A 56204-nucleotide genomic window follows, 5' to 3' on the forward strand; every position below is an offset into this window, starting at 1 on the left:
GCGGCTGGAACAGAGGGGCCGCGGCGTACTGGATGCCCCGGTCAAGCCGGGGCATGACAGCGGAGGGGAGGAGAGGTCGCCGTCCACGATCACCCGCCAATCACCAAAATGGCAATGATTAAAATGCCTTACCATCACATAAAGGGCGTATTCGCACCCGAAGAGTCCAGTGAGTTCCGGCAGCTTTCGTGCCCGGACACATTGTTTGCTGCGAGATTTGGCTTAACTAACAAGGCCTGACGTCCCCATTGGATGGCTTCGTGCACACCCTGATCCCTCATCTGCCTCGGCTGCGCTCCGCTGGCCGGCTGGCCTTGGCGGCGCTTTGCGGGCTGACCTTGGCATGGGGGGCGAAGCCTGCGGCGGCCCAGGGCAAGCTCGAGGCGCAATATGAGGCGACGCTGTCCGGCATTCCGGTCGGCCGCGGCGCCTGGACCATCGACATCCAGGAGGACGTGTTTTCCGCTGCCGCTTCGGGCGGCACGGCCGGGCTGCTGAAATCCTTCGCGGGCGGGTCCGGCACCGGCGCCTCGCAGGGCCGGGTGGTCAACGGCGCGCTGGTCGCGAGCGCCTATCAGGCCACCACCACCACCTCGAAGAAGACCGAAGAGATCCACATCACGCTCGACAAGGGCAATGTGAAGGAGTTCGGCATCGTGCCGGAGCCGCCGGTCGATGCCGACCGCATCGTCGTCACCGAGGCGCATCGCCGCGGCGTCTGGGATCCGATGACGGCCTCGCTGCTGCGCGCGCCCGGCACCGGTGATCCCGTGTCGCCGGAGGCCTGCCACAATTCCGCGCCGGTGTTCGACGGCCGCATGCGCTACGAGCTCAAGCTCGATTTCAAGCGCATGGAAACGGTGAAGGCGGAGAAGGGCTATCACGGCCCGGTCGTGGTCTGCTCGCTGTTCTTCGTGCCGGTCGCCGGCTACATCCCCGACCGCCCCGTGATCAAATACCTCGCCGCCCAGCGCAACATCGAGATCGCCTTCGCGCCGGTCGCAGGCACGCGGATTTTGGTGCCGTTCTGGCTGAAGGTGCCGACGCCGCTCGGCCCGGCGATGCTGGAAGCAACGAGCTTCATCACCGCCCCCCAGCCGCCGCGGGTTGCGAAGACGCAGTAAGGCGCCGCGCCCGCGTAGCCTGGATGGAGCGCAGCGCAATCCGGGACTCTCGCCCGGAACTCCCCGCATTCCGCAGTGCTCCATGCGGGCTACGATCTCCCGTCATTTCGAGAGAGTTTTATTACATCGCCCCAACACCTTACCCGCCGTCACCCCGCCATGCCGCCGCAGGCCGTTTCTACTGTGCATGGGGTTGTTTTCGCGGAAATGCGTTTCGGGGCTATGGGCCGTGAATCCATTTGACTCCTCCCCGATTCTGATTCGACTCCGCACCGTCCCCAACATTAAGGAACTTGCCCTCGAAACGTCGCTTGTGCGACAGCGCAAAACTCCATCTAGTGCGATGAAAGAGAGGGTCCCGCGACATGTTGCGTGAACGGAACGGGACTCTCGGGGGAGTCTGCGATTCGGCCGCGATTCGTTCTAGAGTCGTTCCGAAGCTTAAGAGCATGCGGGAAAAGCGTCGCAAAGTGAGACAGTTGCGCGGGATTTGGGGAGCGTTGCCGCATTCTCCGCTGTCATGCGCCGGCTTGACCGGGGCATCCAGTACGCCGCGCCCTCTCGGTTTGATCTGCGCCACCTCTGGAATACTGGGTCGCCCGGTCAAGCCGGGCGATGACAATGGAGCATGCCGTGAGCGCTTCGCGCCGCCGCCCCAAACAGCACTGACATTCGCCCCAATCGCCACTACCTAATCATTCAGATATGGCCTTCTCTTCCTCCCCCTACGCTTCCGAGCGCGCGCCTGGCGCGGGCGTCACTGCGGTGCTCGGGCCGACCAACACCGGCAAGACCCATCTCGCCATCGAACGGATGCTCGCGCATTCGTCCGGCATGATCGGGCTGCCGCTGCGGCTGCTGGCGCGCGAGGTCTATAACAAGATCGCCGATCGCGCCGGGCCTGAGGCCGTGGCGCTGATCACTGGCGAGGAGAAGATCAAGCCGAAATCGCCGCGCTATTGGGTCTCGACCGTCGAGGCGATGCCGCGCGACCTCGATGTCTCCTTCCTCGCCGTCGACGAGGTCCAGATCGCGTCTGACCTGGAGCGCGGCCACGTCTTCACCGACCGCATCCTCAACCGCCGCGGCCGCGACGAGACGCTTCTACTGGGCGCCGCCACCATGCGCCCGATCATCGAGCGGCTGCTGCCCGGCGTCTCCATGATCACCCGGCCGCGGCTGTCGCAGCTCGAATTCGCCGGCGACCGCAAGATCACGCGCCAGCCGCGGCGCACCGCCATCGTCGCGTTCTCGGCCGACGAGGTCTACGCCATCGCCGAGCTGATCCGCCGCCAGCATGGTGGCGCCGCCGTCGTGCTCGGCTCGCTCAGCCCGCGCACGCGGAACGCGCAGGTTTCGATGTTCCAGAACGGCGAGGTCGACTACCTCGTCGCCACCGACGCGGTCGGCATGGGCCTCAATCTCGACGTCGACCACGTCGCCTTTGCCTCCGACCGCAAGTTCGACGGCTACCAGTTCCGCCGCCTGACGCCGTCCGAATTTGCGCAGATCGCCGGTCGCGCCGGCCGCGCCACGCGGAACGGCACGTTTGGCACCACCGGCCGCTGCGGGCCGTTCGAGCCCGAGCTCGTCAATGCGCTTCAGAACCACACCTTCGATAGCGTGAAGGTGCTGCAATGGCGTAATTCGAAGCTGGATTTCGCCTCCCTCGGCGCGCTCCAGGTCTCCCTGAACCAGTCGCCCGGCCATGAGGCGCTGACGCGGGCGCCGATTGCGGAAGACATGCGCGTGCTCGACCACGCCGCCCGCGACGTCGAGGTGCGCGATATCGCGCATGGCAAGGCGGCCGTGGAACGGCTGTGGGAGGCCTGCCAGGTCCCGGACTACCGAAAACTGTCGCCGGCGGCCCATGCCGAGCTCGTGACCACGCTGTACGGCTTCCTGATGCAGAAGGGCCGCATTCCCGATGCCTGGATCGCGACCCAGATCGACCAGGCCAACCGTATCGACGGCGATATCGACACGCTGTCGGGCCGGATCGCGCAGGTCCGCACCTGGACTTTCGTCGCCAACCGGCCGGATTGGCTCGCCGACCCCGAACACTGGCAGGGGATCGCGCGGGAGGTCGAAAATAAATTATCGGATGCGCTCCATGAACGCTTGACTGAGCGTTTCGTTGATCGCCGGACCAGTGTATTGATGCGCCGCCTGCGGGAGAACACGAGCTTGAATACGGAAATCGGCAAGACCGGCGAAGTCATCGTCGAAGGCCATGTCATCGGCCGTCTCGATGGCTTCACCTTTGCACCGGATGCGGCGGAAGCCGGCTCCGATGCGAAAGCCTTGCAGGCTGCCGCGCAAGCGGTGCTTGCCGGCGAGATCAACACGCGTGCCGAAAAGCTGGGCGGCGCGCCCGACGATCAGTTCGTGCTGACGTCGGACGGCACCATCCGCTGGACCGGCGACGCCGTGGCGCGGCTGACCGCCGCAGAGGAGGCGCTGCATCCGCGCATCCGCATCATCTCGGACGAGCGGCTGACAGGTAGCCCGCGTGAGAAGGTGCAGGCCCGCCTCGACCTCTGGCTCAAGACGCATATCGAAAAGCTGCTCGGGCCGATGTTCGAGCTCAGCAAGGCCGAAGATGTCACCGGCATTGCCCGCGGCATCGCCTATCAGCTCGTCGAGGCGCTCGGCGTGCTGGAGCGGCCGAAGATCGCCAACGAGCTGAAGGATCTCGACCAGCCCTCGCGCGCGGTCCTGCGCAAATACGGCGTCCGCTTTGGCGCCTATCACATCTATTTCCCCGGCATCCTGAAGCCCGCCGCGCGCGCGCTCGCAGCTCTGCTGTGGGCGCTGAAGCAGGACAATGTCGATTTGTCGTCGCTGTCCGGCGCGCAGCATCTGGCATCTTCCGGCCGCACCTCGTTCCCGGTCGACAAGCAGCTGCCGCGCGATGCCTATCGCGTGCTCGGCTACAGGCAGGCCGGCGAACGCGCCGTGCGCGTCGACATTCTGGAACGCCTTGCGGATCTGATCCGCCCGGCGCTGGCCTGGCGCGAGAACTCGCCCGGCGAAAAGCCCGCCGGTGCGTTCGACGGTCGCGGTTTTGTCGTGACGCAGGCGATGACCTCGCTTACGGGCTCCGCCGGCGAAGATTTCGCCTCGGTGCTGCGCGCGCTCGGCTATCGCATGGAGAAGCGTGCGCCGCTGCCGCCGAGGCCGGTGGTGGTAGCTGCGGAGACGCCGGCCCCAGAGGCCAGCGTAGAGGCTCCGGCTGATGCGACTGCGACCGAGACGCCGGTCGAAGAAGCCGTTGCGCCCGCGGACACTGGGATCGAAGCCGCCGCCGAGCCGGTCACCGTCGAAGACGCGCCCGGCATGGAGCAGCACGACGAGCCCGCCCACGACGAGCCGGCGCTGGAAGCCGCGCCTGAAACGCCCGTCACGCCTGAAGATGCCCCCGGCATCGCTCCGCCGGCGGAAGAAGCACCTGCGGAGGCTGCCGCTGAAGCTGCTCCGGCTGAGACCGCCGCGACGGAAGCCGCCGCGTCGGCCGATGCTGCCGCGCCTGCGGAAGCCGCAGCTACGCCTGCCGAGCCCGAGCTTATCGAAGTCTGGCGTCCCGCCGGCCGTCACGAGGACCGCAAGCCGCGCCACGAGCGCCATCGCCACCAGCGTCATAACAACCAGCCGCGTCCGCAGGCGGGCGCAGAGGCAGGCGCAGCAGCGCCNCGCCCGCCGAAGGCGAAGCAGTGCAGGCCGCCGACGGCGAGAAGCGCGGCGAGCGCCATCGTCACGGCGGTCATCGCAGGGATGGGGCCAAGGATTTCCGCAAACCGCGCGAAGGTGGTGCCGAAGGCGCGCCGCGCCAGGAAGGGCGCGACGACAAGAACCGCGGCTTCCAGAGCAAGGATCGCGACAAGGATCGTGATCGCAACAAGGGCAAGTTCGGCGGCGATCGCGACAAGGGCCGCGACAATCGTGGCCGTGACCGTGACAAGGGCCGCGACCGCCAGGGCGGGCCGTCGCTCCGCCCCTACGCCTCGAGTGCGAATCCTCCGCGTGAGCGCGATCGTCCGATCGATCCGAACTCGCCTTTTGCAAAACTCGCTGCCCTGAAGGAGCAGCTCGCCGGTCGTAAGGAGTGACCCACGACCGAGCGGCAGCGCCTCGACAAATGGCTGTGGCATGCGCGGGTGGTGAAGGCGCGCACCTCCGCGGCTGAGCTCGTCGAGTCCGGCCACGTTCGCGTCAACGGTGTGCGCGAGAAATCGCCGGGCCATGCGATCAAGATCGGTGACGTGCTCACCATCGCGCTCGATCGCACTGTGCGCGTGTTGAAAGTGATCGACTTCAACGAGCGCCGCGGTGATGCAGCTTCGGCACGCGTGCTCTACGAAGAGGTCAGTGAGCGCAAAGAGTAATTAATTGCGCTTTGAGTTCATTTCTTGGTCGATCAACCACACAAAGCCGTCATGATCGGCCGTTCCTGATCTTGCGGCGCCGGGCCATCCGCGCTACGCAAGCCGCGACTTTTAAAAGAGCTTTTCGGAGCGTTGGATGACTTACGTCGTCACTGAAGCCTGCATCAAGTGCAAGTACACCGACTGCGTCGAGGTCTGCCCGGTCGACTGTTTCTACGAGGGCGACAACATGCTCGTCATCCATCCTGACGAGTGCATCGACTGCGGCGTGTGCGAGCCGGAATGTCCTGCCGACGCCATCAAGCCGGACACGGAACCGGGCCTCGAAAAGTGGCTCCAGGTCAACGCCGACTTCGCCAAGAGCTGGCCCAACATCACCCAGAAGAAAGAATCACCCGACGACGCGAAGGAATTCGAGGGGGTGGAGGGCAAGTTTGACAAATATTTTTCTCCGAACCCCGGTTCTGGAGACTAATTCGGCCTCAAACTTAACCCTAATACCTTGGTTAGCGCCGAAAACGAGGCCTTAAGACCCCTAAATCATTGATTTTTGCGGGAAATGTGCTATATTGGGCACATTAAGCTGAACCCTGTCAGCCCAGTTGGCCCCTCAGGGTTCCCGTGAAACCAGATGTCGAACAGGGGCGTGGCAGTTTCCGCGCGCAGGCTGTGTCACAGAAAACGCGTAAAAAGAGTACTTCTGCGAGGGCTTCCCATAAGGAGGCCAAGAAAGTCGCCACGGCCAGCCGTAGCGCATCCAAGGGCCGTGCCGCCACGAAGGCTCCGGCTGCAAAGTCCTCCAAGAATAAAAGAAGCGCAATGCCTAACAAGACTGCCAAAACTGCCGCGAAAGCGACCGTTTCCAAGCCTGCTGCTGCCAAGCCTGCTTCGGTCAAGGCTCCCGCTGCCAAGCCCGTTGCTCCGAAGGCGCCCGTTGTTGCCGCCCCTGCCAAGGCCCCCGTTGCTGCTGCGAAGCCGGCTGTGAAGGCCGCTGCGCCCGCGCCGAAGGTCGAGGAAAAGAAGGTCGTGACCCAGCGTCAGGGCTTCAAGGCCAACGAATTCGTCGTTTATCCCGCTCACGGCGTCGGCCAGATTCTGGCCATCGAGGAGCAGGAGATCGCCGGCGCGAAGCTCGAGCTGTTCGTCATCAACTTCATCAAGGACAAGATGACGCTGCGCGTGCCGACCGCCAAGGTCGCCAACGTCGGCATGCGCAAGCTGTCCGAGCCCGCGCTGGTCAAGAAGGCGCTCGAGACCCTCAAGGGCCGCGCCCGCGTCAAGCGCACCATGTGGTCGCGCCGCGCCCAGGAATACGAAGCGAAGATCAATTCGGGCGACATCGTCGCGATCGCGGAAGTCGTGCGCGACCTCTATCGCTCCGAGTCGCAGCCCGAGCAGTCCTACTCTGAACGCCAGCTCTATGAAGCGGCGCTCGATCGTCTCTCCCGCGAGATCGCGGTGGTGCAGCACTCGACCGAGACCGAAGCGGTCAAGGAAATCGAGGCCCAGCTCGCCAAGAGCCCGCGCCGCACCGGCGCCAAGACGGAAGCCGCCGAAGGCGAGGCGGATGCCGAGGGCGATGCCGACGATACCGATGGCGACGACAACACCACGGTCGCCGACGAGGCCGCGTAAGCGCCTCGCAGCATCGATCGCAGCAAATCAAAAGCCCGGCCGTTCGGCCGGGCTTTTTGTTTGAGTCGAGAGCGGTGATCTTGCACGCATCGCAAGGATAAGCGGTTCGCTCGTCCCTTCGCTCCGCGTGCGGCGCGCTCAGATCTTTTTTGCCTGTGCGCGAACCTGGCGGTAGCTACCGCAGATATTCCGTCACGCAATCGCATGCGAGCTCTCATCATTGCAGGCGCTGAGGGACTGCGCTCGAGAAGGCATCGCCGCTCGACATTGCTGAGGTGGACGAAGCGGCTCGCGCCAATCACCAAAACTCCAAAGATTTCACTTTGCGGTGACGGAGAGGGAGTGCGGCTACCTCCGGGCGTGTGCGTATGCTATGGCTTGTAACGCTCCAGGGGGGATCTCAGGAAATCTCAAAGGAGCTAACTATGACAAGAAAACTGCTCGTCGCTCTCGCGATCCTCGGTCTCTCGGCTTCTGCAGCATCGGCAGCGCATCATCATCACCACGCGCTGAACGCAAATGCCGCGATTCCTGATCCTGCATCTCCGCCCCCAATGGGCTGGACCGGTGGTGTGAACAGCAACGACCACGCCACGTATCTCAAAAATCTGCACGACTCCGGCTACAACCCGAAGAACGATCGCGACGCCAACGGGAACGTAGCGGCGCAGTAGCGCAAGGTAGCGCATCCGTCGTCGTCCTGGATGCGACCGGCGCTGGGCCGCCGGCTCGTAGGCAGATCAACGATTCGTGCGCTATCGTTCGAACAGCGAGGGCGGAAGCGTAAGCCACGGGCTTGATCCTCCGGGGTTAGCACGTGCCAGGTTGCGCCTTCCGCTTTCGCGTGTTGAGCCACCGAGATCGTAGATCGGCTGATCTGCCCTGCGAAAGCGACCTACTTCACCGGCCGCTTATCGAGCTTTCGGGCCAGCGTGCGCCGGTGCATCCCCAGCCTTCTCGCTGCCTCCGAGATATTGAAATCCGTCTCGATCAGCGTCTGGTGGATGCGCTCCCATTCCAGCGTCTTGATCGATGTCGGCCGCACATCCAGCGCGACTTCGGCGTTGCCTTCGGCCTTGTTGAAGGCGGCTTCGATGTCGTCGGTATTGGAGGGCTTTGCCAGATAGTGGCAGGCCCCTAACTTGATCGCCTCGACGGCAGTCGAGATGCTGGCAAATCCTGTCAGCACCACGATCAGCATCTCCTCATCGTGGGTGTGGAGGAGTTCGACGCAGGTAAGCCCCGAGGCGCCGCCGAGCTTGAGGTCGACCACGGCATAGCCGAAGGAGCGTCCCTCCAGGACTTTGCGGACCTCTTCGATCGAGCCGGCGAGCACGACCTCGTAGCCGCGGCGCTCGAACGAGCGTTTGAGCGTGCGCGCGAAGCCGGCATCGTCCTCGACGACGATGAGCGAACGGTCAGGCGTCAAAGCTGCCTCCGATCGCGAGCGTTGCGAGCGGCAGCGTGAGGCGGACCGTGGCGCCGCGCTTCCGGTGGTTCTCGGCGGTCACGCTGCCCCCTAGCTTGCGCACGACGTTGACCACCAGGAACAGGCCGAGCCCGCCGCCGGCGCGGCCCTTGCTCGACTGATAGGGTTTTCCGAGCTGTGCCAGCATCTCCGGCGCAAAGCCAGGGCCGCGGTCGCTGATCGACAGCACAAGATTGTCGCCCTCGCGCTCGGCCAGGAGCTCGACCCAGTCGCGCGAGACTTCATAGCCGTTGTCGAGCACGTTGAAGATCACCTGCTTCAGCGCGACGTCCGAGACGATCGCGACGTCCTCGCCAAAGGTGTTGACGAAATAGAGCGTCCGCGCCGAGCGCGCGTTGCGCCATTCCTCGACCAGCGCGGTGACGAAGGCCGTCACCGTCGTCGGCGATGATCCTTCGCCGCGGGCTTCGCCTGCCGACACCAGGATGCCTGTCACGATGGTCTTGCAGCGTTGCAGCGAGGTCTCCATCTCCGCGAGATCCTCGGCGAGCTCCTGATCGGCGGCGAGATCCGGCATGCGGCGCCAGTCGCTGAGGATGACCGAGAGCGAGGCGAGCGGGGTGCCGAGCTCATGCGCCGCGCCCGATGCCAGGAGACCCATGCGGACGATGTGATCCTGCTCGGCGGCATGCTGGCGCAACGCCGCCAGATGCGCGTCGCGCTCGCGCAAATTCCTGTTGATGCGGGTGACGAACACGACCAACAGCACGGCGTTGAGGACGAAGCCGAGCAGCATGCCGGTGACGGTGAGCGTATAGGTCTCGCTCAGCGGGTTCGGCGGCAGGTCGAGCGGCCGGTAGGCCATCGTCAGCCACACAAAGCTCGCGCAGCTCAGCGCCACCAGCGACCAGGTCGAGCGGGCATCGAGCAGCACCGCACCCAGCGTCACCTGGAGCAGGAACAGCGAGGTAAAGGGGTTGGTGGCGCCGCCGCTGAGATAGAGCTGCGCGGTCAGGGCTGCGACATCCAGCATCAGCGCAACCAGCAACTCATTGTTGGTGATCGCGGCCCGATGGCGCACCCAGACCAGGCTCGAGACATTGAGGAAGACCAGCGCGCCGATGACCGCGCCCATCCGGGTCAGGGGTAAGGGAATGCCGAGCCAGAAATGCACGCCGCCGATGGTGACGATCTGGCCGACCACTGCGGTCCAGCGCAGCTGGATCAGCAGCGCCATGTTCTTGCGGTTGGTCTCGTCGTCCGTCGGTGCAACGCCGATCAGCTCGCTGCGCGCGTCCGCCTGCGATTGCAGCGTGACGGCCAGCTCGCCGTGCGTGATTCCGTCGTCAGGTCGGTTCGACGATCGTTCCAGCATCTGATCCCGTCCTGTGCGCGGCGGCATCAGATCCGCTGGCCGGTTCGTGGACGAAGCGCTTGCGGCGGAACAGCCCGCCGCCGAATGTGACGAAAAGTTTGCCGGCCAGCATGAAAGCCAGGGAAAACCAAGTCAGCGCGTAGATCAGGTGGTTATTGGGAAAGCTCACCACGGTCAATCCGCCGATTGGCCCGCCGTCGGTTTGTGATCCGGCGTCGGCATCGATGAAGAACGGGGCGACGTCGTGGAGACCGCGTGCCGCCGCAATCGCGGCCACATCCCGCGAGTACCAGCGGTTGTGCTGGGGAACGTTGTTCCTGAGGAATCCGCCCTTCGGCTCCGTCACGCGCAGCAGGCCGGTGATCTCGACCTGGCCGTCCGGATTGGCGCCCTGGCGCGTCGCTGCGTCGCGCCGCTCGGACGGCACGAAGCCGCGGTTGATCAGGACCAGTCTGCCGTCGCCGCGCTGGAGCGGCGTCAGCACCCAATAGCCGGGGCCTTCCTCGGTGACGGCCTGAACCAGCGTCTCGCGGTCATGCAGGAAGCGGCCGGAGATGGTGACGTGCCTGTACTCGTCATTCGCGGCGGTGACCGCGGGCCACGATGCCGGCAAGGGGATCGGCTGGGCCGCGGCATGAACGCGCTGCTCGACGCGTTCGATCAGCGCCAGCTTCCAGACACGACGTTCGACCTGCCAGACGCCGAGAGCGATCAGAAGGACGAAGGCGGTGAGCGAGAGGACTGCGAGCCACAAGGACGGGCGCGCGGCCTTGCCGCGCGTCCTGGTTGCCTCGTTTATCACGGTCCAGGTCTTGCTCATCTCAGAGTCCCGCTCACTTCATCCCGGTCATCTCATGGATCGGCATCATGTTGCTGTTGAGGTGGTTCATCACCCACAGCGAACCGGACAGCGCGATCACCACCATGACGATGGTGAAGATCAGCGCCATCATGCTCCAGCCGTTCTCGGACTTGGTGTTCATGTGCAGGAAGTAGATCATGTGCACGACGATCTGCACGACCGCGAAGGCCATGATGACGAGTGCGGTGATCTGCTTGCTCGGCAGCGCCCCGCTCATCACCAGCCAGAACGGGATCGCGGTGAGCACCACCGAGAGCACGAAGCCGAGAAGATAGGTCGAGAGCGAGCCGTGCGAATGGTCGTCGTGGTGGTGATCCGCGTGGGCGGCGTGGGTGTCGGTGTTCATCGCAGAACTCCCAGGAGATAGACGAAGGTGAAGACGCCGATCCAGACCACGTCGAGGAAGTGCCAGAACATCGACAGGCACATCAGGCGACGGCGGTTGGCCTCGATCAGGCCGAACTTCCAGACCTGCACCATCAAGGTCACCAGCCAGATCAGGCCGCAGGAGACGTGCAGGCCGTGGGTGCCGACCAGCGTGAAGAAGGCGGACAGGAAGGCGCTGCGCTGCGGCGTCGCGCCTTCATGGATCATGTGGGCGAATTCGGTGAGCTCGATACCGATGAAGGCGAGGCCGAACAGGCCGGTGATCGCGAGCCACATCTGCGTCTGGCCGATGCGGTTCTGCGCCATCGTCAGCATGGCGAAGCCGTAGGTGATCGACGACAGCAGCAGCATCGAGGTGTTCACCGCGACCAGCGACAGGTCGAACAGATCCTTCGGCGCCGGGCCGGCGGCATAGTTGCTGCCGAGCACGCCGAAGGTCGCAAACAGGATCGCAAAGATGAGACAGTCGCTCATCAGGTAGATCCAGAAGCCGAGCGAGGTGCTGTAGCCTTCGGGGTGCGGGTGCTCGTCGGCGAGGTAGAAGAGCGGCTCGCCGGATTGGGTGGGATTGACAGCGATCGTCATTTACTTGGCTCCGGCGAGCAGTTGGGTGCGCGCGTCTTCGGCCCGGACGACATCATCGGCCGGAATGTCGAAGTCGCGGTGGTAGTTGAAGGTGTGACCGATCCCGACGGCGAGCATTGCGATGAAGCTCGCAGCCGCAAGCCACCAGATGTACCAGATCAGGCCGAATCCCATCGCGGTCGCAAAGCCGGCGAGGATGATGCCGGTGCCGGTGTTGCTCGGCATGTGGATCGGCTTGAACCCGGTCAGCGGACGCCGATAGCCGCGGCGCTTCATGTCCCACCACGCGTCGTTGTCGTGAACGACGGGGGTGAAAGCGAAGTTGTAGGCGGGCGGCGGCGAGGAGGTCGCCCATTCCAGTGTGCGTGCATCCCAGGGATCGCCGGTGACGTCCTTGAGCTGCTCGCGCTTGAGGAAGCTGACGGCGAACTGCATCAGCATCGAGAGAATGCCCAGGAAGACCAGGAAGGCACCGATGCCGGCGATGATGAACCAGATCTGCAAGGACGGATCATCGAACACGCGAAGCCGGCGGGTCACGCCCATCAGGCCGAGCACATAGAGCGGCATGAAGGCGAGGTAGAAGCCGGTGACCCAGAACCAGAACGACAGCTTGCCCCAGAACGGATCGAGCTTGAAGCCGAATGCCTTCGGGAACCAATAGTTGATACCGGCGAACGCGCCGAACACCACGCCGCCGATGATCACGTTGTGGAAGTGAGCGATCAGGAACAGGCTGTTGTGCAGGACGAAATCGGCCGGCGGCACCGCGAGCAGCACGCCGGTCATGCCGCCGAGCACGAAGGTCAGCATGAAGGCGATCGTCCACAACATCGGCAGCTCGAAGCGGATACGGCCGCGATACATCGTGAACAGCCAGTTGAACATCTTCGCGCCCGTCGGGATCGAGATGATCATCGTGGTGATGCCGAAGAACGAGTTGACGCTGGCGCCAGACCCCATCGTGAAGAAGTGGTGCAGCCAGACCAGGTACGACAGGATGGTGATGACCACCGTGGCGTAGACCATCGAGGTGTAGCCGAACAGCCGCTTGCCGGAGAAGGTCGAGGTCACTTCCGAGAAGATGCCGAAGGCGGGGAGAACCAGGATGTACACCTCGGGATGGCCCCAGATCCAGATCAGGTTCACGTACATCATCGGGCTGCCGCCGAAATCGTTCGTGAAGAAGTTGGTGCCGACATAGCGGTCGAGCGTGAGCAGTGCGAGCACGACGGTCAGAACCGGGAAGGAGGCGACGATCAGGACGTTGGTGCAGAGCGAGGTCCAGGTGAACACCGGCATCTTCATCATGGTCATGCCGGGGCAGCGCAGCTTGACGATGGTACAGATCAAATTGATGCCGGACAGCGTCGTTCCGACGCCCGCGACCTGGAGGCCCCATATGTAATAGTCGACGCCGACGTCAGGACTGTAGCCGATGTTCGACAGCGGCGGATAAGCCAGCCAGCCGGTACGGGCGAATTCGCCGATGAACAGCGAGGCCATCACCAACACCGCGCCGCCGACCGTCATCCAGAAGCTGAAATTGTTGAGGAACGGGAACGATACGTCGCGCGCGCCGATCTGGAGCGGTACGACGAAGTTCATCAGGCCCGTGACCAGCGGCATCGCCACGAAGAAGATCATGATCACGCCGTGCGCCGTGAACACCTGGTCGTAGTGATGGGCGGGGAGGAAACCCTCGGAGCCGCCGAACGCGAGCGCCTGTTGCGCGCGCATCATGAGCGCGTCGGCGAAGCCGCGCAGCAGCATCACGATGCCGAGGATCATGTACATGATGCCGATGCGCTTGTGGTCGACGCTGGTGAACCACTCGCGCCACAGATAGCCCCAGAGGCGGAAATAGGTCAGGCCGGCGAGCAGCGTGATGCCGCCGAGCGCGACCATCGCGAAGGTACCGACGAGGATCGGTTCGTGCAGCGGCAGCGAATCGATGCTGAGCCGGCCGAAGATGAGCTTGAGAAGATCAGGAGACATGCGTGCTCTCTCAGGAGTCTGACTTCGGACGTTGTCCGAGGAAGAAGGACGAAGACTTCAGCGGCGTGAAGGTCGGCCGCTTCAGGCCGGCGCCGATGAGCGGCGCGGTGTCGAGAGGGGCCTTGATGGCCGCCGTCGTCGCGGCGCCTTGCGGCGCATCCGGCGTGCAGGTGCCGACCACGAAGGTCGGCTCGGGCCCGAGCGCGGTGCCGCGGCGGGCATATTTGTCGTAGGCGAGCGGCAAGGTGTTGTTCAGGCCCTCATGGCCGAGTCCGCCCTTGGCGTCGATCGCCATCATCTCGCTCTGGCACATCTTGCCGGTCTCGACGCACATGTTGAGGATCAAGCGGTAGAGATCAGAATCGACGGTGCCCCAGCGGCGCACCGGCTCGTTCTGGCTCGGCTTCTCCAGCTCGAGATATTCAGCGCGGCCGAGCGAGCCGCCGGCGGACTTGGCGCTGGCGATCCAGGCGTCAAAGCCCTTGTCGTCGAGGCCCTGGAAGTTGAAGTGCATGCCGGAGAAGCCGGCGCCGCTGTAGTTCGCGGAGAAGCCCTTGTAGGTACCGGCGTGGTTGATTACGGCGTGGAGCGATGTCTCCATGCCCGGCATCGCGTAGATCTGTCCGGCCAGTGCGGGGATGTAGAACGAGTTCATCACCGAAGACGCGGTGATGTGGAAGTTGATCGGGCGATCCACCGGTGCGGCGAGCTCGTTGACGGTGGCGATGCCGTAATCGGGGTAGATAAAGAGCCACTTCCAGTCGAGCGCGACGACATCGACTTCGAGCGGAGCCCTGGACTGGTCCACTGCGCGTTCCGCATTGATGCGGCCGATATTGCGGTAGGGGTCGAGCAGATGCGTGCCCATCCAGGTCAGCGCGCCCAGGCAGACGATGATGAGCAGCGGCGCCGACCAGATCACCAGCTCAAGGCTGGTCGAGTGGTCCCATTCCGGCTCGTAGCGGGCCGAGGTGTTGGACTGGCGGTAGCGCCAGGCAAACAGCACCGTCAGCGCCATCACGGGGACGACGATCAGGAGCATCAGGACGGTGGAGATGATGACGAGGTCGCGCTGCTGGGCAGCGATGTCGCCGGCTGGCGCCAGCACGACGTAGTTGCAGCCGCTGAGCGCAACTGCCAGGGGTAGTAGCGCCAGGATCTTGAGACGTGACACGGCCAAGCCTTATGAGAATGAGTTTCCTTTGCGGGACCAATGGGTAGCTGCGGCGCAGCAATCCGCACATTGGACAATTTGTCCAATGTTGCAGTGCGGAATGTTGGGCCAGACAAGGGCAGATTGCCCGGCGCCCGCCGGGTGGTCGGCTTTGGTTTTCAGGACGTTAAGGGCGCACGCATGGCGACGGCACAGACCCCCGCAATGGCAGACATCCACTCGGGCGAGCACGGCCACGACCAGGCCAGTCCCGGCGAGATCGCCATCGGCGTCATCATCGGCCGGACCTCGGAATTCTTCGACTTCTTCGTCTACGCGATCGCCTCGGTGATCGTGTTCCCGCGCTTGGTATTCCCCTTCACCAGCGAGCTGACCGGCACTCTCTATGCCTTCATGATCTTCGCGCTGGCCTTCATCGCGCGGCCGATCGGAACTGTCATCTTCATGACGGTCGATCGGGAATACGGCAAGACGGCCAAGCTGGTCTCGGCGCTGTTCCTGCTCGGCACCGCCACCGTCGCGCTCGCGTTCCTGCCCGGCTATCACGAGATCGGTAGTGCCGCGATCTGGCTGCTCGCGCTGGCGCGTATCGCACAGGGTCTGGCCTGGGGCGGCGCCTGGGACGGTATGGCTTCGCTCTTGGCGCTGAATGCGCCACCCTCCCAGCGCGGCTGGTACGCGATGGTGCCCCAGCTTGGCGCGCCGCTCGGGCTGATCGTGGCGAGCGCGCTGTTCGCTTATTTCGCCGGAAACCTGTCGGCCGACGATTTCTTCGACTGGGGTTGGCGCTATCCCTTCTTCGTCGCCTTCGCCATCAACGTCGTGGCACTGTTCGCGCGCCTGCGCATGGTGACGACCGAGGAATATGCCTCGCTGTTCGAGACTCGCGAATTGCAGCCCTCGCGCATCTCCGAGACGGTCGCGCGTGAAGGCCAGAATATCATGCTCGGCGCGTTCGCGCCTCTGGCGAGCTTCGCGCTATTCCACATGGTCACCGTGTTTCCGCTGTCCTGGGTGTTTCTGTTCACCCGCGAAAGCCCGGTGCGCTTCCTGATCATCGAGATCGTCGCCGCGGTGTTCGGCGTCGCCGCGATCGTGGCCTCCGGCGTCATCGCTGACCGCGTCGGCCGCAAGCCGCTGCTGATGGGATCGGCGATCGCGATCGCGGTCTATAGCGGCTTCGCGCCGCAGTTGCTTGACGCCGGCGCGTTCGGCGAGACCATCTACATGGTGATCGGCTTCATCCTGCTCGGCCTATCGTTCGGCCAGTCCTCCGGCGCGATCGCCTCGAACTTCAAACAGGCCTACCGCTACACGGCCTCGGCGCTGACCTCCGATATGGCCTGGCTGTTCGGCGCAGGCTTCGCTCCGCTCGTCGCGCTGCTGCTCGCCACCAATCTCGGCGTCATCGCTTCGGGCGCGTATCTGCTGTCCGGCGCATTCTGGACACTGCTCGCGCTCTGGCTCAGCGGCCAGCGCGAGGCGGGCGATATGGACGCGGGCGCTTAAAAATTCACCCGGATGTCGTCCTGGCGAAAGCCAGGACCCATTACCCCGACTGAGAGTTGTTGAAGCACGCTGGAGCTACCAGACCGCGCCTCAATCCGTCACGATCTTCACGCGGTCGCGCACTTTCACTTGCGCATGCGCGTCGAGGCCGTTGAGCACGCGGAAGCGTTCGGCGGGGTGATCGACGCCGGCCATGCGGTGGGACATCGATTCCACGGTGTCGCCGGGCTGCACGGTGATGACCTTGATGCGCAGCGGACGCGCGGCCTGGATCTCTTCGAGCGTCAGACGGCGGAATGAATTGACGGTCTCGCGCGCATTGCGCTCGCTCTCGGTCGACTTCTGCCGCGTGGCGAAGATGAAGCGGTAGACGTCGCTGCCGAAGCGCAGCGCATAGACCTTGAACTGCCACTGGTCGCCCTTCGCGGTGGCCGAGGCGGCCGGAAAACCGTTGATGGTGATATCCTCGGTGGAGGCCTTCTCGACGCCTTCCATCCATCCCGAATTGAGGTAGTCGCCGAGCGACTGCTCGGCCGGCACGCGCACGACGTCGAAGCGCATCGCCTGCGAGCCGCCCTCGCGCACGCCGATCACCGCCTGCGCAGTGTTGTCGAGCGTAAAATTGTCCGGCGCCTGGAAGGTGAAGCCGAGCTTGGGATGCAGGAAACGCCGGCCGCGGACAAAGCCTTCGCTGGGGTCTTCGCCATAGACGAGGTTGTCGATCGCGGCGAGGTAGCTCTCGCGGTCGCGCTCGCCACCTTCCGGGGCGACGTATTGCCGCGCGATCGTCTGCGCGTTCTGCACGCGCTCGGGGGTTGCCGGATGCGACGAGGTGAAATCCTGCGCGCGCGGATCGAGCGTGGTCTTGCCGGCCTTCAACTCGGCATTGCGCTCCATCGCCGAGAGGAAACGTGCCGCGCCATACGGGTCGAAATGTGCCTTGGCGGAGATACCGACGCCGATGCCGTCAGCCTCGAACTCCTGGTTGCGCGAAAAACTCGCCATGGTCAGCTTGGTCTTGGCGAGTGCGAGCGCGGTGAGATCGGGATCGGTGCTCATGTCGGTGACGACGCGAGTGACGATCGCGGCCTGGCGGGCCTGGTCCTCGCGCATCGCCGCGTGCTTGGACAGCACATGCGCCATCTCGTGGCTCAGCACCGAGGACAATTCCGACGTATCGCTTGCAAGCGCAAGAAGTCCGCGCGTGACGTAGAGCTGTCCGTTCGGCAGCGCGAAGGCGTTCACGGCACCGGAATTGAGGATGGTGACCCTGTAGCCCTGGTCGGGACGATCGGAGGCGGCAACCAGCCGGTCGACGGTCTTGCTGACCAGTGATTCGAGCCTGGGGTCGTCATAGGTGCCGCCATAGCTCGCCAGGATGCGCTCGTGCTCCTTTTCGGTCGCGGGGGTCTGGGCGACGGCCGGCTTCGGCTTGGGCATCGCGATTGTCGGCGTCGTCGCCGCGGTCTGGAACCGGTTCATGTCGCCGCAGCCGGCGAGGGCTGTACCCAACACAAGGCATAGCACGGCCGGCGCAGCCCGCAGGCGGCGGCCATCACCTCGTCCGTGCCGTCCTAGCACCCCATTCACGTCGTCTAACCCGTGCCTAGCCCTTTAGGGCCTTACCCCTGGCTCGTTTGCGCCCAGCAACTCGACCTGTCCCACGAGGCGCACATCGATACGTGGCCCCGTCGTCCCCTCAACCCAGCCCCGAACGCGAACACGTCTATTTTCCAGGGACTTAAGGGCCATTCCGGCGCTTTCAAACGCCGGCACTATGCGCCTTGAAATAGTCACGGCGAAGCCGCGTGTCCAGTTCCGACCGAAGTTGAGGTAGGTCACTGCCCCAGCTTGCCGGACCGACAGGACTTTGCCCTCGACCACCATAAAGCGCCCGATCCCGGCCAAAATATCGTCCGGACTTTCCGCGTTTTTTATGGCCGACGGGTCAGCCCAGTTGCCCTTTTTTTGGCGCCGCGCCTCGGCCTCCGCCGCCATCAGGACGGTCGCGCAGTCCTTGTCGGCGATCTCGGCGGAGACGATCGCGTCGCCCTGGGCGAGCAGCATGGCCTGCACGGAGGTATCGCTCTCAGCGACGAACATGAGCGCGCCCTGGCGGCCATAGCGGTCGGGCGTGTCGTCGGTGCCGCGCAGCGTCACGTCGCGGCCGACGAGCTGCGAGGTCAGCGCCTGCTTCGTCGTTGCCGTCGGCTCGATGCCGGTGAGGCGGATTTCGCGCCCGTCATCGAGGCGCACGCTGCGCGCATCGACGGTTGCCGCAACGCGACCTTCGCCTTGCGACTCGAACTGGCAGGGAGCCGCGAGCGCGGCATGGCGCGACGCAAGCAGAAACGTTGCGGCAATGAGCAGGAAAGTCGTTCGCTTCACGTTGCCCGGAGAGGTTGAGCTGCCTTCTACTCTTAACGCAAATCGAGCAAGCGGCGAAGGGGCTTCCTCACACTCCGTCATTTCGAGCGCAGCGAAGCAACCCAAAATCTTTCCGTGGAGACAGTCTGGATTGCTTCGCTCCGCTCGCAATGACGAAGTTGAGACATTTTGCGGCACTCCACCATTCCGCTTTGCGGAAAACACGTGTGCCAATCGTATCTTGGTAACGCACCGCGCTTGCTGCGCTCTCGCCCATGCGGCATGATTGCGGCAACAGCGATAATCAAGCCGCCAATAGAGCGCGGCGCGATCAAGGGAGGTCTTTTTTCGATGAAGAAAATTTTGTCGGGCATTTTTGCGGCGTCGTTCGCCCTGAGTGCGAGCGCAGCGCAGGCCCAGGACAAGCCGCCCCTGAAGATCGGCGGTATCCTCGACATGTCGAGCCTCTATGCCGACATCACCGGCGCGGGCAGCGAGACCGCGGCCAAGATGGCGGTCGAGGATTTCGGCGGCGAGGTGCTGGGGCGCAAGATCCAGGTGCTGGCGGCCGACCATCTCAACAAGGCCGACCTCTCCGCCAACATCGCCCGCGACATGATCGACAACCAGGGCGTTGAGATGATCTACGACGTCGCGGCCTCCGCGACCGCGCTTGCCGCCGGCGAGATCGCGAAAGCGCGCAACAAGATCATCATGTTCAATGGCCCGGGTTCGATCCGCCTCACCAACGAGGCCTGCGGTCCCTACACCGTGCACTACGTGTTCGACACGTTCGGCCAGGCCAACGTGACCGGCCTTGCCGCCGTGAAGTCGGGGCTTGATACCTGGTTCTTCCTCACCGCCGATTACGCCTTCGGCCAGGATCTCGAGAAGGACACCAGCAACGTCGTCGTCAAGACCGGCGGCAAGGTGCTGGGCAACGTGCGGCATCCGCTCAACACGTCGGATTTCTCGTCCTTCCTGCTCCAGGCGCAGGCCTCCAAGGCTAAAGTGATCGGGCTCGCCAATGCCGGCGGCGACACCGTCAACGCCATCAAGCAGTCGGCCGAGTTCGGGATCATGAAAGGCGGCCAGAAAATCTCGCCGCTGCTCGCTTTCGTCACCGATATCGACTCGATCGGGCTGGAGACCGCACAGGGCCTGCTGCTGGCGGAGGCTTTCTACTGGGACCTCAACGACGACACGCGCGCATTCTCGAAGCGCTTCACCGAGCGCATGAAGCGGCCGCCGACGTCGGCGCAGGCCGGCGTCTATTCCTCCGTCACGCACTATCTGAAGGCCGTGAAGGCGGCCGGTACGACCGACTCTGCGGCCGTGATGAAGGTGATGAAGGAAACGCCGATCAACGACTTTTTCGCCAAGAACGGCAAGATCCGCGAGGACGGCCGCATGGTGCACGACATGTACCTGTTCGAGGTGAAGAAGCCGTCGGAGTCAAAAGGCCGCTGGGACGACTACAAGCTGCTCGCCACAGTGCCCGGCAACGAGGCGTTCCAATCGCTGGAGCAGTCGCGCTGCCCGCTGGTCAAAAAATAAACCTCGTCTTTGCGAGCGAAGCGAAGCAATCCAGAGATGTTTCCGTAGAGACGGTCTGGATTGCTTCGTCGCTTCGCTCCTCGCAATGACGAGTGTGGTGAGAGACCGAGCAAAACAACAATAAGGGAGACACCCATGAGCAACGACATGGTCCTGCAAAAGCTCGAAGGCGGGCTGCTCACCATCACCATGAACCGCCCCGAGCGCAAGAATGCGCTCAATCCAGACATGGTGCGCGGCTTGGTCGAGGCGGCGCGGCGCGCGGCTGACGATCCGGAGGTGCGCGCGGTGCTGTTCAAGGGCGCGGGCGGCAGCTTCTGTGTCGGTGGCGACGTCAAGTCGATGGCGGAGGGTCGTGCACCGCTGCCGTTTGAGCAAAAGCTCGCTAATTTGCGCCGCGGCATGGAGGTCTCGCGCATCCTGCACCAGATGCCAAAGCCTGTGGTGGCGCAGCTCGACGGCGCGGCGGCCGGCGCCGGCCTCTCGATGGCGCTGTCCTGCGACCTCCGGGTCGCCAGCGAATCCTGCAAGATCACCACCGCCTTCGCAAAAGTCGGTTTCTCCGGCGATTACGGCGGCACCTATTTCCTGACCCAGCTGCTCGGCAGCGCGCGGGCGCGCGAGCTCTATCTGACCTCGCCGGTGCTCACGGCGAAGGAGGCGCATGCGATCGGCATGGTGACCAGGGTTGTGCCCGATGCCGAGATCGACGCCGCCGCGCACGAGCTCGCGCTGTCACTGGCCCAGGGCCCATCGATCGCGCTCGGCTTCATCAAGCGCAATATCAACAATGCCGAGCATCTCGCACTGGAGGACTGTTTCGACGGCGAGGCGATCCACCACACCCGCTGCGGCGACACCGAGGACCACAAGGAGGCCGCAAAGGCTTTCGTCGAGAAGCGCAAGCCGACCTTCAAGGGCGCATGACCATGGCGCCCTATATGCGGCTGCGGCAGATCTGCCTGGTCGCGCCGCAGCTCGCACCGGTGATCTCCGACATTGCCGAGATCATGGGTCTCGCCGTCTGCTATCGCGACGGCAATGTCGCAAAATACGGTCTCGAGAACGCGCTGCTCCCGGTCGACACGATTCTGCTGGAGGTGGTGGCGCCGTTCAAGGACGGCACCACGGCCGGCCGCTTCATCGAGAAGAGCGGCGGGCGCGGCGGCTATATGGCGATCTTCTGCTGCAACGATCCGGACGAGCGCGGCCGCATCGCCAATGCGATGGGCGTGCGCACCGCCAACGTCATCGACCACGCGCCCTATCACGGCGTACAGCTCCATCCCCGCGACTGCCGCGCCGCCTTCATCGAGTTCAACCACACCGAAGGCAGCGATGACATTTTGGGCCCGTATCCGCCGGCGGGGCCGGACTGGCAAAAATTCATCCGCAAGGATGTGACGCAGGCACTGACGGGCGTGGAGATGCAGAGCCCGGATCCGCAAGGGTTGGCGGAGCATTGGGGGAAGATCATCGGCGTTGCGCCGAGTGGCGACGCCGACTTGAAGCTGCCCAATGCAACCTTCCGCTTCGTGAAGGGCGCCAGCGAAATCATGAGCGCGCTGGAGTTTCGTGTTGCGGACGTTGCGGGTGTGCTGCATGCCGCCAGGGCGAGAGGACTTGCGGTCGCGGGCAATGAATTCCTGCTGGGCGGCGTGACGTTTCGCATCAGTTGATTGTAGTGATCCGTCACCCTGAGGTGCTCGCCTCTTCGGCGAGCCTCGAAGGGCGACGGCCACCGGCGGGGTCGTTCATCCTTCGAGGCTCCCTACACGGTGCTGTGCACCGCGCAGCTCGCGCCTCAGGATGACGGGTTGAGAGAGGGTATCCCAGCAATACGCCGCCGCAATCACCGTCCCTTGAAATTCGCCGCGCGCCGCTCTTCCGTGGCTTTGACGCCTTCCTTGAAATCTTCCGTCGCGCGCAGCCGCGTCTGCTCCTCGAGCTCGTGATTGGTCGCAGCCATGACGCGATCGGCCAAGCCTGCGCGCATCGTGGCGCGGGTGGAGACGAGGCCGAGCGGGGAGCATTCGGCGATTTCGCCTGCGAGCTTCATCGCCGCCGCCTTCACCTGGTCCTGCGGCACCAGCTCGTTGGCGAGGCCCCACTTCACCGCTTCTTCGCCGGTGACGCGGCGGCTGGTGTAGAACATCAGCTCGGCGTTGTTCTTGCCGATCAGCTCGGGCAGCGTCACGGTCAGGCCGAAGCCGGGATGGAAGCCCAGCTTGGTGAAATTGGCCGAGAAGCGCGCTTCGGGGCAAGTGACGCGGAAATCAGCCGAGACCGCGAGGCCCAAACCGCCGCCGATGGCCGCGCCCTGTACGGCGGCGACGATCGGCTTCCTGGCGCGGAAGATGCGGACGGCCTGGAGGTAGAGATGGTTGATCGGACCGAGGTTGTCGGCGGGGTCGCCCTTTTTCTCGGCTTCGCGCGCTTCCTGCGCCTGCCGCGCCGGGTCACCAAAATTGGCGCCGGCGCAGAACGCCTTGCCCTGAGCCGACAGCACGGAGCTGCGGATCTCGATGTCGCGATCGAACTCGTCGAGCGCGTCGGCGATCTGGTTGATCAGCGAGATGTCGAAGAAGTTGAGCGGGGGCCTGCGGATTTCGATGGTGCCGACATGCCCGACCTTCTCGACGCCGATATCTTTATAGGTGCTCATGATGATCCTCGAAGATTTAGCGGAGCCCAAGTCCGCGCGCGATGATGCCGCGCAGCACCTCGGTGGTGCCGCCTTGGATGGTCAGTTTCGGTGCGGTCTTGATGGCGAAGTCGAGCTGCCGCTCCAGCGTCTCGCGGTTGGTCGCGGTCTCCTCGACGAAGGCGGCGAGATCGCGCACGCGGTGCGGAAGTTGTTGCTCCCAGACCGTGCCGATGTCCTTGACGATGGAGGCCTCCACCACCGGCTCCTTGCCGGCTTGCAGCATGCCGGCGACAGAGACCGACATCCGCCGCATGGTGTGGAGTTGCGCCACCAGCCTTCCGATGCCTTCGGCGCTGCGTGTGTCAGGGTTGGGACCGACCGCGCGGACCAGCTCGGTCAGCACGTAATAGGTTTCGAGGAAACGTTCGGGGCCCGATCGCTCGTAAGCGAGCTCACTCGTCGCCTGTTTCCAGGCGCCGTCGACTTCGCCCAGCACGTGATCCTCGGGCACGAAGAAGTCGGTGAAGACGACCTCGTTGAACTCGTACTGGCCGGTGATCTGGCCGATCGGATTCACCTGGATGCCCGGCTGCTTCATCTTGACCAGGAACTGGGTCAGGCCATGGCGGCGATTTTCCTTGGTCGGCTGCGAGGTCCGGAAGATCGCGATCATGTAATCGGCGATATGCGCCGACGACGTCCAGATTTTTGTGCCGTTGATGAGATAGCCGCCGTCGGTCTTGGTCGCGCGCGTTTTTGCGGCGAACAGATCGGAGCCTGAATTCGGCTCGCTCATACCGATGGCAAAGCAGATCTCGCCACGGCAGATGCGCGGCAAAATCTCCATCTTGATGTGCTCAGGCGCGTATTTGATCAGCACCGGCCCACTCTGGCGGTCGGCGACGAAGAAGCGGCGCGTCGGCGCATTGGCCACACGCATCTCCTCGGTCACGACGTAGCGCTCGAGAAAGGAGCGCTCCTGGCCGCCATATTTTTTTGGCCAGGTCATCCCGAGCCAGCCCTTGGCGCCGACCCGGCGGGAAAATTCCGGCGCGTCGGTGTCTTCGCGATTGGGCTTGTGCGGATCGAAGGTGCCGGCGGCGATTTCTTCCGCGAGGAAGGCGCGCACTTCCTTGCGCAATTGCTCGCACTTCTCGGGCAGGCGGATCGGATCGAAACGGAGGGCAGCGGTCATTTGTGTCTCGTCTCCTGATCAGCGCGACGCCACGAGCGGCCACAATTCATCGGCGCCGCGATTGGCGACGAGCTTGCCGAGCTCGACGGCCCAGTGGCTCTCCGAACCGAAATCGTCGCGCCAGGCCAACGCCCGCAGCGAATAGCGGTGCAGGATGTGCTCGTTGGTGAAGCCGATGGCGCCGTGTACCTGATGCGCGATGGCACCGCCCTTTTCTGCAGCTTCCGCGCAGCGGATCTTTGCCGAGGCGGCTTCGAGGTAAACCTCGTCGTCGAAGGACTTTGCGTTCGCGATCGCGTCGGCTGCTGACGTTGCGGCAGCCAGCGCTGCGGCGGACTCGCCGGCGAGGCGCGCGAGATTGTGCTGCACGGCCTGGAATTTCGAAATCTTCTTCTCGAAGGCGACGCGCTCGTTGGAGTAACGCACGGAGATGTCAAGCATCGCTTCCAGCGCGCCGGCGATCTGAAGGCTGCGCGCGACACCGCCCATCAGCATCATTGTGGTTTGGTCAAACTCCTTTGGCGCGGGCTTGATGGTGACGGGCTGGACTTTGTCGAGCGTGACGGTGTCGCTATGGTCGTAGCCGACATTGAGCCCGGATTCGATCCGGCCCTTGCTCACGTCGACCAATGCGATCGAGAAGCCGTCCTTGCCGTGCGCCAGCACCGCAAAATGCCTGGCCGCTTTCGCAAACGGCACGCCACGGGCGCGGCCGGAGAGCGAGCCGTCTGGGGCGAGCGTGATGCGATCCTTCGGAGACGCCGGCAGCACCGTCATCTCACCTTCGGGTGATGTAATCTTCGCTTGCGCGAGCAGCCAGCCTGCGAGCATGGTCTCGGCCAGGGGAACCGCGACGGCGAAACGGCCGGCGGCGTTGAGAAGCGCAAAGCCGTCAGCGAGGCTCGCGCCGGAGCCGCCGAGATCATCAGGCACCCAGGATAGCGGCAGGCCGGCTTCGCTCAGCGCCTGCCACAGCGGCGCCTGCCACGAATTCTTCTTGTCGTTGTTGATGGTCTGCGGATCGGCGAGATCGGCGAAGATTTTCTCCGCGGTCTCGACGACGATATTGTCACTCTCCGCCACAGCGTTCCCCGTGTTTTACCATTGGCGCGTTCCGCCCGATGGGCCGCCGCGCAGTCTCTTCTTGCGCCGGATGATCGGAAAAAGCCATGGCTCTGACAAGCGTGGATCGCAGGTCCATCTGCGGCGTCGGCATGGGGACAAGACCGATCTGGACTAATTCCGCTTAGCGGAGTTTGCTCGATTTGCAGGGCGCGGCAAACTCGCTAAACAGGGCGTCGGCAATTTAATAACGGGGAAGGAAATCCGGATGGCAAAGGACAGTTTGTGCGCAATCGTGACGGGGTCGGCATCCGGGCTCGGCGCAGCGACCGCTGAAATTCTCGCGCGGAGTGGGGCGCGGCTCGTCATCAACTATTCCTCGAGCCAGAAGGAAGCCGAGGCGACCGCGGAAGTCTGCCGCAAGGCGGGCGCGGCGGAAGTTCTGGTCGCGCAAGGCGATGTCTCGCGCGACGAGGATTGCCGCAAGATCGTGGCGGCAGCAGCGCCCTGGGGCCGGCTCGACATCCTCGTCAACAATGCCGGCACTACCAAGCACGTCGCGCATGCCGACCTCGATGGATTGTCGGCTGAAGATTTCCAGCGACTCTACGGCGTCAACACCATCGGCCCGTTCCAGATGGTACGCGCCGCGCGCAGCCTGCTCGAGGCCGGCGCGAAGGCGTCGGGGCGGCCGTCGGCAGTGGTGAACGTCTCTTCAGTGGCCGGCATCAGCGGCGTCGGCTCGTCGATTGCGTACGCTGCAAGTAAGGGCGCGCTGAACACGATGACGCTGTCGCTGTCACGTGCGCTGGCGCCGCTGATCCGCGTCAACACGGTGTGCCCCGGCTATATCGACACGCCCTGGTTCACCAAGGGTCGCGGCGAAGCCGGCGCCAAGCAGGTGCGCGACAGCGTGGTGGCGAAGGTGCCGCTCAAGGTCGCCTCAACCGCTGATGACATCGCCCAGCTCGTCTGCTTCCTGGCGATGCCGGCGTCGAGCAACATGACCGGCGAGATCGTGCGCATGGATGCCGGGATGCATTTGGTGACGTGAGTGCGCTCCGCTAGCGCGGCAAACACAACCGTCGTCCCGGCGAAGGCCGGGACCCATAACCACAGGCCGTGGTTGTCGTACGAAGTCGGCAACCACCAATCTTCGCCAAGCCAAATTCGGTGGCTATGGGTCCCGGCCTTCGCCGGGACCCATAGCCACCGAATCTGTCGACAGGTCACGCTGCAAAGCGGCGGTCGACTACCCCTTGATCACGCCGCTCGCCACCAGCCGGTGCCAGATGAACAGCACCACCACGGCGCCGATGGTGGCCATGATGAAGCCGGCGCCCTGGTCTGGACCGTAATGGCCGATGGCCTGGCCGATGAAGGTCGCGAGAAACGCACCGACGATGCCGAGGATGGTGGTCAGGATGAAGCCTGACGGGTTGTTCGGCCCCGGCGCCAGCCAGCGTGCGATAAGGCCGGCGACGAAGCCGACGACGATGATCCACAAGATGCCGCCCATGCTCATGTCAGTGCTCCCCTCGGTTTGACTAAAATCAGACTCTGTCCGAGATCTCGTTCTCGGTCGGCAGCCGTCCGTCCGGCGTCAAATGGTCGATCACCCGCGGCAGATACTGGCTGAGGCCGGAGAGCAGCTCGTCGCGCGACAGGCCGCTCTGGGCGGTGAGGCTTTGGATCTGATCGGCGCCGAGTGCATTGGCGAGATCACCGGGGGCGATAGGCTTGTTCTCGCCCTTGCCGACCCAGGTGTTGGCGGTCTCGCCGTGGCCGCCCTGCTGAAGCTGGTTGAGGAGATCGCCGAGCCCGCCGCTGAGCACACTGCCGGCCGCGCCGCCCGCAAGCAGGCCGCCGAGGCCACCCTTGAGCACATCACCGAGGCCGCCGCCTCCGCCAAGAGCACCTCCAAGCGCGCCACCCAGGCCTCCGCCCGGACCCGCATTCACCGGCGGCGGCACAGAGGTCGGCGCCGTCTGCGGCGCTGCGCCCGGCTGGCCTGCCGTCAAATGCTTGAAAGTCTTCCAGGCCAGCAGACCAAGGATCGCCATGGTCATGGGCGACATGCCGCCGCTGGATGAGGATTGTGAACTCGGCGCGCTCGGGCCGCGAGGGCCGTTCTGCATGCCGTTGAGGACGTCGAGTAAACCCATGGCGTTCTCCTTTGGCGCTCTCTTGCCGGTAACAAGCCCCTGTCGAAAACATATGAGGCTCTCATGACGGTTACAAGGCGATTGCGCCGCAACCGGGCGATGGGCAGCCAGCGTCGGCTCTGCTATCGAGGGCCGGTCATTCAGGGAGCAAGCCACGTGGTTACGGATCGATCGATCGTAGTGGCCGGCGCGGGCGCCATCGGCTGTTTTGTCGGAGGCCAGCTGGCCGCCGCCGACCGTCGCGTTGCGCTTTTGGTGCGGCCGCGGGTGAAGACCGAGATCGAGCGGTTCGGCCTGCGGCTGACCGATTTCGACGGCTCCGAGCAGAAGTTAGGCGCCGGTCAGATTGCACTGTCGGACGATCCCGCGATCTTCCACAGCGCCGGAATCGTGCTGGTCACCGTGAAGAGCGCCGACACCGCTGATGTCGCGGACCAGATCGCGCAGCATGCGCCGCAGGATGCCGTCATCGTCTCCCTTCAGAACGGCGTCGGCAATGTCGACGCGCTGCATCAGCGGCTCGGCGGTCGGCGCGTGCTCGCCGGCATGGTGCCGTTCAACGTGATTGCGATGGGCGAGGGCCGCTTCCATCGCTCGACCTCGGGCGACATTCATGTCGGTGAAGATGCGGACAACACGGCCGCGGCACTCTCGGCGCCCGGTCTCACCGTGCGCGCGAGCCGTGACATCACCGGCGTGCAATGGGGCAAGCTGATCATCAATTTGAACAATGCGCTCAGCGCGTTGTCCGACATGCCGCTCGCCGCGCAACTGGCGAATCGCGAATGGCGAAAATTGTTTGCCGACCAGATGGCGGAAGGGCTCGCCACACTGAAGGCTGCCGGCATCACGCCGGCCTCGGCGACGCCGATCCCGCCGAACTGGATGCCGACAATGCTGAGGTTGCCCGATATGATCTTCAGCGCGATCCTGGGGCGGACGATGAAGATCGATCCAGAGGCGCGCTCCTCGATGTGGCAGGATTTGAAGCAGGGGCGCCGGACCGAGATCGACTACCTCCAGGGTGCGGTCATTGCGCTGGCCGAGCAGAACAATGTCGATGTGCCGCTGATGCGCCGCATTGTTGCGCTGATCAAGGACGCCGAGACGGCGGCCGCGGGCCCGCCCGGGCTGACGCCGCAGCAGATTCGCGGTGTGGCTTGAGCGCGATGGAGGAATGCGATGAGGCGATGTTTGATGGTCGGTATCGTGTTCGCGGCGTTCTGCGGCGCTTCCACGTTCGCGGAGGCAAGGCCCCCGACCGTCATGAACTCTCCCGGTTATGACGCACGCTTGCAGGAGAGCCGCAAGGCGTTGGGGGGTTCGACGACGACACCTGTGACGCCGCCCACGGTGACACCCAAGCGTAGCAAGAAGAAGCAGCCGAATTGAAGCGTGGCCTTGGGTGTGAGGCGGCAAGCGGAGGCCACATCCTCAGCAATTGTAGGGTGGGCAAAGCGAAGCGTGCCCACCATTTCCTCCAGCTGTTCGGTGGTGGGCACGGCGCGCGAAGGGCGCGCCTTTGCCCACCCTACATTTAGCGTGAGAAACTCAGCCCTTCTTCGCCGGCTTGCTTGGCGTCGGGCTGAACATCTTCTTCAGATCGCTCAATCCCTCCGACAGGCGCGGCCATTCGCAGGAGAATGCACTCTTGGTGCAGTTCGCGCCCTTTTGCCGTGATCGCGGATCGCCGCCGGCCTGTAAGACCTTGGGCCGCTCGACCGGAACGGGCACGCGCTCGACCTCGGTGCGCAGCGCCACCTGCTGGATCTGTTGCGCCTGTTGTTCCTGTTGCTGGCGCGCGAGGGCATCGGCCACGACGGTGCTGCGGCGCTGATTGGCGAGATAGGCGGTGTAGGATTCGTCGATCTTCTTCTGCTCCTCCGGCGTCGGATTGGGTCCGGCGATGTCGAAGGTGCGGTCTTGCAGGAAGTCGTAATAGGTGTAGCCACCGCCGGTCTTGCGGCGGCCCGCGAACTTGGCGTTGCAGTCGGCAAGTGCTGATGTCTTCTCGGCCTTGGTCGCGGCTTTCTCGGCCGCGTCGGCGCATTCCTCGAAATCGACCGGTGCGCGCTTCCACCATTGGGCGTGGACATGCGACGACGTCAGCAGAAAAAACCCTGCTGCGGCAACGAGAAGCGGCGCCGCGCGACGCGATGCAACTACGTCCGACATTCTACGAGAGCATTCCTTGCAAAACTCAACCCGAACTGAGTCGGAACAGATTTTTGCCCCTTTATCGCCGGCTTGTCACCCATGGAACCCGGGAATTTCATGGCTGGGATGCTGACATTTTTTGCTTGACGTGGCGCGGCAGTCACAGCCGCGCACTATCCGATGCGCGTAGAGTTTGGTCGATTTGAATTCGAGGGGGACGACATGAGAGCGCTGGCCGGTCTTGCCGTAATCGCTTTGGCGCTCATTTGCGGCCATGCGCGCGCCGCGGATGAGGATGCTCCCAACCGCAAGCCGGTGAAGGCGATTGCCGATGCGCGGCTTTCGGTCGGCGGGCAGGGCATTTTGCCGCTTTACGTGTCCAGCGACTGGTCGATGCCGTTACCGGCGATCTCTCGCGCGATCATCGTGCTGCACGGACGCCTGCGCAACGCCGACGAGTATTATATTTCAGCCAACACCGCGCAGGTCGCAGCGGGCAACGATGGCAAGAGCGCGATCATGATCGTGCCGCAGTTCCTGGCGGAGATTGATATCGAAGCGCACAAGCTGCCCGCTGAAACGTTGCGCTGGTCGCTGGAGGGATGGGAGGGCGGCGATGCGGCGCTTGCGCCGAACCCGGTGTCTTCTTTCGAGGCGCTGGATGCGATCCTCGCAAAATTGTCCGACCGGCGCATCTTCCCGAACCTGAAGCAGGTCGTGGTTGCCGGTCATTCCGGCGGCGGCCAGGTCGCGCAGCGCTACGCCATCGCCGGCAAGGGCGAGGCGGCGCTGTCGCGCCAGCACATCGATGTCCGCTATGTCGTCGCCAACCCGTCGTCCTATGCGTATTTCAGTGCCGATCGGCCCGTGCCCGCTGTTGCTGCGTCCTGCCCGGGCTACAATAACTGGAAATACGGCATGGACGAACGCCCGCTTTATCTCGCCGACGCGACGCCGGCTGCGCTCGAGCAGCGTTATGTCGAACGCGACGTGATCTACCTGCTCGGCACGCTCGACACCAATCCGGAGCATCCTGCGCTCGACAAGAGCTGCATGGCCAAGGCACAAGGCCCTTATCGCTACGCCCGCGGTCACGCCTATGTGGACGCGATGGCGAAGCGCGACCACGGCACACCCAATCACAGGGTGTGGGACGTCGCCGGCGTCGGCCATGACGGTGACAAGATGCTGACCTCGAAATGCGGCCTTGCGGCGCTGTTCGATATTCCGGGCTGCGGGGCGGAGCGCTGATGCGGACGCCTTGAAGGCGGGCACCTTGAAGGCAGGCACCTTGAAGGGTTGGCTCCGGCTGTTACACTTCGTCCCGTGACCGCCTCGCCCTGAGGCGGCGCCAAGAAGACGAACTGGAAACGCCTGATGCTGCTGCCCCTGTCCGACGTGCCGCGCTGGTACGCGCAACGCAAACCGCAAGGCACGATCGCCGTCCGCCATGGGCAGGACACGCTGACATGGGACGAGCTCGAACGCGGCGCCAACAGGCGCGCCCGGGCGTTCGCGGCGAAGGGCGTCAAGCCCGGCGATTTTGTCGCAATCGGCCTGCCCAATGGCAATGCATTCTTCGAGACCTCGTTTGCGGTGTGGAAATGCGGGGCGACACCGACCTCGCTGTCATGGCGGCTGCCNCCGCGCGGCGAAGCCGCTGCCGTGCTCGACATTTTGAAGCCGGCGCTGGTGGTCGGCGGCGAAGCCGACTGGAATGCGCCGAACCGGTTGCCTGCCGATTTCGTGCCGGAGGGTTTTTCCGATGAGCAGCTCAACCCGCCGGTGGCGCGCTACTGGAAGGCCATGACCAGCGGCGGCTCGACCGGCCGCCCAAAAGTGATCCTCGATCACCATCCGGCCGTGACCGACACCGTCGCCCCGCTGCCGCTCAACATCCCCACCGGCGCCTCGCTGCTCAATCCGGGGCCGCTCTATCACAATGCGCCGTTCATCCTGTCGCACTATGCGCTGTTCGGCGGCGGCCGGCTCACTGGTCTCGTCAAGTTCGACGCCGAGGAAACGCTGCGGCTGATCGCGCGCGAGCGCGTGCAATGGGTTAATTTCGTGCCGACCATGATGCACCGGATCTGGGCGCTGCCGGAGGACGTGCGCAATTCCTACGATGTGTCGAGCCTCCAGACCGTGTTCCACATGGCGGCTCCGATGCCGCCCTGGCTGAAGGAGAACTGGATCGCCTGGCTCGGACCGGAGCGGGTCTGGGAGCTCTATGGGGGCACCGAGCGGCAGGGCTCCTGCATCATCTCCGGCACGGAATGGCTGACGCACAAGGGCTCGGTCGGCAAGATCGGCGAGATGGCGCGCTTACGTATCCTCAGTGAGGACGGCAAGGACGTCGCGCCGGGCGAGACCGGCGAGATCTATTTCCTCAACAATGACGGCACTGACGCCACCTATCACTATGTCGGCGCCGAGCCGAAGCGCCGCACCGACGGCTGGGAATCGCTCGGCGATATCGGCAGGCTCGATGCAGAGGGCTATCTTTATCTCGGCGACCGTCTCGCCGATATGGTGCTGCGCGGCGGCGCCAACATCTATCCGGCCGAGGTCGAGGCCGCGGTTTCCGCTTGTCCCGGCGTGCGCTCCTGCGTGGTGGTGGGATTGCCCGATCCGGAATTCGGCCAGCGCGTGCATGCCATCATCGAGCCGGAGGCCGGCGCTGACGGTCAGGCGATCGCCGACGGCATGGCGGATTTTTTGAAGGACAAGCTCAGCCGCTACAAGCATCCGGAGAGTTTCGAGATCGTCAGCGCCCCGCCGCGCGATGATTCCGGAAAAGTTCGCCGCACGCTGTTGCGCGACGAGCGCGCGGCGTGGATGAAGGAGGGGCGCGCGTTCCGGATGACGCCTTCGAAGGCGCACGCCGACTAAGAGAAATCACGGAAGGACTGAACGTATGACCATTACCATCGCTGCCAACAGCGTGCCGAAGCCGCCGACCGACATCATCGAGGGTTTTCGGGTCGCGCCGACTTCGATCATTTCCGATAATCTCGCCCGTCTGCCCGGCGCGGTCGGGCTAAAGCCCTATCACCGCGGCGGCAAGCTGGTGGGGACGGCCTTCACGGTGCGCACCCGGCCCGGCGACAATCTCGCCATCCACCGCGCGCTCGAGCTGGTCGGCCCCGGCGACGTCATCGTGGTCGACGGCGGCGGCGACGAGACAAGGGCGCTGGTCGGCGAGATCATGAAGAACATCGCACAGTGGCGCAAAGCGGAAGGCTATGTGATCGACGGCGCCATCCGCGATGTCGCGGCCTTCGCCGGCGATGACTTTCCCTGCTATGCCCGCGCGGTGATCCATCGCGGGCCCTACAAGAACGGCCCCGGCGAGATCAACGTCCCGGTCTCGATCGGAGGCAGCGTGATCTCGCCCGGCGACATCGTCGTCGGCGACGAGGACGGCGTGGTGTCGTTTCCCGCCGCGGGCGCAGCGGCGCTGCTGGAGGCGGTGCGTGCTCAGATCACGCGCGAGGAGGGGACACTGAAGGCGATCCGCGAGGGCCGCTACCAGGGCTCCTACGGCAAGTCATAATCGAAGCAGGGCAGGGAGAACGGGCGTGAGCCAAAAGGAAGAGTTCCACAATCTCGACGACGCCAGCGATGGGCTGTTTCGTGAGCTCGCGCCGGGGCTGACCACGCGCATCTTCTCCGGCGAGCAGGCCATGCTGTCGGTGGTGACACTGGCGCCGCATGCGCAAGGCACGCTGCATCATCATCCCGAAGAGCAGTGGGGTGTGCTGCTCGACGGCTCGGCGATCCGCGTCCAGGGTGACGAGGAGATTTCCGTGAAGAAGGGCGATTTCTGGCGCACGCCCGGCAATGTGCCGCACACCATGCGTGCCGGACCTGACGGCGCCCGCGTGCTGGACATCTTTAGCCCACCGCGGCCGGAATATAAAAAAGCGGGGTCCGGTTTCGGGACGACCTAACGCTCAAAAGCAAAAAGCGGAGCGGCAAAACAAAAAAGGGAGGCGACCATGACGATCACACGACGCGCGCTGCTGGCTGCGCCGGCCATTCTCGCAATGACGCCGGCGGCGGCTCAGGCCGGCAAGATCACGCTGGTGGTGCCGTTTCCGCCGGGCGGATCGACCGATGCGATGGCGAGGCTGCTTCAAAGCAATCTGCAAACCAGGCTCAACCGCATTGTCGTGGTCGAGAACAAATCGGGCGCCGCCGGTGCGCTCGGCGCGGCGCAGGTCGCCAAGAGCCCGCCGGACGGCTCCTCGTTCCTCGTCACCTTCGATTCCCACGCGGTGATCCCGTCCATTCTCGACAAGCCGCCGGTCGACGTCGAGCGCGAGCTGATGCCGGTGTTCCTGGTCGGCACCGCGCCTTACGTGATCGCGGCCAATGCCAGCCGGCCCTACAAGAGCTTTGCCGACGTGGTGGCGGCCTGCAAGGCGTCCCCGGGCGCGGTGAAATACGCCTCCGTCGGCATCGGCACGCTTGGCCATCTCGCCATGACCGTGCTCGGCAACAAGGCCGGCGTCGAGATCACCCATGTGCCCTATCGCGGCGGCGGGCCTGCCATGAACGACGTGCTCGGCGGCCATGTCGATCTCATTGCGGGTTCGGCGGCGCTGGTCGCGGCCCAACTCGGCACCAATCTGCTGCGCCCGATCCTGCAACTCGGCCGCCAGCGTCTGCCGCTGCTGCCGGATACGCCAACCGCGATCGAGGCCGGCTTCCCGGATTTCGAGACGCTTGCCTGGTGGGGCATCTTCGCGCCCACAGGCACGCCGCCCGACATCGTCGCGGCAATGGCGGCGTCGACCAAGGAGATCCTGAGTGAGCCGGCGACTGCCACCCAGTTGAAGGAGACCCAGCAGATGACGCTGCTGCTCGAGGACGGGCCTGCGTTCAAGACCTTCTTCGACACGCAGGTCGCCTATTGGGGCAAGGTGGTGCGGGACAACAATATCAGGGCGTAAGGCCCTGAAGCTCCCGCCCGGCCTGCGAAGTGTAGGCTTCCGGTCCCGCCGCTGCTTTGATATGAACGGGCCGGTAACCCGCTCAGCGGGTTCCGCGGTCCCGTAGCTCAGCCGGATAGAGCGACGGTTTCCTAAACCGTAGGTCGCATGTTCGAGTCATGCCGGGATCGCCAGTTTTTCGTCTGCAATCGCCATGGATCGCGCGGGACAATCCCTTATGGCTGGTGCCGTCTGGTGATCGCGACCTGGGCTGCCTGGGTATAGAGGCTCGACACCAGCTCGAGATGGCTGCCTGCGGCCTCGGACTTTTCCGCCCAGCCTTCGAGCGCCTCCAGCATCGGCGGCAAGGTCGCGGCGCGCAAGGCCGCATAGGCTTCGGTGACGGAGTGGCCCGTCTCGGTCGGGCGATAGCGCGTCTCCTTGCGCGATGACGAACCTTCGGTCTCGATCAGGCCGGCCTTCACCAGCTTGCGCGTGGCGTATTGCAGGTTGGGGACGTCGACGCGGTTGAGCAACTGACCTATCTCGGACAGCCGTTTCGGTTCGTCACCCATCCTGACCACGTTGAGCACGGCAACATCGTCACCCGTCAACGGGACGTCGCAGACGGCCGCAAGGCACGCGGCTTTCCAGCGGTAATAGGCCTGCGCCAGCCGCTCCACCCTGAACTCGAATTCCGACAGCCGCCGCTCGGTTTCACTGCGCGCCAGGTGCCAGGAGCCCGGCCGCTCGTTGGAGGCTCGCTGCTGCTTCGGCTTGACCGTCGCGCCGGTTCGTTTCGCCGCAGCCTTCTCAGTCTTCCGCAAAATCGTCTCCTGATTCCCGCCTCGCTTACGGCCTAGGCAGGCTGTGCTCAATCTATGCTATTTACAAGTTGGATTCTTACATTAAAAGTTCAATTAAGAAAGCATGATGAAAAAGGCAAGGCCTTCGGCTCATGCAGGACGCGTCAAACAGACGCGCCGGAGGGAAGACCCTAGGGACTCAACGACGAGAAGGGATCGAACGATGGCCGGACAATGGATCGACATCGCTGCCAAGGATGGCGGCAGCTTCAAGGGGTATCTCGCGGTCCCCGCGTCAGGTTCCGGTCCCGGCATCCTGCTGTTGCAGGAGATTTTCGGCGTCAACAAATCGATGCGCGAGGTCGCCGACTACTATGCCGAGGAAGGCTATGTCGTGCTCGCGCCGGATCTGTTCTGGCGCATGGAGCCCGGCATCGAGCTCGGCTACACCGAGGCCGATTTCGGCAAGGCGATGGGCTACTACCAGCGCTTCGACGCCAACCAGTCGATCAAGGATGCCGCGGACGCGCTGAAGGTCCTGCGTGCGCGCCCCGAATGCAAGGGCAAGGTCGGCGCGCTCGGCTTCTGTCTCGGCGGCAAGCTCGCCTACCTTGTTGCCGCGCGTACCGATGTCGATTGCGCGGTCAGCTATTACGGTGTCGGCATCGAGGCCGATCTCGCCGAGGCCGGTCAGGTGAAAGGCCCGATGGTCTTCCACTTTGCCGAGCTCGACCGCTTTGCGCCGCCGGAAGCGCGCGCGCAGATCACGGCCGCGTTCAAGGGCCGTCCCGACGTCGAGTCCTATCTCTATCCCGGCTGCGACCATGCCTTCGCGGCGCCGGAGCGGACCAGCTTCAACAAGCCTGCGACGCTGATGGCGCATTCGCGCTCGATCGCGCTGTTCCGCAAAGTCCTGGGCCCGCACTATGACCTCTCGACATTGTGGGACCGGCATACCGAGCTCGAATTCGTGACGCGTTCGGCGGAGGAGACCATGACCACCATGGTCGCCGAGCCCTATGTCAACCACATCCCGACCATGACCGGCGGGGTCGGCTACCGCGACCTGCTGCGTTTCTACAAGAACCATTTCATCCCGAAGACGCCGCAGGACACCAAGCTGGTGCCGATCTCGCGCACCATCGGTGCCGACCGCATCGTCGACGAGATGCTGTTCTGCTTCACCCACGACATCGAGATCGACTGGATGCTGCCGGGTGTGCCGCCGACCGGCAAATACGTCGAGATTCCGCTGGTCGCGATCGTGCGCTTCCGCGGTGACAAGCTCTACAACGAGCACATCTACTGGGATCAGGCCTCGGTGCTGGTGCAGATCGGGCTGCTCGATCCGAAGAAGCTTCCGGTGGCCGGCGTCGAGACCGCGAAAAAGCTCGTCGACGAGGCGCTGCCGTCGAACACGCTGATGGCGCGCTGGTCCGAGAGCGCCGGGAAATAGACGCACTGATCGACGGCGCCGCTTGCGGCGCCGTTTTCGCACATGGCTCATCGTGTTGGGGTAATGAACATGTCTTCACTGTCTCGTCGCTCGATCCTGCAACTCGCCGGCGGCGCTGCCGCGCTTCCGCTGACGTCCGGTCTCCTCGGCGACGGCGCTGCGCACGCGGCAGCAGTCGGTACACTGACCATCGCCTACAACGTCAATCTGCCGTCGTTCGATCCGACGGTGGGCCTGTCGGCGGTCAATCCGACCATCCAGTCGATCTACCAGTCGGTGTTCGATCCCTATATCGGTCAGGCGGCGGACCTCTCGTTCAAGCCCGGCCTTCTGACCAAATGGGGCTGGAACGAGGACCGCAGCAAGATCACGCTGGAATTGCGCAAGGGCGCGACCTGGCACGACGGCTCGCCGGTGACGCCCGACGACGTGGTCTGGTCGCTCACGCGCGCCGCCGATCCCAAGGGCGGCAATCCGATTCAGTTCGTCTGGTCCAAGGTCGGCAACTACAAGATCGACGGCAACACCATCACCGGCGACGTGCTGGAGTTCGAGCCGACGCTGTTCAAATGGATGGCGTTCCTCACCGGCTACATCCTGCCGAAGGCCTATTATGAGAAGGTCGGCGCCGAAGGCTTCGAGAAGGCGCCGATCGGGTCGGGCCCCTACAAGGTCGACGCGTTCGAGCGCAACGCGTTCCTGCGGTTGAAGGCGCACTCCGGCTACTGGGGCGGCAAGCCCGCCTTCGAGACCGTGGTGTTCAAGTTCATCACGGACTCCACCAGCCGCGTCGCCGAGATGGAATCCGGCGGATCGGACCTCACCTTCGAAATCCCCTACGAGGAATTCGATCGCCTGAAGGGCAAGCCCGGCATGGTCGGCCAGACCAAGCCGGTGTCCGATATCGCGATGATCTTCCTCACCGACATCGATCCGATGCTGGATCGCAACGTACGCCTCGCGGCAAGCCACGCCATCGACAAGAAGGCGATCGTCGACCGGCTGTTGAAGGGCTATGGCGTTCCGATCGCGACGCTGGAGGCGCCGGGATATGCCGCCTTCGACCCCTCGATCAAGGTTGCCTATGATCCGGAGCTTGCCAAGAGCCTGCTGGCCAAGAGCGGCTACTCGCCGGAAAAGCCGGTCAAGTTTGCGATCCAGACGACGCGGGGCTTCAAGCCGAAGGATTACGAGATGATCCAGGCGATCGTCGGCATGTGGCGCAAGGTCGGCATCGACGCCACCATCGAGGTCTACGAGATCGCCAAGCACTTCGAGTTGCGTGCACGCCACGCGCTGGCGCCGGCCGCCTTCTATAATTGGGGCAACGCCATCGGCGATCCCTCGACCTCGACCGGCTTTGCGATGTTCGGGCCCTCGCCGCATTGCGCCTGGAAGGGCAAGGACCTCGTCGAGCGCATCGGGCCTCTCTGGGGCGAGAAGGACGAGGCCAAGCGCATCGCCGGCTACAAGGCCGTTGACAAATACATCGCCGAGGAAGGCGAGGTGATCCCGCTATTCCAGTACGTGCAGCCGATCATCCACAAGAAGGGCCTGAAGGTGGTGCCGCAGGCGAACGGCATGATCCTTCCGCACCTCATCACGCCGGCCTGAGCGGCCGAGAAACGCGGAGTCATACAGAGATGCGATGGGGCGAGATCATCAAGCGACTCGTCCTTGTGCCGCCCACGCTGTTCGGCGTCGCGGTGATCGTCTTCGTGCTGCTGCGCGTGGTGCCGGGCGATCCCATCGCCATGATGATCCCTCCCGGCGCGTCGGAGGCCGACATTACGAGGCTGCGTGCGCTCTACGGCCTCGACCAGCCGATCCTCCAGCAATTCGCAACCTGGCTAGGCCAGGTCGCAAGCGGCGATCTCGGCCGCTCGATCAGCGTACGTCAGGGCGTACTCGAGCTGCTGCTGGCGCGTTTGCCTGCGACCATCGAGCTCGCCTTGCTGGCGACGGTGATTGCCGTTGTGCTTGGCGTCCTTGTCGCGCTGGCCGGCATCCTGCTGCGCGGCCGCCGCGCGGAATGGGCGGTCGATAGCGGTGTCGGCGCGCTGCTGGCCATCCCGGATTTCCTCTGGGCATTGATCCTGCTGCTGCTGTTCGGCGTGCTGATTCCGTGGTTGCCGATCTCCGGTCGCGTCGATCCGCAGATTGATATCGACCTGCGCAGCAATTTCTATCTGCTCGAAAGCCTGCTGACCGGCCGCTTCAGTACGGCCTCGGCGCTGCTGCATCACATGTTCCTGCCGGCGCTGGCGCTGGCGCTGCCCTTCGCGGCGCTGGTCGCGCGCATCCTGAAGGCGTCGCTGGCCGATGCCGAGGATCAGGACTACGCGCAGATCGCGCGCGCTCGCGGCTATTCGCGGCCGGCGATCCTGCTGCACGAGGTCTTTCCAAACGCACTGATCCCGACGGTTGCGCTCGGCGGCGTGCAGCTGACGCTGCTGCTCGGCGGCACCGTGCTGGTCGAGCGCATCTTTTCCTACGAGGGGATCGGCAACATGGCGATCGACGCGGTGATCAATCGCGACTTTCCGCTGATCCAGGGTCTGGTGCTGACCTTCGCGGTGCTGTTCATCGCGCTCAATCTCGCCGTCGATCTCGTGGTGGCGCTGCTCGATCCGAGGCTGCGCCATGGCTGATGTTATGGCTGATATCGCGCTCACCCTGCCGCCGTCGCGCCTGCTCGCCGGGTTGAAGCGAGGTGGCGCGCGATTGTGGGTCGGCGCCGCGCTGGTCGCCGTGTTGGTGCTGGTTGCTGTATTTGCGCCGGTGCTCGCGCCGCATGATCCGCTCGAGCAGGATCTGATGTCGGCACAGCTGCCGCCGGCCTGGATGCAGGGCGGCGATCACGCGTATCTGCTCGGCACCGACAGCCTCGGCCGCTGCGTGCTGTCGCGGCTGATCTATTCGGCGCGCATTGCGGTCGCCGTCGCGCTGATCGCGGCCACGCTCGCGGCGCTGATCGGTGTCGCGCTCGGCCTGTTCGCGGGCAGTTTTGGCGGCTGGGTCGACCAGCTGATCTCGCGGCTGATCGACGTCTGGATGGCGTTTCCGCCGGTGTTGCTGTCCATCGTGCTGGCGGCGGTGATCGGCGCCGGCCTGACCTCGGTGATCGCGGCGATCGTCGTGGTCGACTGGACCCGCTTCGCCCGCGTGGTGCGCGCGGAGACGATGGTGCAGCTGACCCGCGACTATGCCGCCGCCGCCCGGGTGATCGGATTGAGCCGCGCAAAGCTGCTGCGGCTGGAGGTGCTGCCCAATCTCGTTCCGCTCCTGGTCACGCTGCTCGCGGTCGAAATGGGGATCGCGATCCTGGTGGAGGTCATCCTGTCCTTTGTCGGCATCTCCGTTGCAGGCGATACGCCGACCTGGGGCAGCATGATCGCTGAGGGTCGCCAGATCGTCTATCAGGCGCCATGGATCATGGCGCTGCCGATTGTCTGCATCATCTCGAGCGTGATCGGCCTCAACCTGCTCGGCGACGGGTTACGCCTTGCGCTCGATCCGGTGCAGCGATCATGAACGCAACGCTCACTGTGGAAGGGCTGAAGGTCGCGATCGGTGCCGCCAATGTGCTGCGCGGCGTCAGCCTCGAGGTGCAGCCCGGCGAGGTCCGCGGACTGGTCGGCGAATCCGGCGCCGGAAAATCCATGCTCGGCCGTGCCGTGCTCGGACTGCTGCCCGCGAATGCAACCATCACGTCAGGTCAGATTGCATTTGAGGGGCGTGATCTCCTGGCGATGACGGAAACCGAGCGCCGCGGCCTGCTCGGCCGTCGCATCGCGCTGATCCCGCAGGACCCGATGACCTCGCTCAATCCGGTCAAGCGCATCGGAGCGCAGATCGGCAATTTGCTGCGGCATCATCTCGGCCTGCCGAAGCGCGCGGCGCTGACGCGCGCCGCCGAGCTCCTGACCGAGGTCGCGATCCGCGAGCCGGAGCGGGTGCTCGCGCTCTATCCGCACGAGATCTCCGGCGGCATGCGTCAGCGCGTGCTGATCGGGATGGCTTTTGCCTGCGATCCCGCCCTTGTCGTCGCCGACGAGCCGACCACGGCCCTCGACGTCACCGTGCAGCGCCAGGTGCTGCAACTCGTCGAGCGACTGCGCTTGCGCCATGGCAGCGCGATCCTGTTCGTCACCCACGACCTCGGCGTCGTTGCCAAGATCTGCCGCAGCATGAGCGTGCTGCATGCGGGCCGCGTGCTCGAGGAGGGCGAAACCGCGGACGTGCTGGTACGTCCGCGTCATGCCTATACGCGCGCGTTGCTCGCCGCGACGCCGCGCGCCGACCGGCCGGCGGACGCGCTGCGCCCGGTGCCGCCGGCCTTGATTGAGCAATTGTGGTCGGAGGCCTATCGCCTCGACCGGGCAGGCGAGGCGAGGCCGGCATGAGCGAGATCCTGCTCCGCACCGGCAGTCTGAGCTTCGGATATCCGGAGCATAAGGGTTGGTTTCGCAAGCCCGGTTTGCGCGAGGTGATCAGGGGTGTCGATCTCGCCGTGCCGCGCGGTTCGGTGCTTGGTTTGGTCGGTGAATCCGGCTCGGGCAAAACCACGCTCGGCCGATTGCTGGTGCGGCTGTTGAAGCCGACCGCCGGCGGCATTCAGTTCGATGGCGTCGAGATCGGACAGCTCGACGAGGCCGAGCTGCGCCCGCTGCGGGCGCGCATCCAGATGATCTTTCAGGATCCGCAGTCCTCGCTCAATCCGCGGCTGCGGCTCGGCACCACGCTGACGCGGCCGCTGGAGGTGCATGGGCGGCTGAAGGGCAGATCCGACCGGCGCGAGCGCGCGGCCGGCCTCCTCAATTTGGTCGGTCTGCCGCCGGAGTTTGCCGACCGCTATCCGCATGAATTGTCCGGCGGGCAGCGCCAGCGCGCCGGCATTGCGCGCGCACTTGCGCTCGAGCCCGATTTCATCGTCGCCGACGAGATCGTATCCGGCCTCGACGTCTCGACGCAGGCACACATCATGCTGTTGCTGAGGGAGCTGCGCGCGCGGCTCGGTCTCACGATGGTGTTCATCAGCCACGATCTCTCGGTCGTGCGCGTGCTCTGCGACGATGTCGCAATCCTGCACCAGGGCGAGGTCGTCGAATACGGGCCCGTTGCACGCGTCTTCGGTACCCCGCAGCACGCCTATACGCGGCAACTGCTCGCCGCAATTCCCCTGCCCGACGTCGAGCCGGGCTGGCTCGACGATTCTCCGCCGGTTGTCACGCCCCAGCAACAAGGATCAGCCGCATGACCGAAAGCATCAAGGGTTCCGTCGTTCTCATGACCGGCGCCACCGGCGCGATCGCGCAGGCGCTCATTGCCGAGCTGAAGGCGCGTGGGGCTACGAAGATCTACGCCGCGGCGCGTGATGTTTCCGCTCTGATCGCCTCGGACGGCGTCGTGCCGATCAAGATGGACGTCACCAACGACGATGATGTCGCAAGGGCCGCAGCCACGGCGAATGACGTCACGCTGCTGATCAACAATGCCGGTGTGAACCACAACACCGGCTTCATGGCCGCGCCTGATCTTGCGATCGCGCGCGAGGAGATCGAGATCAACTATCTCGCGCCGCTGCGGGTGACGAAAGCCTTCGCGCCCGCGCTGATTAGGAACAAGGGCGCGGTGCTCAATATCCTCACCATTCTCGCGCGCGTGAACCTGCCGTTCATGGGGTCCTACTGCGCTTCCAAGGCGGCGGGTCTCAGCCTGACGCAGGGCCTGCGGGGCGAGCTGGTGCCGAAGGGCGTGCGTGTCGCTGCGGCGCTGCCCGGTGCGATCGACACCCGCATGACCGCGATGCTGACCATCCCGAAGATGACGACCGCGGATGCGGCGAGGGAAATCCTCGACGGTTTCGAGGCCGGGGAGGAGGAGATCTATGTCGGCGAGATGGCGCGTGGCCTTGCGCAAGGCCTTGCCCATGATCCCAAGGGCGTCGAGCGCCAGTTGGCGTCGCCGGGCTGAGTTTCACGTCGGATGTTGCGTTGGCTTTGAACCAAAAGGAAGCGATCATGATCCCGTTGAGAGTACTGCTTGCCTCAGCCGCGCTGTCGCTCGGCGCCTCGATCCTGCCGGCTTCGGCGGATTCCATTCCCGGCCTGCGCGGCCACGATCATACCGGCATCACTGTGCCGGACGTGAAGGCGGCGACCGCCTTCTTCACCGACGTGCTTGGCTGTTCGCATGCGATGTCGTTCGGCCCGTTCATGGACGATAAGGGCACGTTCATGCAAGACGCCGTCAACGTGAACCCGCGCGCCGTCATTGACGAGATCAGCATGGTCCGCTGCGGCTACGGCTCCAACATCGAGCTGTTCCAGTACCAGTCGCCCGACCAGGCCAAGACGCTGCCGAAGAACAGCGACATCGGCGGCCACCACATTGCGCTCTATGTCGACGACATCGCCAAGGCCGCCGAGTATCTGCGGTCGAAGAACGTCAAGACCATGCAGGGACCGATCCCGGTGAACGAAGGACCGGCCGCCGGTCAATCCATCCTCTATTTCCTGACGCCGTGGGGCATGCAGATGGAGCTGATCAGCTATCCCAAGGGCATGGCCTACGAGAAGAGCGCCAATACCGTGCTGTGGTCGACCACCGAGCCGATGAAATAAGGAGCACTTAACGGCGCTCATCGGCGGCCGACGTGCAGCACGGCTTTTTCGGCCGTGCTGCGGCGCAAGTTTACTCACGCGTCAAGTCCCCAATAAAAAAAGATTGGCACGGCTTTACGCGACAGCCGACTTGCGAAGCAGGGTCGGTACTCACATCTCCGCTCCCGCAATTCTGGGGTGTGGCTTTGGTTAACCAAGCCGCCCAGTTGCGAATCGTGGAGATGAACTATGGACCTCAATGGTTTCAATGGCGCCTGGCTGACCCAGCCGGCGCTGTGGGCCGCGGCAGCGATCGCGCTTGTGATCCTGCTGCGGATTGCCAATATCTTTCGTTACATCCCGAACAATCAGGTCGGCATCGTCGAGAAACTATGGACGACCAAGGGATCGATCGAAGGCGGCTTCATCGCGCTGAATGGCGAAGCCGGCTATGAGCCGGAAGTCCTGCGCGGCGGCCTGCACGTGTTCTTTCCGTTCATGTACCGGATCCACAAATCGGATCTCGTCACGGTCGGACAGGGCAAGATCGCCTATGTGTTCGCGCGCGACGGCGCGCCGCTTGGTGCCTCGCAGGTGCTCGGCGCCAACGACACGGAGGACAGGGCGGATTTCCAGGACGTGCGGCGATTCCTGCTCGGCGGCGGCCAGAAGGGCCCGCAGCGAAAAATCCTGCGCGAAGGTACCTATGCGATCAACACGACGCAGTTCGCGATCATCACCGACGAGCGCGTCTACGGCCATGCCCTGAGCGGGCAGGAGCGCGGCGTGCTCGACGCCATGCAGCTCACCATCGCCGAGCGCTGGGGTTTTGCGCCCGTCGTGCTGGCTGCCGATCATGATCTGGTCGGAATCGTCACCGTGCATGACGGCCCGTCGCTGCCATCAGGCGAAATCATCGCGCCCGAGGTCGGCACCGATCTGCGCGACGACGAGATCTTTCACAATAATTTCCAGGAGCCCGAGAAATTCTTAAGCGCCGGCGGCTATCGCGGTCGCCAGTTGCAGGTCATCGTCGAGGGCACCTGGTACATCAATCGTCTGTTCGCGACCGTCGAGGCGGTGCCGAAGACGGTGATCCCGGTCGGCAATGTCGGCGTCGTCATCTTCTATACCGGCCCGCACAGCGCCGACGTGTCGGGTGATCAGTATCGCCATGGCGAGCTGGTTCTCAACGGCGGCCGCGGCGTCTGGAAGGATCCGCTGCTGCCCGGCAAATACGCCTTCAACACTTATGCGGGCAAGATCGAGATCATCCCGACCGTCAACTTCATCCTGAAATGGGTGCGCGGCGAGGTCGGTGCGATGAAGTTAGATGAGAACCTGTCGGAAATCTCGTTGATCACGCGGGACGCGTTCGAGCCGACGCTGCCGCTCTCGGTGGTGATGCATATCGACTACAAGAAGGCGCCGATGATCATCCAGCGCTTCGGCGACGTGAAGAAGCTCGTCGAGCAGACGCTCGATCCGATGGTGAGCGCGTTCTTCAAGAACATCGCGCAGAAGATGACGCTGATCGAGTTGCTTCAGAACAGGGCGTCGATCCAGGATGAGTCGGCGGCGCAGATGAAGGCGAAGTTCGAGAGCTATTCGCTCGACCTCCAGGAGGTCTTGATCGGCACGCCGCGCGCCACGAACGGCGACCACACGATCGAGAACATCCTGATCCAGCTCCGCTCGCGCCAGATCGCGCGCGAGCAGATCGAGACCTACCAGGAGCAGGAAAAGGCCGCTGTCCAGGAGCGTACGCTCAACGAGGCCAAGGCGGCGGCGGCGGCGCAGTCGGCGCTGACGCAGTCGCTGATCCAGATCAAGGTCAACGAGAATGAGGGTGCTGCGGCGTTCGCCCGCGCGCAAAAGGATGCGGAGACCCGAAAGGTGACCGCGGCCGCGGTCGGCGAGCAGTCGCGACTCGAGGGCCAGGGCGAAGCCGACCGGGTCCTTGCGGTTGGTACCGCCAATGCCCAGTCGACAAAGCTCTCGGTCGACGCCTATGGCGGACCGGAGTTCAGGTTGGCCGAGCAGAACTTTACAAAGTTCGCGGAAGCCCTGACCAAGATCAACCAGCCGTTGGTGCCGCAGTTCCTGATGTCCGGCGGGCAAGGCCAGGACACCGGCAATGCGGGCCTGATCCCGACCGCGATGCTGAGCTCGATGTTCGGCCGCATGATGCCCGATGCGCTGGAGCGGCTGAAGGAGGAGGCGCCGAAGGCGGATCGCAGGACTAACGGGCATTGAGCGCAGTTGATTTGCTTCGCTGGTGTGAAAATTGCTAACAGAAGCGGCCGGGCTGGAAGAGCACCTTCCAGCCCGGTCCATGTTTGCCTGATCCGGAGATGACGATGCCTTTCGACCTGATCCTGCGCGGCGGCCGTGTGGTCGACCCGTCCCAGAAGCTCGATGCCGTGACCGATGTAGCCTTTTCGGGTGGCAAAGTCGCTGCGGTCGGCAGCGGGCTGAAGGCGGATCCGGCGACTGAGGTGCGCGACGTGTCGCGCTATATCGTGACGCCGGGGTTGATCGATCTCCATACCCACGTCTATTGGGGCGGCACCTCGCTCGGCATCGATGCCGAGGAATTCTGCCGCACCTCCGGCGTCACCACCTCCGTCGACACCGGCAGCGCCGGCCCCGGCAATTTCGCGGGCTTTCGCAAGCATGTGATCGAGCCGAGCCAGGTCCGCATTCTCGCCTATCTGCACGTCTCGCATGCCGGCATCTTCGGCTTCTCGCACCGGATCATGGTCGGCGAGAGCGAGGAATTGCGGCTGATGAATCCGATCGAAGCGGTAAAGGTGGCGGATGCCAACCGCGACCTCATCGTCGGCATCAAGGTGCGCGTCGGACTGCACTCCTCGGGCACGTCGGGGACCGTGCCGCTCGACATCGCGCTCCAGGTCGCCGACGAGGTCGGCATGCCCTTGATGGCGCATATCGACCATCCGCCGCCGAGCTACGAGGAGGTGCTGGCGCGCCTGCGTCCCGGCGATGTGCTGACCCATGCGTTCCGTCCGTTCCCGAACACGCCTGCGACCGCGCAAGGTACGGTGAAGAGGGCGGTGCTGGACGCGCGCGAGCGCGGCGTGCTGTTCGACATCGGCCACGGCAAGGGCTCGTTCGCCTTCAAGACTGCGCGCGCGATGCTCGCCAACGGCTTCTATCCGGACACGATCTCGTCCGACATCCATCAGCTCTGCATCGATGGCCCGGCCTTCGACCAGGTGACGACCCTGTCGAAATTTTTGTGCATGGGCATGCCGCTGTCCGACGTCATCGCGACCTCGACGGTCAACGCGGCGATGGCGCTGCGGCGGCCCGAGCTCGGCAGCCTCAAGCCGGGCAGCGCCGGCGATGCCACGCTGATCTCGGTGAGAGAAGGCCAGTTCGACTATGAGGACGTGGTCGGCGAACACCTGATCGGTGATCGCAAGATCGTCTCTGAAGGTGTCGTCGTCGGCGGCCGCTGGTGGCATCCGAACTAGCGCTTCGCATCTCCTCGTAAGAACGGGGAGAGGCGTTTGCTGCGCTTGAACCTCAACCTATTCGTTCTTGTCCACATTCCAGAACATCGGTGTCGCTGGGCCGTCGATCACGCCGGTGAGCGATTTGCGCCATGCGCTCGGCGCCTGGAATTGGCCGAGCGGGACGTAGATCACCTGGTCGTAGGCTTCCTTCTGCACCTCAAGCGCGATCTTCTTGCTCTCCTCGGGCGAGGTTGCGCGGGCAAAGGAATCGCGCAACTCCTCGAGCTTGGGGTCCTCGGACCAGCCGTACCAGCCGCCACTCGTGCCCTTGCCGCCCATCGGGACGTTGACCAGCGGGTTCAAGGAGTCGGCCGCGCCCTGGTAGGTGAAGAACATGCTCCAGCCGCCTTCCTTCGGAGACTTCTGGTTGGCGCGGCGGGTGACCACGGTCTGCCAGTCCATCGATTGTAGGTCGACCTTGAAACCGGCCTCGCGCAACAGCTGCGCGACTATGACCGGCTGCGCTTTCAGCAGGATCTGATCAGTGGGGGCCAGGATCACCACGGGCGTGCCGTCATAGCCGGACTCGGCCAGGGCTTTCTTGGCCTGCGCCAGGCCGTTGCCCTTGATCAAAGTCTCGCCGCCTTCGTCGCTGGCCAGCGGCGTGTCGCAGATGAAGAACGCGCCGCACAGCTTGTAGTATTTGGGATTGCCGATCTGTGCGTCGAGCACGTCCTTCTGGTTGATAGCGAGCATCGCGGCGCGGCGGATCTTCACATTGTTGAACGGCGGATGCAGGAAATTCATCCGGCCGAACGACTGGAAGCCGAATTTATTCAGGATCGACAAGGTGATGTCCTGATTGGACTCGAGCGCGGGCAGCATGTCGAACGGCGGCGTTTCAACGAAATCGACATCGCCGGATTGCAGCGCGTTGAGGGCGGTCTGCGCGTCCGGCATGGTGATCCATTCGACGCGATCGACCTTGACCACCTTGCCGCCCGAGGTCCATTCGGCCGGCTCCTTGCGCGGCACATAGTCGGTGTTCTTTTCGTAGATGGCTTTCACGCCGGGCTGGAATTCGCTCGCGACGAACTTGAATGGGCCGGAGCCGATCTGCTCCGGAATCTGCTTGATGATCGGGGTCTCGGCCAACCGCTTCGGCATCATGAAGGCGACAACGGCCGACGGCTTGGCGATCGTCTCCAGCACGAGGCCATAGGGCTCCTTTAGCTTGAGCACGATCGTCTTGGCGTCCGTTGCCTCGATGCCCGCCGTGAAGTCCATCAGCTTGCGCGCCATGCCGTCGACACTCGTGCCCCAGCGCTTCAGCGAGGCGACGCAGTCCTCCGCCGTCACCGGCGCGCCGTCATGCCACTTCAGGCCGTCGCGCAGGGTGAAGGTGTAGGTCAGCTTGTCCGCGGACACCGTCCAGTCGGCCATCTGCGGCCGCACCTTGAAGCTGGAATCGATGCCGAGCAGCGTATCGTAGACCATGTAGCCATGGTCGCGGGTGATGATGGCCGTCGTGAAGCCGGGATCGGTGACGCGAAGGTCCGATTGCATCACCGCAGTCAGGATCTTTTTTCCGGTCGCAGCAGATGCAACCGACGTCCACGCAGCAGGAAGCGCCGATGGTGCAACAGCCGCAAGCTGAAGCAGTTTCCGTCGCGAGACGTGAACCATTCGCAATTCTCCCGATGCAAACGAGACCAGACGGCGGCTGCCGATGACGGGCAGCGTATGGTCTGCCGCCGCACCTTGCAATGATGGGTTGTCTCGTAAATCTGAATTCGTTTGCGATCGAGCAAGGGCCGTCGGAACCGGCGGCGCGATGGTAGGCCGCCTCGTCCTAGCCCTGCTCGCGATAGAATTGCAGCAGCCGCGCGCCCGCGGGCGAGAGCCACTCGGCCGCGCCGGTGATGTAGCCCTCGACGCGGTTGCCGGTTCCGACGAGATAGGTGATGGGCATGCCGACGAGCGGGAAGACCGAGGCGGATGACTCGGCCGCCGCTCCATACGCGTCGACGTAGCAGGCAAGGTTTTGCGCGGCGAGGCCGCCAAGGAACGCGCGGACCTTGCGCAGGTCCTTCGTGTCAGTGCAAACAGCGACAATATCCAGTTGATCGCGTTGCGATCCGACGAGGCTTGCGAGCACGGGCAGATCGAGCCGGCAGGCTGCACACCACGTCGCCCAGAAATTGACGAGCGTGATGCGTCCCGGCTTCGCTGCCACCGCAACGTCCTTTCCATGCAGGTCCTGAAGCCGCAGCACTGGCATCACTACCCGCGGCCGCACCAGCGTGAACTGGCTGCGGCCCGTCTCGAACACCGGCGGCCATGTGGTGTCGCCGCCCTGCGCGAGGCTCGCGCGCGTAGCAACGAGAAGCGCCGGCGCCGCCATCAGGAGTGATCGCCTGGACAATGCGGCACGGTGCGCGCGGGTTGTCTCACGCATGGATGTAGGCCCAGCCCTTCAGTTGCAGGTCGACGACCCGCCCGATGCCGAAGGGGACGAGGCTCGCGCCCGATATCAGCGGGATTGAGACCTGTTCCCTGGCTTCCGCGATCGCCTTTGACGATGCGCACATGCTGTAGGTGAGATTTGGCAGCGACTGACGCAGTGTCGCGAGCGGCTCGATCAGCGTGGTCTTGTCCGCGCGAAACACTTCGATGCCCTTGCCGTTGGCGACGACCTCGATCAGCAATTTCGCGCCCTTGTCGGCGAAGTGTTTGGTGAGATTGGCCGAGTAGCTGATTGCGTGTCCCATCACATAGGGCTCGTTGCTGTCGATCAGGATTACGACGCCGTCGACGAGACGATCGTCCTTGGCGGTGGCGGGGCCGCCTGCCGTGAGGATCGTGGCACCGGCGAGCAGGCCCCTGCGAGACCATCCATTGAGAGAGTGCATGGCGGCAGCGCCCTGCCGGTCAGAATTGCCGTGGCGCGATCGGCGCCTTGCGACCACGTCCCCACAACACGAAGACGGCGAGCGCGAGCAGGACCAAATTGAGCGGCGTGACGACAGCCTCGCCGCGCGAGACATGGAAGACGATCGCAAACACCTGCAACACCGTACAGCCCAGCGCTGTCAGCACCGTCAACCGCGGCAGGATGCGCGTCAGCGCCGGCAGCAGGATGCCGATCCCGCCGGCGAGATCGATCAGCCCGATGATTCGAACGAAGGCTTCGGAGTGCTCGCCCGTCCACGGCATCATCGCGGCAAGCTGCGGAATCGGCGTCAGCAGCTTGACCAGCCCCGCGGAGGTGAACACGAAGAAGATCAGACCTTGCGAGACCCAGAGGCCGATACGAAGGGCCCGGCCCGGGGCGGCGGTTTCAAGGGCAGTGGTCGACATGGTGGTTCTCCGTGGAACGAGGGGTTGCCACCATTTGATAGTTTCTCCGTTTTTGATCATTATGTCTTTTGGGATAGGTTCCTTTCCTGGATGTTGATGATCTTATGGACTCCCTGGTCAGCATGAGGGTGTTTTGCCTGGTCGCCGAGCTGAAGAGCTTTGCGGCCGCGGCGAAGCGCCTGCGCATCTCGCCGGCGATGGCGAGCAAGCACGTGATGCAGCTCGAGAAGCGGCTGGGCACGCGATTGCTCAACCGGACCAGCCGCCGCGTCAGCCTGAGCGAGAGCGGCACGCTGTATTTCGAGCAGGCGCGCCAGATGCTGGATTCGCTCGACGAGGTCGAAGCCGCCGTCAGCAAGGCGACCGTCGTTCCGCGCGGCACGCTGCGGCTGACCGCGCCGGTGTGGATGGCGAACGCGATGTTCGCGGGGGTGCTGGCCGATTATCAGGCGCGCTACCCGGAGGTGTGTCTGGACGTCGATCTCAGCGGGCGTCTGGTCAATCTGGTCGAGGAGGGATTCGATCTCGCGCTGCGCGCAACCGGCGCGCCCGACGAGGCGTTGATCGCGCGGCCGATCACCAAGGTCGCCTTCTACATGGTCGCCGCACCCGCCTATCTCGATCGTGTCGGGCATCCGACCAAGCCGGCCGACCTCGCCGGTCAGGCCTTTTTGCACTATGCGCTTTATCCGGGAGAGAGCCTCTCCCTAAACAGGAATGGTACCGTCGAGACCGTCAAGCTCAAACCAGTCCTGCGCAGCGGCAACGAAACGTTGCTGCACATGGCCGCGCTGGAAGGCATGGGTCTCGCCTTCCTGCCGAAATGGCTGGTCACTGAGGACATCGCTGCCGGACGTCTCGTGCTCATCCTGCCCGACGACATCATCTTCGAAGGTCGCCTGTTCGCGGTCTATCCCAGCCGCAAATACCTCTCCGCGAAGGTGAGGACCTTCATCGACTTTGTCGCTGCCGACAAGCGGATGAGATAGCTGGCGACAGCGACCGCGCGATCAACAGCTCTGAACGCAGCGGTCAGTCGCGCCCCGCTTCCATGATCGCCTTGGCAAGGCGTGCCGGATCGGAGAAGCACAGTTCGTGGCTGCCCGGCACCTGCACCAGGCGGAACAGACCAAGCTTCTCGGAAAGCCGCGGATGCCAGGCGTAGCTGTGCGGCAGCGCGGTATCTTCGGTGCAGTTGATGTAGGATTTAGCGAGCGGCATCTCGGCCGGGTTGGCCTTGAGTGCGATCTTGTCGCTGAAGGTCTTCAGCGGATGCGGATTGAGAATGTCATAGGCGCGCTGCGCTGTCTCGAGATCGGCATCGTTGATGAAGGCCTCGCGCCAGATCGGGAAAGGCAACACCACCGAACCGTCGCCGCGTTCAGCCGCGATCATTTCGAACAGCCCGATATAGTGCGGCGGCACCATGTCGTTGAGCGACTCGCCATTGTTGGGCACGAAGGCGTTCCAGTAGATGAGGCGGCGGATACGCTCAGGCACGAGGTCGGCGACGCCAGTGATGACCATGCCGCCATAGGAGTGGCCGAGCAGGATCAAATCCGTCAGATTGTTCTCGGCGAGATAGTCGGCGATGGACTGGATCGCTTCCTTCAGCCCCGTGGTCTTGGCGTCGCCCGGGCGATTGCCGCTGATCGTCGGGAGGTAGACCTGATGGCCGGCGGCGCGGATCGGTGCCGCGACCGGCTCAAGCTCGGCGCCGGTGTGCCAGGCGCCGTGAACGAGAACGTAGGTCGACATGTTGTGGCTCCTCCTCAGGATGTGGTTAGATCGGCATGAATTGGGTCCTTTGCGGCGCTCGCGAGGCGCGGCGGACAATTCTTGTTGTGCGAAGTGTGAACCGGCTGGCCATTTGCCGCTTGGCTGGGAGTGAACCGGATTGGTCTCGGAGTGAACCGATGGAGCAGGTCAATCCCACAAGCCGGCCGCGGCACGTCACCTGGAACACGGCTGAGACCCGGCCGGACGAGCAGTTTTCTTATTACCGCGAGGCGATCTGCCAGGCCTTCATGAACCTGACGCCGGAATCGGCGACGACGTCACGCTTCCCGGCCAAGGTGGAGACGATCGGGTTGGGCGCCGGCGCAATCAACCGGGTGATGTTTCCCGAGCACACCGTCAATCGTTCGCGTGCCGATATCGCGGCGTCGCGCGAGAGCTGCTTCTATCTTAACTTCAAGCTCGCGGGGCGCTGCCGCATGCTCCAGGATGGGCGCGAAGTCAGCCTGTCGCGGGGCCAGGTCGGCATCGTCGACAGCGACCGCGAGGTGACGTTGTTGCACGATCGCGGTCCGACGCTGGAGGTCGCTTCGTTCTGGGTGCCGTCGCGTGCCTTGCGCGACCGGTTGCCGCCGTCGTTCGATTTCAGGGCCGAGCGCGTGTCCGACGATCCTCATGTCGGTCATCTCATCGTCGAGACCGCGCGTTCCCTGAACGCCGGCGCGTTGCGGATGGCGGAAGAGGACAGCGTCCGGCTGTTCGACGTGTTGCTCGATCTCGTTGCGCTTAGCCTGTCGCGCCGCTCGCGGGCGCAGACGGTGGAAGCCGCAAGCTTTGCGGACGCCACCGTGCTGGCGCTGCGCCGCGCCATTCACGACCGGCTGCGCGAGCCGGGGTTGACGGTCGCGGCGGTCGCCGGCGCCGTCGGCATCAGCGAGCGCTATGTCCACAAGCTGTTCGAGCGCTCCGGCACAACGTTTTCGGACTATGTGATGGATCGCCGCCTCGTGGGCGCGGCGGCCGATCTGAAGGATCCGGCCCTGGACGCCCGCGGGATCGGCGCGATCGCGTTCGATTGGGGCTTTTCCGATCTCTCCCACTTCGCGCGGCGCTTCAAGCAGCGCTTCGGCTGCCGGCCGCGGGATTGGCGCAGCCGGTGAGGGAGATTGCGTGAAACGGCTTGTGGCAACGCCGTCGCCCCGATGTCCGCTCGTCGTCCCGGCGAAGGCCGGGACCCATACCGCGTGATCTATCAATCGCGAAAGATAGGAGTACCGAACCACTAGTCTTGGCCAAACTTCTCCCTGTGGTTATGGGTCCCGGCCTTCGCCGGGACGACAGTGCTTTCGTGGAAGCAATATTGCCTCAAGCGCCTTTCGCCTGAGGTAAAGCGCCTCACAGCGACCTCGCAATCAACAGCTTCATGATCTCGTTGGTGCCGCCATAGATCTTCTGGATGCGGGAATCGATGAAGATGCGCGAGATCGGATATTCTTGCATGTAGCCGTAGCCGCCGAACAACTGGAGGCATTCGTCGGCGGTCTGGACCTGCTTGTCGGAGCACCAGTATTTCGCCATCGAGGCGGTGACGGTGTCGAGGTCTTTTGCGATCAGGCGCTCGATGCACCAGTCGACGAAGACGCGCGCGATCATCGCTTCGGTCTTGCGCTCGGCGAGCGTGAAGGCGGTGTTTTGAAAGTCCAGCAGCGGCTTGCCGAAGGCCTTTCGTTCCTTGGTGTACTCGGTGGTGAGTTTGATCGCGCGCTCCATCGAGGCGACGGCGCCGACCGCGAGCGACAGCCGCTCCTGCGGCAATTGCTGCATCAGCTGGGCAAAGCCCTGGCCTTCTTCCTTGCCGAGCAGGTTTTCCGGAGGCACGGTGACATTGTCGAAGAACAGCTCCGACGTATCTGAGGCATGCAGGCCGATCTTGTCGAGGTTGCGCCCGCGCTTGTAGCCGTCCGCGTCCGCAGTCTCGACCGCGATCAGCGAGATGCCCTTGGCGCCGACATCGCCGGTGCGGGCCACGACGATGACGAGATCCGCGGCCTGGCCGTTGGTGATGAAGGTTTTCTGGCCGTTGATGACGTAGGAATTGCCCTGTTTCTTGGCCGTGGTCTTCACCGCTTGCAGATCCGAGCCGGTGCCGGGTTCGGTCATGGCGATGGCGCCGACTATCTCGCCCGACGCCATCTTCGGCAGCCAGCGCTTCTTCTGCTCCTCCGAGCCGTAGTTGAGGATGTAGTGGGCGACGATGGCGCTGTGCACGGAGACGCCGGTTGTCATTTCCGGCACCGTGCTCTCGAGATCTTCCAGCACCGCCGCCTCATAGGCGAAAGTCGCGCCTAACCCGCCATATTCCTCCGGCACGCTGGTCAGCAGTGCGCCCATCTCGCCGAGCCCGCGCCAGGCGAAGCGGTCGACCATCTTCTGCTCGCGCCATGTTTCGGCATGGGGCGCCAGGTCCTTGGCGAGATATTTGCGGAACTGGTCGCGGAAGACATCGAGCTCTTCGGTCATCCAGGAGGAGCGATAGGACATGATCACCTCGGTTGATGCGGTTGCCAGCTTGGTAGGCCAGCCGGCCGTGGCAATTATTGTGTTTTCAGGCTGCGCCGGTGACGCTACCAAGGCGGCCGGAGTGGCGTCTGTCGGGATGATTGATTGTGGCTGTCAAAACTCAAGAGCTCAAGCTCGACATCGAGCGCATCGGCACGGTCTCGGCGATCCTGATGCAGCCTGACAATGCGCGCGCCTGCTACGTTCTGGCGCATGGTGCCGGCGCAGGAATGCGGCATGCCTCCATGGACAAGATTGCGGAGGGACTCGCAGAGCGCGGCATCGCCACGTTCCGCTTCAATTTCTCTTACATGGAAAAGAAACAGGGGCGTCCCGACGCGCCGGCTGTCGCGCACGCCACGATCCGCGCGGCGGTCGAGGAGGCGGCGCGATTGTGTCCCGGATTGAAGCTCGTCGCCGGAGGCAAGTCCTTTGGCGGACGCATGACGTCGCAGGCGCAATCCAAGGCGCCGCTGCCGGGTGTAAAAGGGCTCGCCTTCCTCGGCTTTCCCCTGCATGCCGACAAAAAGCCGTCGACGGAACGCGCCGAGCATCTCGCGCATGTCGATATCCCCATGCTGTTCCTGCAAGGCACGCGCGACGGGCTTGCCGATCTCGGCCTCCTCAAGCCTGTGATCGCGGCGCTCGGGACGAAGGCGACGCTGCACGAGATCGCTGGCGGCGATCACTCCTTCGCGGTGCTCAAAAAGTCAGGCCGCACCAACGAAGAGGCCCTCGCCGAGGTGCTCGACGCGCTCACCGCCTGGATCGACGAACTCGTCTGAAATTCACGCGGAATAAAGTCCCTTGTCGCGCGCTTTCTGGATCGCGAGCGCGGCGATCAGGTCGAGCGTCGGCGTCGACAGGCCGGCGGTGCGCGCAAACGCAGCGGGCGCCCTCACCAGCACGTCGATCTCCATGGCGCGGCCGAGCTCGTAATCCTGGAGCAGCGATGGCTTGTGATTGGGGGCGGGGCCGCTGCGAGTCACGCGCTTGACTTCGGGGATGAAGTGCTGCGCGATGTCGTTGGCCTCATTCAGCATGCGCGGAATCACTTCGGCAAAGGCGGCGTCGTCGCGCACGCCGCGCGCGGTTTGGCCGGTGAGCAGGCACAGCACCGACAGCGACATGTTGGTCAGCAGCTTTGACCAGATCGCCTCGCGGATCTCGGCCACCGGCGGTGATTCCAGCCGCGCGTCATTCAGGACGCCGCGAAGCTTCGTGATGCGCTCACAATTGCGGTCGTCGCACTCGCCGATCAACAGGCGGTTGCGGTCCGGCGTCAGGTTCTGCACCACGCCGGGCGCGACCACCTCGTTGGAGGAGAAGATCACGCCGCCGATGATCCGTTCCTTCGGGATGCAGGCGCGTAAGCGCCCGCCCGGATCGAGGAAGCTGATGTCCGGTGGTGTCGGATGCCGCGGCGGCAGGCCGATCCCGTACCACCAGGGAATGCCGTTCTGGGCGAACACGATCGCGGTGTCCTCGCCTAGTAATGGTTTGAGGCTCGCGACCAGCCCCTGAAGCGCGGTGGCCTTCAATGTGCTGATCACCACGTCCTGCGGACCGAGCTGGGCCGGGTCGCCGGTGGCGTTCACCTTGGCGCTTACCTCGGAATCGCCGACGCGCAGCTTGAGGCCACCCGCACG

54 protein-coding genes, 1 tRNA gene and 3 pseudogenes (1 of these 58 running past the window's edge) are annotated in these 56204 nt (G+C 64.2%); 34 read left to right on the forward strand and 24 right to left on the reverse strand.

Features of this window, described 5'->3' with window-relative positions:
* Window positions 1-314 precede the first annotated feature (314 nt).
* The 7 genes and pseudogenes from UP06_RS09395 to UP06_RS40675 all read left to right on the forward strand — a co-directional run bounded on the left by UP06_RS09395 (window position 315) and on the right by UP06_RS40675 (window position 7818).
* A complete protein-coding gene (locus tag UP06_RS09395; protein WP_045002338.1) occupies window positions 315-1124 on the forward strand; it encodes a DUF3108 domain-containing protein in 810 nt (269 codons plus the stop codon).
* A 705-nt stretch (window positions 1125-1829) separates the two neighbouring features.
* Window positions 1830-4816: helicase-related protein (locus UP06_RS09400; RefSeq protein WP_245305441.1), on the forward strand; the 2987-nt coding region annotated here is incomplete at its 3' end.
* Window position 4817: 1 nt separating this feature from the next.
* Window positions 4818-5233: pseudogene (locus tag UP06_RS41975) on the forward strand (helicase-related protein); the annotation flags it as partial.
* A gap of 9 nt (window positions 5234-5242) precedes the next feature.
* Window positions 5243-5509, forward strand: a pseudogene (locus UP06_RS09405) (RNA-binding S4 domain-containing protein); the annotation flags it as partial.
* 136 nt (window positions 5510-5645) lie between these two features.
* Window positions 5646-5984, forward strand: coding sequence for a ferredoxin FdxA (fdxA, locus tag UP06_RS09410; protein ID WP_045002278.1), 339 nt, complete (start codon window positions 5646-5648; stop codon window positions 5982-5984).
* A 344-nt stretch (window positions 5985-6328) separates the two neighbouring features.
* Window positions 6329-7144: a CarD family transcriptional regulator gene (locus tag UP06_RS09415; RefSeq protein ID WP_082078602.1), complete on the forward strand. Its 816-nt coding sequence runs from the start codon at window positions 6329-6331 to the stop codon at window positions 7142-7144.
* 425 nt (window positions 7145-7569) lie between these two features.
* A complete protein-coding gene (locus tag UP06_RS40675; protein WP_156162872.1) occupies window positions 7570-7818 on the forward strand; it encodes a hypothetical protein in 249 nt (82 codons plus the stop codon).
* Between the two features lie 221 nt (window positions 7819-8039).
* Here UP06_RS40675 and UP06_RS09420 read toward each other — a convergent pair whose 3' ends face one another.
* Genes UP06_RS09420 through cyoA form a run of 7 tightly spaced genes read right to left on the reverse strand, consistent with a single transcriptional unit; the run spans window position 8040 to window position 14954 of the window.
* Entirely contained in the window at window positions 8040-8573 is a 534-nt protein-coding gene (locus UP06_RS09420) for a response regulator transcription factor (RefSeq protein WP_045002279.1), read from the reverse strand.
* Complete coding sequence (locus tag UP06_RS09425; RefSeq protein ID WP_045002280.1) at window positions 8563-9948, reverse strand: ATP-binding protein; 1386 nt, start codon at window positions 9946-9948, stop codon at window positions 8563-8565. Before UP06_RS09425 ends, UP06_RS09420 begins: the two co-directional genes overlap by 11 nt.
* On the reverse strand, window positions 9920-10768 hold the full coding sequence (locus UP06_RS09430) for an SURF1 family protein (RefSeq protein WP_045002281.1): 849 nt from the start codon (window positions 10766-10768) through the stop codon (window positions 9920-9922). Before UP06_RS09430 ends, UP06_RS09425 begins: the two co-directional genes overlap by 29 nt.
* A 13-nt stretch (window positions 10769-10781) precedes the next feature.
* Window positions 10782-11156 (reverse strand): cytochrome o ubiquinol oxidase subunit IV, encoded by a 375-nt coding sequence (gene cyoD / locus UP06_RS09435; RefSeq protein WP_045002282.1) that lies wholly within the window; start codon window positions 11154-11156, stop codon window positions 10782-10784.
* Window positions 11153-11782 (reverse strand): cytochrome o ubiquinol oxidase subunit III, encoded by a 630-nt coding sequence (gene cyoC, locus UP06_RS09440; protein ID WP_045002283.1) that lies wholly within the window; start codon window positions 11780-11782, stop codon window positions 11153-11155. Before cyoC ends, cyoD begins: the two co-directional genes overlap by 4 nt.
* Complete coding sequence (gene cyoB / locus UP06_RS09445; protein WP_045002284.1) at window positions 11783-13780, reverse strand: cytochrome o ubiquinol oxidase subunit I; 1998 nt, start codon at window positions 13778-13780, stop codon at window positions 11783-11785.
* Between the two features lie 10 nt (window positions 13781-13790).
* On the reverse strand, window positions 13791-14954 hold the full coding sequence (cyoA, locus tag UP06_RS09450; RefSeq protein ID WP_045002340.1) for a ubiquinol oxidase subunit II: 1164 nt from the start codon (window positions 14952-14954) through the stop codon (window positions 13791-13793).
* A gap of 180 nt (window positions 14955-15134) precedes the next feature.
* Here cyoA and UP06_RS09455 point away from each other — a divergent pair, with 180 nt between their 5' ends.
* Window positions 15135-16463, forward strand: coding sequence for an MFS transporter (locus tag UP06_RS09455; RefSeq protein WP_045002285.1), 1329 nt, complete (start codon window positions 15135-15137; stop codon window positions 16461-16463).
* 90 nt (window positions 16464-16553) lie between these two features.
* On the opposite strand, the gene UP06_RS09460 is transcribed toward UP06_RS09455, so the two are convergent.
* The 3 genes from UP06_RS09460 to UP06_RS41435 all read right to left on the reverse strand — a co-directional run bounded on the left by UP06_RS09460 (window position 16554) and on the right by UP06_RS41435 (window position 19204).
* On the reverse strand, window positions 16554-17945 hold the full coding sequence (locus UP06_RS09460; RefSeq protein WP_045002286.1) for a M48 family metalloprotease: 1392 nt from the start codon (window positions 17943-17945) through the stop codon (window positions 16554-16556).
* Window positions 17946-18077: 132 nt separating this feature from the next.
* Window positions 18078-18932 (reverse strand): thermonuclease family protein, encoded by an 855-nt coding sequence (locus UP06_RS09465; RefSeq protein ID WP_045002287.1) that lies wholly within the window; start codon window positions 18930-18932, stop codon window positions 18078-18080.
* Window positions 18929-19204 carry a hypothetical protein gene (locus tag UP06_RS41435; RefSeq protein WP_197087153.1) on the reverse strand — a complete coding sequence of 92 codons (276 nt, stop codon included), beginning with the start codon at window positions 19202-19204 and terminating at the stop codon, window positions 18929-18931. The genes UP06_RS09465 and UP06_RS41435 overlap by 4 nt, the downstream gene beginning before the upstream one ends.
* Here UP06_RS41435 and UP06_RS09470 point away from each other — a divergent pair.
* The 3 genes from UP06_RS09470 (at window position 19182) to UP06_RS09480 (ending at window position 22066) form a co-directional block, all read left to right on the forward strand.
* Window positions 19182-20387, forward strand: a complete 1206-nt coding sequence (locus UP06_RS09470; protein ID WP_045002288.1) for an ABC transporter substrate-binding protein — start codon at window positions 19182-19184, stop codon at window positions 20385-20387. The two genes, UP06_RS41435 and UP06_RS09470, sit on opposite strands and share 23 nt — an antisense overlap.
* Window positions 20388-20522: 135 nt before the next feature.
* Window positions 20523-21314, forward strand: a complete 792-nt coding sequence (locus UP06_RS09475) for an enoyl-CoA hydratase (protein WP_045002289.1) — start codon at window positions 20523-20525, stop codon at window positions 21312-21314.
* 2 nt (window positions 21315-21316) lie between these two features.
* Window positions 21317-22066, forward strand: coding sequence for a VOC family protein (locus tag UP06_RS09480; RefSeq protein ID WP_045002341.1), 750 nt, complete (start codon window positions 21317-21319; stop codon window positions 22064-22066).
* 173 nt (window positions 22067-22239) lie between these two features.
* Here UP06_RS09480 and UP06_RS09485 read toward each other — a convergent pair whose 3' ends face one another.
* The 3 genes from UP06_RS09485 to UP06_RS09495 are packed head-to-tail and all read right to left on the reverse strand — an operon-like array spanning window position 22240 to window position 25312.
* Window positions 22240-23052 (reverse strand): enoyl-CoA hydratase/isomerase family protein, encoded by an 813-nt coding sequence (locus UP06_RS09485; RefSeq protein ID WP_045002290.1) that lies wholly within the window; start codon window positions 23050-23052, stop codon window positions 22240-22242.
* 16 nt (window positions 23053-23068) lie between these two features.
* Window positions 23069-24229 carry an acyl-CoA dehydrogenase family protein gene (locus tag UP06_RS09490; protein ID WP_045002291.1) on the reverse strand — a complete coding sequence of 387 codons (1161 nt, stop codon included), beginning with the start codon at window positions 24227-24229 and terminating at the stop codon, window positions 23069-23071.
* Window positions 24230-24247: 18 nt separating this feature from the next.
* Window positions 24248-25312, reverse strand: a complete 1065-nt coding sequence (locus tag UP06_RS09495) for an acyl-CoA dehydrogenase family protein (RefSeq protein ID WP_045002292.1) — start codon at window positions 25310-25312, stop codon at window positions 24248-24250.
* 247 nt (window positions 25313-25559) lie between these two features.
* Here UP06_RS09495 and UP06_RS09500 point away from each other — a divergent pair, with 247 nt between their 5' ends.
* The gene (locus UP06_RS09500) at window positions 25560-26345 is read left to right on the forward strand and encodes an SDR family NAD(P)-dependent oxidoreductase (RefSeq protein ID WP_045002293.1); all 786 of its coding nucleotides are present in this window, start codon (window positions 25560-25562) and stop codon (window positions 26343-26345) included.
* A gap of 198 nt (window positions 26346-26543) precedes the next feature.
* Here the strand turns inward: UP06_RS09500 and UP06_RS09505 are convergent, their stop codons facing one another.
* Both UP06_RS09505 and UP06_RS09510 read right to left on the reverse strand, forming a co-directional pair.
* Window positions 26544-26816, reverse strand: coding sequence for a GlsB/YeaQ/YmgE family stress response membrane protein (locus UP06_RS09505; protein WP_197087151.1), 273 nt, complete (start codon window positions 26814-26816; stop codon window positions 26544-26546).
* 28 nt (window positions 26817-26844) lie between these two features.
* A complete protein-coding gene (locus UP06_RS09510; protein WP_045002295.1) occupies window positions 26845-27456 on the reverse strand; it encodes a YidB family protein in 612 nt (203 codons plus the stop codon).
* Between the two features lie 156 nt (window positions 27457-27612).
* Here UP06_RS09510 and UP06_RS09515 point away from each other — a divergent pair, with 156 nt between their 5' ends.
* Entirely contained in the window at window positions 27613-28620 is a 1008-nt protein-coding gene (locus UP06_RS09515; RefSeq protein ID WP_045002342.1) for a 2-dehydropantoate 2-reductase, read from the forward strand.
* Window positions 28621-28638: 18 nt separating this feature from the next.
* On the forward strand, window positions 28639-28848 hold the full coding sequence (locus UP06_RS09520) for a hypothetical protein (RefSeq protein WP_045002296.1): 210 nt from the start codon (window positions 28639-28641) through the stop codon (window positions 28846-28848).
* Window positions 28849-29007: 159 nt separating this feature from the next.
* On the opposite strand, the gene UP06_RS09525 is transcribed toward UP06_RS09520, so the two are convergent.
* Window positions 29008-29631, reverse strand: a complete 624-nt coding sequence (locus UP06_RS09525; RefSeq protein ID WP_045002297.1) for a hypothetical protein — start codon at window positions 29629-29631, stop codon at window positions 29008-29010.
* A gap of 204 nt (window positions 29632-29835) precedes the next feature.
* On the opposite strand from UP06_RS09525, the gene UP06_RS09530 reads away from it, so the two are divergent.
* The 7 genes and pseudogenes from UP06_RS09530 (at window position 29836) to UP06_RS09555 (ending at window position 34744) form a co-directional block, all read left to right on the forward strand.
* Complete coding sequence (locus tag UP06_RS09530; RefSeq protein WP_045002298.1) at window positions 29836-30864, forward strand: alpha/beta hydrolase; 1029 nt, start codon at window positions 29836-29838, stop codon at window positions 30862-30864.
* Window positions 30865-30990: 126 nt separating this feature from the next.
* On the forward strand, window positions 30991-31256 hold a 266-nt coding region (locus tag UP06_RS41980; RefSeq protein ID WP_245305442.1), incomplete at its 3' end, for an AMP-binding protein.
* A gap of 1 nt (window position 31257) precedes the next feature.
* Window positions 31258-32505 (forward strand): annotated as a pseudogene (locus tag UP06_RS09535) (AMP-binding protein); the annotation flags it as partial.
* A 25-nt stretch (window positions 32506-32530) separates the two neighbouring features.
* Window positions 32531-33169, forward strand: a complete 639-nt coding sequence (locus UP06_RS09540; protein WP_045002300.1) for an RraA family protein — start codon at window positions 32531-32533, stop codon at window positions 33167-33169.
* 25 nt (window positions 33170-33194) lie between these two features.
* A complete protein-coding gene (locus tag UP06_RS09545) occupies window positions 33195-33566 on the forward strand; it encodes a cupin domain-containing protein (protein ID WP_045002301.1) in 372 nt (123 codons plus the stop codon).
* A 48-nt stretch (window positions 33567-33614) separates the two neighbouring features.
* Window positions 33615-34571: a tripartite tricarboxylate transporter substrate-binding protein gene (locus UP06_RS09550; RefSeq protein ID WP_045002302.1), complete on the forward strand. Its 957-nt coding sequence runs from the start codon at window positions 33615-33617 to the stop codon at window positions 34569-34571.
* 96 nt (window positions 34572-34667) lie between these two features.
* Window positions 34668-34744: transfer RNA gene (locus UP06_RS09555), tRNA-Arg, on the forward strand.
* A gap of 42 nt (window positions 34745-34786) precedes the next feature.
* Here the strand turns inward: UP06_RS09555 and UP06_RS09560 are convergent.
* A complete protein-coding gene (locus tag UP06_RS09560) occupies window positions 34787-35377 on the reverse strand; it encodes a helix-turn-helix domain-containing protein (RefSeq protein WP_045002303.1) in 591 nt (196 codons plus the stop codon).
* A 202-nt stretch (window positions 35378-35579) separates the two neighbouring features.
* On the opposite strand from UP06_RS09560, the gene UP06_RS09565 reads away from it, so the two are divergent.
* The 10 genes from UP06_RS09565 (at window position 35580) to UP06_RS09610 (ending at window position 46917) form a co-directional block, all read left to right on the forward strand.
* Entirely contained in the window at window positions 35580-36812 is a 1233-nt protein-coding gene (locus UP06_RS09565; protein ID WP_045002304.1) for a dienelactone hydrolase family protein, read from the forward strand.
* 69 nt (window positions 36813-36881) lie between these two features.
* Window positions 36882-38426 carry an ABC transporter substrate-binding protein gene (locus tag UP06_RS09570; RefSeq protein WP_156162875.1) on the forward strand — a complete coding sequence of 515 codons (1545 nt, stop codon included), beginning with the start codon at window positions 36882-36884 and terminating at the stop codon, window positions 38424-38426.
* A gap of 29 nt (window positions 38427-38455) precedes the next feature.
* Window positions 38456-39463 (forward strand): ABC transporter permease, encoded by a 1008-nt coding sequence (locus UP06_RS09575; RefSeq protein ID WP_045002306.1) that lies wholly within the window; start codon window positions 38456-38458, stop codon window positions 39461-39463.
* Window positions 39456-40346 carry an ABC transporter permease gene (locus tag UP06_RS09580; RefSeq protein WP_045002307.1) on the forward strand — a complete coding sequence of 297 codons (891 nt, stop codon included), beginning with the start codon at window positions 39456-39458 and terminating at the stop codon, window positions 40344-40346. Before UP06_RS09575 ends, UP06_RS09580 begins: the two co-directional genes overlap by 8 nt.
* Window positions 40343-41218, forward strand: coding sequence for an ABC transporter ATP-binding protein (locus UP06_RS09585; RefSeq protein ID WP_045002308.1), 876 nt, complete (start codon window positions 40343-40345; stop codon window positions 41216-41218). The genes UP06_RS09580 and UP06_RS09585 overlap by 4 nt, the downstream gene beginning before the upstream one ends.
* The gene (locus UP06_RS09590) at window positions 41215-42072 is read left to right on the forward strand and encodes an ATP-binding cassette domain-containing protein (RefSeq protein ID WP_045002309.1); all 858 of its coding nucleotides are present in this window, start codon (window positions 41215-41217) and stop codon (window positions 42070-42072) included. Before UP06_RS09585 ends, UP06_RS09590 begins: the two co-directional genes overlap by 4 nt.
* Window positions 42069-42788 (forward strand): SDR family oxidoreductase, encoded by a 720-nt coding sequence (locus UP06_RS09595; protein ID WP_045002310.1) that lies wholly within the window; start codon window positions 42069-42071, stop codon window positions 42786-42788. Before UP06_RS09590 ends, UP06_RS09595 begins: the two co-directional genes overlap by 4 nt.
* A 47-nt stretch (window positions 42789-42835) precedes the next feature.
* A complete protein-coding gene (locus UP06_RS09600; RefSeq protein ID WP_045002343.1) occupies window positions 42836-43438 on the forward strand; it encodes a VOC family protein in 603 nt (200 codons plus the stop codon).
* 228 nt (window positions 43439-43666) lie between these two features.
* Entirely contained in the window at window positions 43667-45673 is a 2007-nt protein-coding gene (locus UP06_RS09605) for an SPFH domain-containing protein (RefSeq protein WP_045002311.1), read from the forward strand.
* 104 nt (window positions 45674-45777) lie between these two features.
* Window positions 45778-46917: an amidohydrolase/deacetylase family metallohydrolase gene (locus UP06_RS09610; protein ID WP_045002344.1), complete on the forward strand. Its 1140-nt coding sequence runs from the start codon at window positions 45778-45780 to the stop codon at window positions 46915-46917.
* 57 nt (window positions 46918-46974) lie between these two features.
* Here the strand turns inward: UP06_RS09610 and UP06_RS09615 are convergent, their stop codons facing one another.
* The 4 genes from UP06_RS09615 to UP06_RS09630 form a co-directional block, all read right to left on the reverse strand.
* Window positions 46975-48585: an ABC transporter substrate-binding protein gene (locus tag UP06_RS09615; RefSeq protein WP_045002312.1), complete on the reverse strand. Its 1611-nt coding sequence runs from the start codon at window positions 48583-48585 to the stop codon at window positions 46975-46977.
* Window positions 48586-48751: 166 nt separating this feature from the next.
* Window positions 48752-49357 (reverse strand): TlpA disulfide reductase family protein, encoded by a 606-nt coding sequence (locus tag UP06_RS09620; RefSeq protein ID WP_045002313.1) that lies wholly within the window; start codon window positions 49355-49357, stop codon window positions 48752-48754.
* A complete protein-coding gene (locus UP06_RS09625; RefSeq protein WP_045002314.1) occupies window positions 49350-49811 on the reverse strand; it encodes a DsrE family protein in 462 nt (153 codons plus the stop codon). Before UP06_RS09625 ends, UP06_RS09620 begins: the two co-directional genes overlap by 8 nt.
* Window positions 49812-49830: 19 nt before the next feature.
* Window positions 49831-50259 carry a DoxX family protein gene (locus UP06_RS09630; protein ID WP_045002315.1) on the reverse strand — a complete coding sequence of 143 codons (429 nt, stop codon included), beginning with the start codon at window positions 50257-50259 and terminating at the stop codon, window positions 49831-49833.
* Window positions 50260-50363: 104 nt separating this feature from the next.
* On the opposite strand from UP06_RS09630, the gene UP06_RS09635 reads away from it, so the two are divergent.
* Entirely contained in the window at window positions 50364-51248 is an 885-nt protein-coding gene (locus tag UP06_RS09635) for a LysR family transcriptional regulator (RefSeq protein ID WP_045002316.1), read from the forward strand.
* A gap of 43 nt (window positions 51249-51291) precedes the next feature.
* On the opposite strand, the gene UP06_RS09640 is transcribed toward UP06_RS09635, so the two are convergent.
* Complete coding sequence (locus UP06_RS09640; RefSeq protein ID WP_045002317.1) at window positions 51292-52017, reverse strand: alpha/beta fold hydrolase; 726 nt, start codon at window positions 52015-52017, stop codon at window positions 51292-51294.
* Between the two features lie 158 nt (window positions 52018-52175).
* Between UP06_RS09640 and UP06_RS09645 the strand changes: the two genes are divergently transcribed.
* Window positions 52176-53156 (forward strand): helix-turn-helix domain-containing protein, encoded by a 981-nt coding sequence (locus tag UP06_RS09645; protein ID WP_045002318.1) that lies wholly within the window; start codon window positions 52176-52178, stop codon window positions 53154-53156.
* Between the two features lie 235 nt (window positions 53157-53391).
* On the opposite strand, the gene UP06_RS09650 is transcribed toward UP06_RS09645, so the two are convergent.
* Window positions 53392-54537, reverse strand: coding sequence for an acyl-CoA dehydrogenase family protein (locus UP06_RS09650; protein WP_045002319.1), 1146 nt, complete (start codon window positions 54535-54537; stop codon window positions 53392-53394).
* Between the two features lie 125 nt (window positions 54538-54662).
* On the opposite strand from UP06_RS09650, the gene UP06_RS09655 reads away from it, so the two are divergent.
* Window positions 54663-55340, forward strand: coding sequence for an alpha/beta hydrolase family protein (locus UP06_RS09655; RefSeq protein WP_045002345.1), 678 nt, complete (start codon window positions 54663-54665; stop codon window positions 55338-55340).
* Between the two features lie 3 nt (window positions 55341-55343).
* Here UP06_RS09655 and UP06_RS09660 read toward each other — a convergent pair whose 3' ends face one another.
* Window positions 55344-56204, reverse strand: partial view of a ketopantoate reductase family protein gene (locus tag UP06_RS09660; protein ID WP_045002320.1) — the 3' portion only. 114 nt of this gene lie beyond the right edge of the window; 861 of the gene's 975 nt are visible here — the last part of the coding sequence; the start codon falls outside the window, past its right edge — the gene reads right to left on this strand; it ends in the stop codon at window positions 55344-55346.

Origin of the sequence: Bradyrhizobium sp. LTSP857 (assembly GCF_000938285.1) — a bacterium.
Taxonomy (GTDB): domain Bacteria; phylum Pseudomonadota; class Alphaproteobacteria; order Rhizobiales; family Xanthobacteraceae; genus Bradyrhizobium.

Coding starts and splice junctions, on each gene's coding strand:
- fdxA (WP_045002278.1), top strand. CDS start 5,646: ATGACTTACGTCGTCACTGAAGCCTGCATCAAGTGCAAGTACACCGAC.
- UP06_RS09415 (WP_082078602.1), top strand. CDS start 6,329: ATGCCTAACAAGACTGCCAAAACTGCCGCGAAAGCGACCGTTTCCAAG.
- UP06_RS40675 (WP_156162872.1), top strand. CDS start 7,570: ATGACAAGAAAACTGCTCGTCGCTCTCGCGATCCTCGGTCTCTCGGCT.
- UP06_RS09425 (WP_045002280.1), bottom strand. CDS start 9,948: ATGCTGGAACGATCGTCGAACCGACCTGACGACGGAATCACGCACGGC.
- UP06_RS09430 (WP_045002281.1), bottom strand. CDS start 10,768: ATGAGCAAGACCTGGACCGTGATAAACGAGGCAACCAGGACGCGCGGC.
- cyoD (WP_045002282.1), bottom strand. CDS start 11,156: ATGAACACCGACACCCACGCCGCCCACGCGGATCACCACCACGACGAC.
- cyoC (WP_045002283.1), bottom strand. CDS start 11,782: ATGACGATCGCTGTCAATCCCACCCAATCCGGCGAGCCGCTCTTCTAC.
- cyoB (WP_045002284.1), bottom strand. CDS start 13,780: ATGTCTCCTGATCTTCTCAAGCTCATCTTCGGCCGGCTCAGCATCGAT.
- UP06_RS09455 (WP_045002285.1), top strand. CDS start 15,135: ATGGCGACGGCACAGACCCCCGCAATGGCAGACATCCACTCGGGCGAG.
- UP06_RS09460 (WP_045002286.1), bottom strand. CDS start 17,945: ATGAACCGGTTCCAGACCGCGGCGACGACGCCGACAATCGCGATGCCC.
- UP06_RS09465 (WP_045002287.1), bottom strand. CDS start 18,932: ATGACGGAGTGTGAGGAAGCCCCTTCGCCGCTTGCTCGATTTGCGTTA.
- UP06_RS09470 (WP_045002288.1), top strand. CDS start 19,182: ATGAAGAAAATTTTGTCGGGCATTTTTGCGGCGTCGTTCGCCCTGAGT.
- UP06_RS41435 (WP_197087153.1), bottom strand. CDS start 19,204: ATGCCCGACAAAATTTTCTTCATCGAAAAAAGACCTCCCTTGATCGCG.
- UP06_RS09475 (WP_045002289.1), top strand. CDS start 20,523: ATGAGCAACGACATGGTCCTGCAAAAGCTCGAAGGCGGGCTGCTCACC.
- UP06_RS09480 (WP_045002341.1), top strand. CDS start 21,317: ATGGCGCCCTATATGCGGCTGCGGCAGATCTGCCTGGTCGCGCCGCAG.
- UP06_RS09485 (WP_045002290.1), bottom strand. CDS start 23,052: ATGAGCACCTATAAAGATATCGGCGTCGAGAAGGTCGGGCATGTCGGC.
- UP06_RS09490 (WP_045002291.1), bottom strand. CDS start 24,229: ATGACCGCTGCCCTCCGTTTCGATCCGATCCGCCTGCCCGAGAAGTGC.
- UP06_RS09500 (WP_045002293.1), top strand. CDS start 25,560: ATGGCAAAGGACAGTTTGTGCGCAATCGTGACGGGGTCGGCATCCGGG.
- UP06_RS09505 (WP_197087151.1), bottom strand. CDS start 26,816: ATGAGCATGGGCGGCATCTTGTGGATCATCGTCGTCGGCTTCGTCGCC.
- UP06_RS09510 (WP_045002295.1), bottom strand. CDS start 27,456: ATGGGTTTACTCGACGTCCTCAACGGCATGCAGAACGGCCCTCGCGGC.
- UP06_RS09520 (WP_045002296.1), top strand. CDS start 28,639: ATGAGGCGATGTTTGATGGTCGGTATCGTGTTCGCGGCGTTCTGCGGC.
- UP06_RS09525 (WP_045002297.1), bottom strand. CDS start 29,631: ATGTCGGACGTAGTTGCATCGCGTCGCGCGGCGCCGCTTCTCGTTGCC.
- UP06_RS09530 (WP_045002298.1), top strand. CDS start 29,836: ATGAGAGCGCTGGCCGGTCTTGCCGTAATCGCTTTGGCGCTCATTTGC.
- UP06_RS09540 (WP_045002300.1), top strand. CDS start 32,531: ATGACCATTACCATCGCTGCCAACAGCGTGCCGAAGCCGCCGACCGAC.
- UP06_RS09550 (WP_045002302.1), top strand. CDS start 33,615: ATGACGATCACACGACGCGCGCTGCTGGCTGCGCCGGCCATTCTCGCA.
- UP06_RS09565 (WP_045002304.1), top strand. CDS start 35,580: ATGGCCGGACAATGGATCGACATCGCTGCCAAGGATGGCGGCAGCTTC.
- UP06_RS09570 (WP_156162875.1), top strand. CDS start 36,882: ATGTCTTCACTGTCTCGTCGCTCGATCCTGCAACTCGCCGGCGGCGCT.
- UP06_RS09575 (WP_045002306.1), top strand. CDS start 38,456: ATGCGATGGGGCGAGATCATCAAGCGACTCGTCCTTGTGCCGCCCACG.
- UP06_RS09580 (WP_045002307.1), top strand. CDS start 39,456: ATGGCTGATGTTATGGCTGATATCGCGCTCACCCTGCCGCCGTCGCGC.
- UP06_RS09585 (WP_045002308.1), top strand. CDS start 40,343: ATGAACGCAACGCTCACTGTGGAAGGGCTGAAGGTCGCGATCGGTGCC.
- UP06_RS09590 (WP_045002309.1), top strand. CDS start 41,215: ATGAGCGAGATCCTGCTCCGCACCGGCAGTCTGAGCTTCGGATATCCG.
- UP06_RS09595 (WP_045002310.1), top strand. CDS start 42,069: ATGACCGAAAGCATCAAGGGTTCCGTCGTTCTCATGACCGGCGCCACC.
- UP06_RS09600 (WP_045002343.1), top strand. CDS start 42,836: ATGATCCCGTTGAGAGTACTGCTTGCCTCAGCCGCGCTGTCGCTCGGC.
- UP06_RS09605 (WP_045002311.1), top strand. CDS start 43,667: ATGGACCTCAATGGTTTCAATGGCGCCTGGCTGACCCAGCCGGCGCTG.
- UP06_RS09610 (WP_045002344.1), top strand. CDS start 45,778: ATGCCTTTCGACCTGATCCTGCGCGGCGGCCGTGTGGTCGACCCGTCC.
- UP06_RS09615 (WP_045002312.1), bottom strand. CDS start 48,585: ATGGTTCACGTCTCGCGACGGAAACTGCTTCAGCTTGCGGCTGTTGCA.
- UP06_RS09620 (WP_045002313.1), bottom strand. CDS start 49,357: ATGCGTGAGACAACCCGCGCGCACCGTGCCGCATTGTCCAGGCGATCA.
- UP06_RS09625 (WP_045002314.1), bottom strand. CDS start 49,811: ATGCACTCTCTCAATGGATGGTCTCGCAGGGGCCTGCTCGCCGGTGCC.
- UP06_RS09630 (WP_045002315.1), bottom strand. CDS start 50,259: ATGTCGACCACTGCCCTTGAAACCGCCGCCCCGGGCCGGGCCCTTCGT.
- UP06_RS09635 (WP_045002316.1), top strand. CDS start 50,364: ATGGACTCCCTGGTCAGCATGAGGGTGTTTTGCCTGGTCGCCGAGCTG.
- UP06_RS09640 (WP_045002317.1), bottom strand. CDS start 52,017: ATGTCGACCTACGTTCTCGTTCACGGCGCCTGGCACACCGGCGCCGAG.
- UP06_RS09645 (WP_045002318.1), top strand. CDS start 52,176: ATGGAGCAGGTCAATCCCACAAGCCGGCCGCGGCACGTCACCTGGAAC.
- UP06_RS09650 (WP_045002319.1), bottom strand. CDS start 54,537: ATGTCCTATCGCTCCTCCTGGATGACCGAAGAGCTCGATGTCTTCCGC.